Raw genomic sequence first — 57,671 nt, forward strand, 5'->3', positions numbered from 1 at the left:
AAAGCAACAAACGGACAAGAGCCCATGCATTTTGCCCCTCTTATATTGGCAATGTCTGTGCATCAATGGCAACCACTTACACAGTCCTTGAGCAAAACGCACTCTAGAAGCGCAAAGTATCTTGACGCAGCAAAACACATCCACCCTTTGCGCATCATCTCATCAAGAAAAAGCCGCTAATGGAAAATTTGTTTTTATTTAAACACAAGACTGCTCGTGCTCTTTTGTCCATTTTCCCAAAGCAGCCAAATGGTTCATGCGAGCACGATGACAAAAAGCCTTTTGCGCAGCAGCAATATTTTCATGTTTACCAGCCCATGCTTTTAAGGCCGCTGCTTGCAATGCTCGCCCGTAAGAAAAGGTCAATTTCCAAGGCAATGCCCCTAAAGCATTCATAGCTGATAAATGGGCAGTCGCTTCTTCATCAGATTGTCCTCCAGAGAGGAAAGCAATTCCTGGTACAGCAGCAGGCACAGTTTGTTTAAGCACTTGAACCGTCTTTTCCGCCACCTCTTCAACAGAAGCTTTTCGCGCATCTTTACCATCAATCACCATATTGGGCTTTAAAATCATCCCCTCGAAAACAACACGGGCTTCAAACAACTCTTTAAACACAGCTGTTAAGACAGCCTGTGTCACCTCAAAGCAACAAACGGACAAGAGCCCATGCATTTTGCCCCTCTTATATTGGCAATGTCTGTGCATCAATGGCAACCACTTACACAGTCCTTGAGCAAAACGCACTCTAGAAGCGCAAAGTATCTTGACGCAGCAAAACACATCCACCCTTTGCGCATCATCTCATCAAGAAAAAGCCGCTAATGGAAAATTTGTTTTTATTTAAACACAAGACTGCTCGTGCTCTTTTGTCCATTTTCCCAAAGCAGCCAAATGGTTCATGCGAGCACGATGACAAAAAGCCTTTTGCGCAGCAGCAATATTTTCATGTTTACCAGCCCATGCTTTTAAGGCCGCTGCTTGCAATGCTCGCCCGTAAGAAAAGGTCAATTTCCAAGGCAATGCCCCTAAAGCATTCATAGCTGATAAATGGGCAGTCGCTTCTTCATCAGATTGTCCTCCAGAGAGGAAAGCAATTCCTGGTACAGCAGCAGGCACAGTTTGTTTAAGCACTTGAACCGTCTTTTCCGCCACCTCTTCAACAGAAGCTTTTCGCGCATCTTTACCATCAATCACCATATTGGGCTTTAAAATCATCCCCTCGAAAACAACACGGGCTTCAAACAACTCTTTAAACACAGCTGTTAAGACAGCCTGTGTCACCTCAAAGCAGCGCACAATGGAATGACCGCGTGATGGTCCATCCATCAACACTTCTGGTTCAACAATCGGCACAATTTTTAATTCTTGACACAAAGCAGCATAACGCGCGAGAGCCCATGCATTTTGCTTGATAGCTCCCCTTGTTGGCAGCGTCTGTGCATCAATGGCAATCACCGCACGCCATTTGGCAAAACGCGCTCCCAAAGCATAATATTCTTTTAAACGTTCACGAAGTCCATCCAACCCTTCGGTAATTGTCTCATGAGGGAAAGCCGCCAACGGTTTAGCACCGGTATCAACTTTAATCCCTGGCAAAGCACCAGCATCACGAATAACATCTGTCAACATTTTCCCCGTAGACGCTTTTTGACGAATGGTTTCATCAAATAAGATGACACCCGAAATAGCACTCTCCATAGCTTCTTTTGCGCTAAAAAGCATTTCACGATAAGCACGCCGGTTATCCTCATTGGATTCAACACCAATGCTTGCAAAACGCTTGCCAATTGTTGCAGTACTTTCATCTGCAGCCAAAATACCCTTACCAGCACTCACCAGAGCAAGAGCTATATCTTCAAGACGTTCACTCATTAAAAATTCCTCTTATTTTATCGCATTTCCAAAATCAGCAATACAGCCAGCACACTGAACACAGCCCGTGACCATACAGCTTTTTCAATTTTCTCTTCAATAAAGCCTTTAAGCTTGCATAAGAGCGAGAATACCAGGAAGCACCTTGCCTTCCATCCATTCTAAAAAAGCACCCCCTGCGGTGGAAAGATAAGTAAAATCATCAGCAGCACCAGCATGGTTAAGTGCAAAAACCGTATCTCCTCCTCCCGCAATTGAAATCAATTTTTTTGTCAGGCTCTGTTCTGCTGCATGACGTGCTACTGCTATGGTACCTTGATCAAAGGGCGATATCTCAAAAACCCCAAGGGGACCATTCCAGACAAGAGTAGCAGCCTCGTCAATCGCAGCATTGATATGAGCAATGGAACGCGTCCCAATATCCAGAATCATACCTTCCTCTGGAATATCTCCAATATCATAGAGACGATGGGGAGCATCTTTTTCAAAGCGAAATGCAACAATCGCATCCACAGGAAGCAGAATCCTACATTGGCACTCCCGCGCTTTTTCCATAACCTTTTTGACTGTTTCCATCAGTGCATGTTCACACAGTGATTTTCCAACACAGATACCTTGTGCAGCTAAAAAACTGTTGGCCATACCACCACCAATGACCAAATGATCAACCTTTTCAACCAAATGATTGAGCACAAAAAGCTTACTGGAAACCTTTGCGCCTCCAACCAATGCAATCACGGGACGCGTTGGATTGCCAAGCCCTTTTTCTAATGCTTGTAATTCACATTGTAGAGAGCGCCCCGCATAGGAAGGCAACAAATGTGTTATTCCCTCCACCGAAGCATGGGCACGATGAGAAACAGAAAAAGCATCATTCACATAGAGATCACCATTATGGGCGAGAGCCTCAGCAAAAGAAAAATCGTTCTGTTCTTCACCTGGATGAAAACGAACATTTTCAAGCAATAAAACGCCTCCGTTTTGCAATGCCTCAACCGCTACCTGCGCTGCTGAACCAATACAATCGAATGCAAAAGTCACCGGTTGATTGATGATTTTTTCCAACACTTCCACAACGGGATTGAGTGAAAATTCTGGCTCAACTTTTCCCTTTGGGCGCCCACAATGAGATAGAAGAATAAGCTTAGCACCACGCCTTTGCAGTTCAACGAGCGTCTCTTTATGCCGTTGAAGACGCGTTTCATCGCAAACTTTGCCAAGCGCCATGGGCACATTAAAATCCACCCGCACAAGCACACGCTTTCCAGCCACATCAACATCATCAAGTGTACGAAAACCCATCCGCTATTCCCTCTTCACTGTCCGTTATTTTAAACAAAAACACATTGACAACCTTCGCCTTACGCAATCCTCTCAATCTGCAATCAAAGAAAACAGCCCGCACACTCACCCATAATACAAAGACATACTCTCTCAGCCTTCATCAACATCACCAAGTGTATGAAAACCCATCCGCTATTTCCTCTTTACTTTCCGTTGTTTTAAACAAAAATCCATCGATCACCTTTGCTTTACAAAACTTTCTCTTTGCTTTTATAAAAAAGAGATCAGCAGCTCTATTTTCTCATACTTTTCTTGTTTATATGGTTTTTAAAACCAACTATGCCTGTACAAACACAAAACACACTATGCCATCACTTGGACAATACCTTGTTTTCAGCCACCAAGAACGCTTTTAGGCGTTTTTTCAAAAAGATTGCGTCCTTATTTTTATCATAAAATTTGACCTTTTAATATAAAAGAGGACCTTCGGGTCCTCTTTTATATGGTTTTGGCAAAAGCGACTGCCGTATCACCCATGCGGTTTGAAAAACCCCATTCATTATCGTACCAAACCAAAACACGACAAAGCTGACCGTCGATCACCTTTGTTTGATCGTTATGAAAAATAGCTGAATGCGGATTATGATTAAAATCACAACTGACCAGCTTTTCTTCCGTATAATCTAAAATTCCCTTGAGTGAACCGCGTGCAGCAGTGCAAATCGCCGTATTAATTTCTTCAACTGTTGTGGAACGCTTAGCGGTAAATGTCAAATCCACCACGGATACATTTGGCGTTGGCACGCGAATTGACACACCATCAAGCAAACCTTTTAATTCTGGCAAAACCAATCCCACAGCCTTTGCCGCCCCTGTTGAGGTAGGGATCATAGAAAGAGCGGCGGCGCGTGCCCGATAAAGATCACGATGCATTGTATCCAACACAGGTTGATCGCCCGTATAAGAATGGATTGTTGTCATAAAGCCCTTTTCAATGCCCACCGTATTATGCAAAACTTGTGCAACAGGTGCTAAGCAGTTTGTTGTACAAGAAGCATTTGAAACAACGTGGTGCTCTTTGCTTAAAGATTGGTGATTCACGCCATAAACCACCGTAAGATCTGCACCCTCAGAGGGTGCAGAAACAAGAACACGTTTTGCCCCCGCATCCAAGTGAGCACTTGCTTTTTCACGCGTCGTAAAAATGCCGGTACATTCCAAAGCAATATCGATATCCAAAGCTTTCCACGGCAACCGTGCTGGATCACGCTCTGCCAACACCTTGATCAAACCACCTCCCACATCAATGGCATCACCAACCACCTTCACATGCCCTGGAAAACGCCCATGGACTGAATCATAGCGCAACAAATGGGCATTGGTTTCCACCGATCCCAAATCATTAACAGCCACAACTTCGATATCTTTCCGCCCACTTTCTACCAGTGCCCGTAAAATATTACGCCCAATACGACCAAACCCATTAATTGCAACGCGAACCGTCATCTCACATTTCCTCATTTCTCTTTATAGCACAACAAATGGGTATTCGCTCCAACACTCCCAAATGGTGAAAAGCTACAAATTCCATATCTTCATCAATTACTCAATCACCCGTAAAATATTACACTCAATACACTCAAACCCATTCATTGCCACGCGAACCGTCATCTCACATTTTCCTCATTTCTCTTTATAGCACAACAAATGGGTATTCGCTCCAACACTCCCAAATGATGAACAGCTACAAATTCCATATCTTCATTCATCACTTAATCCACAACTGTGCAAAAAATAAATATTGCCTTCGATATGATCACAACTACTCATTGCACCATGAATACTTATTTGGCATTTTCCTTATTGATTTCTTCCCGTTTTTTTTCAACGTGAGCCACCACATTCTCACAAGTCATGCCAAAATGTGGATAAAGCGCCTCAATTGTTCCGCTCGCACCAAATCCATCCATGCCAATAAACACACCATCACAGCCAATAAAGCGTTCCCATCCCTGCCCCACAGCAGCTTCAATGGCAATTTTAATGGGTGCATCACCAATAAGAGCACGTTGATAAGAAAGAGATTGCTGGGCAAAAAGTTCAAAACAAGGCACAGAAACTACACGTGTTGGAATGCCCTTTTCTTCCAACAGCGCATGTGCTTGCACGGCAATTTGCAATTCTGAACCAGAAGCAAACAGGGTCACCTGCGCATCATCGCTAGCAGTGAGCAATTCATAAGCACCGAGCATACAAAGATTTTCTTCTTCATGCTCTTGACGCAACAGTGGTAAATTTTGTCGGCTTAAAGCCAAAGTAGAAGGCGTTCCACGCGTTTTCAAAGCCAATTGCCAACACTCCACTGTCTCTATAGCATCAGCGGGGCGGAAAACAAAATGGTTGGGCATTGCACGCAAAGAAGCCAAATGCTCTACGGGTTGATGTGTGGGACCATCCTCACCAAGACCGATGGAATCATGAGTCATGACATAAATCACTCGTAATCCCATCAAAGAAGAGAGCCGCATGGCAGGACGCATATAGTCAGAAAAGCATAAAAAAGTTCCCCCATAAGGAATAAATCCGCCATGAAGGGCAAGACCATTCATCACAGCACCCATGGCATGTTCGCGAATTCCATAATGCAGATAGCGTCCTGAAAAATCTTCAGCAGAGATGCTTTTCATCTGGCTGCTTTTAGTATTATTAGAGCCTGTTAAGTCAGCAGAACCACCAATGGTTTCCATAACGACTTCATTGATGACTTCAAGAGCCATTTCCGAAGCTTTACGAGTAGCAACCACAGGGCGTTCTTCCACGATTTTTTGTTTATAAGCATCAATAGCGCCATCAAATCCACCCAACAAATCGCCCCGCATCAATCTTTCAAATTCCACACGTTCTGACACAGGCAGAGCAGCTAATTTTTCTTCCCACTTTTGCCGCCCTTTAGCAGCACTAAGACCCGCCAAGCGCCAATTATCAAGAATATCCGCTGGAATAACGAAAGGCTCACTCCTCCAGCCTAAAGCGATACGAGTTTCAGCAATTTCCCGTGCTCCTAAAGGAGCACCATGAACTTTATTGGTTCCAGCTTTATTGGGTGCTCCAAAACCAATGGTTGTTTTACAAGCAATCAAAGTTGGTTTATCAGAATTTTGTGCTTCTTTAATGGCATTGGCTATAGCCGTTTGGCTATGCCCATCGACTTTGTGCGTATTCCACCCAGACGCCTTAAAACGCGCTATCTGATCTGTATTATCAGCAAGGGAGATTTCACCGTCAATAGAAATATTATTATCGTCCCACAATACAATAAGCTTGTTGAGTTTCAAATGACCCGCCAGGGAAAGTGCTTCTTGAGAAATCCCTTCCATAAGACATCCATCGCCAACCAAGGCATAAGTATAATGGTTGATGAGATCACCAAAACGCGCATTTTGTAAGCGCTCAGCAAGCGCCATCCCCACGGCATTCGCCAACCCTTGTCCAAGAGGCCCGGTGGTTGTTTCAATACCCGCAGCATGCCCATATTCTGGATGCCCAGCAAGCTTCGAGCCTAGTTGGCGGAAATTTTTGAGATCCTCAAGAGAGATATCTTCATAACCGGAAAGATAGAGTAAAGCATAAAGCAACATAGATCCATGCCCAGCCGATAACACAAAGCGATCACGGTTAGGCCAGGAAGGATTTTTAGGATCATGGGCAAGGAACTTTGTATAAAGAACGGTAGCAATATCAGCTGCACCCATTGGCAAGCCAGGATGACCAGAATTTGCTTTTTCAATCGCATCAATCGCAAGAAAGCGGATAGCATTGGCCATCTGATTTTGTTGTTCAGTATTTGTCATAAATGATAAACCATTTCGTTAAACAGGTTATTCTGTTGCTTCTTCTGTATTCTCTTAGATTTTTTGAGCAATACTTTTTTCATTTCTAGGGTCGGATTTTTTACCATTCTGTAAGTAATACCAATACCATTCCCCTCACATATCCTTTGCACACATATCATTTATGCCAATACTTTTAAAAAATCCAGCCTTTAATTCATATGTGTTCTCTGCCTTGCTTGCTAAAATGTCTTACATACTTAAAAATAAAATTTACACAAGGAAAGAAAATGAGTGATTCGTTTTTGCATAAAAAACTGATAAAGGATACAATCACTTGGAGGATAAAAATATCATGAATCAAGAAACTACGGTTCTTCCACACGCTTTAGAGCAATTAGAAAAAGCACTAAGAACCTTAGAGATCACCATTATAAATCGCAATGTTGTTATTGATAAAAATAACGAATGGGAAGAAGAAATTCAACGAATGAACACTGATCGTAGCCATCTTGCCCAAGCGCTAGATAAAGCTGAAGCACAAGTTGAGCGGCTAGAAGCAGTAAACAAAGAAGTTTCCAAACGTTTGGTTAAAGCGATGGAAACCATTCGTGTTGTCATTGATAGATAAAGGTTTGAATGTATGGAAACTGTTTCCGTCACCATTGATGGTAAAGTTTATCGCATGGCTTGCAATAAAGGACAAGAAAGCCATCTTATTGAACTTGCAGCTCGATTAGACCAATATATCGCCCATTTGAAGAAAAATTTTGGTGAAATTGGCGATCATCGTTTATCGGTTATGGCCGGCATTATGATTATCGATGAAATGGAAGAAATCCAACGAGAAAATAAAAAACTACAAGAAGATTACGAGGCTCTTTTGCGGCTGCACAATGAAAGAGACCGCACCATGGGAAGAATTGTACGCAATACAACAGAACGCATTGAAAAGCTCACCAATCAATTGCTCCAAGATAACCAAACCAGCATTGATGTTCAAGAACGAGAGAGCTCATAAACACACACTCGTTCTCAAACTGACCAGAAATATAATTTTTCCAACAACAATCAAAAATCGGTCTCATTGTAAAAGTCGTACATATACAGCAACAAGCAAAAGAAATGTTTTTTTAAAAAGCAATGCTACTGTTTTGCATCAATTCCAGTTGTCTCACAAACAAACACCTCTCATGAAAAATATCATGTAAAATCTCTGAACGGCTCCGTCTTTACACCTATCAAGGAATAGACCAACAGTACTGTTCTACCTCCTTGCCCTTTTTGCAATTTTGTCGCTGCTTCTGCATTTAAAAGGTTTATGAAAAGGATATTGGCTGTTTTATTGCCCCACCAACTCTTCATGAAATGAACAAAGAAGCAAATATTGTTCACCTCTAAACCAAGAGGCTTTAAACTGAAAAAATATTTTTATTAAGAGCTTTTAAAATGAGAAAATGCTGAATTATCATCAATCAATATCTTGGACTGTCAAAACAAGTCTCCTAAAGCGTGTCCTGAAAACAATGTATATCAATTTAAAGAACAATGTCTCACAAATAGCGCAATAAAATTCACTAACCATCATCAGAATCGCTTCTTCAAAATAAAGATCGGATACCGATTGAGGAGATAATATTACAAGATTAACTCTCGCAATCTAAAAGCCTATCGCCGCGCTGTTTTGACAATGGGTGATAAAGCAATAATGGATCTATTTGCGCACTCTCGTGAAGCACGCACACCCGTTGTGCCCGAAGCGGTAAGCAACAATAGCTATGCATACGAGTGTTTCAGCGATCTCGCGCGCTGCCCCAAAGAAATGGCATCGGTTCCTGTTGACTATGGTGCAGGATGCTGCGCTCCAACCATCACCTCATAAGTATGATCTTGCTCAATTTGCCGAGCAATGCGATCCATCATAAGCACAGCTTCTTCAGGATAAAGACCAGAAGCGGATTCAGCAGACAACATCACCGCCCCACTCTGTAAACATCAGAGATTTCTGCTCATATCAAACAGATGACAAATAACATCTGCGCTCCAAAGTAAATCACTCTACCCAAACATTTCTAATATCCCCAAACCCTTCAAACACCCTTTGTACCATCTTGAGAAACAGCCGCAATACGCAAGAGATTTGTCGCACCAGGCGTACCAAGGGGAACGCCTGCGGTAACAAGAAAGCGGTCTCCACTTCTGCAAAAGCCTTCTTGAAAAGCAATCGCTGCTGCACGGTCAACCATATCCTCTAGATCCCGTGCATCTTCACTCACCACACAATGTAGTCCCCAAACCAAAGCCAATCGCCGCGCTGTTCCCACAATGGGTGACAAAGCAATAATGGGTCTACTTGGGCGCTCTCGTGAAGCACGCACACCCGTTGTGCCCGAAGCGGTATAAGCAACAATAGCTGCTAATGCGAGTGTTTCAGCGATTTGTCGCGCGGCCAAAGAAATGGCATCGGTTCCTGTTGACTGTGGTGCAGGATGCTGCGCTCCAACCATCACCTCATAAGTATGATCTTGCTCAATTTGCCGAGCAATGCGATCCATCATAAGCACAGCTTCTTCAGGATAAAGACCAGAAGCGGATTCAGCAGACAACATCACCGCATCGCTCCCCGCATAAACCGCTGTAGCAACATCAGAAACTTCTGCACGTGTTGGAACAGGAGAGGAAATCATAGACTCAAGCATTTGTGTTGCCACCACCACGGGTTTTCCTGCTAAACGACAGGCTTTTATGAGTTGTATCTGCAATGCAGGAATCTTTTCCAAGGGCATTTCTACACCAAGATCTCCCCGTGCAATCATAATGCCATCACAAACATCAATAATTTTCTCTATGTGCTCCAAAGCTTGAGGTTTTTCGATTTTAGCCATCAAAGCCACTTTGCCTTTCGTCAACCGGCGCACCTCTATAATATCTTCTGGACGCTGGATAAAAGAAAGAGCGATCCAATCCACAGGCTGTTGCAAAACAGCTTGAAGATCAGCCTTATCCTTTGACGTCACCGAACCAAAAGGCAAAATGGTATCCGGAAAACTGACACCTTTGCGATCAGAAATACGGGTTCCAGCAACCACACGGCATTCAACAAAATGGTCATTACATAACTGTGCACGTAGTTCCAACTTTCCATCATCAATCAACAGCCGATCCCCTGGTTTCACAGCAGCCAACACATCCTTATGGGGAAAATAAACACGCTGTCCATTCCCCAGCTCATCATGACTGTCTAATGTAAAACTTTGCCCAACACGCAACTCCTCTTGCCCTTTAGCAAAAGATCCAACACGCAATTTTGGTCCTTGAAGATCCACTAAAATACCAATGGGCCGGCGAACAATTTTTTCAACCTCGCGTATGCGCTGAACCAAATCAGCCATTGTTTCACAGTCCGTATGGCTCATATTCAAACGAAAAACATCGGCTCCCGCCCTAAAAAGTTTTTCAATCATTGCAAGAGAAAAAGAAGAAGGACCAAGAGTAGCAATAATTTTTACCTTACGTGCACGTTTCACTGTGAAGAACCTCCTAAAAGCGAGGGGGGCTGTACTACTGAATCACCCAACAAGGACTCTTCCGTCAACTGTACCATCCAACTGGTTTGATTACCCGTATCAATTTCCTTAAACTCCGCCTTTTGATAGCCTCGCGGAAAACAATCATGAACCCCCTGAATGGTAAATTGGCTATCTTGCACACACATCGTTATAGACCCTGCCCAGTTGCCTTTTTTCTGTGCACCCTCGGCATAAAAATAATAAAACCGTGAAGAAAGTGGTCCCTCAATTAAGGTTTTACACTCTGTCACGGGAACCACCCACCACCCTTCACTCACCCAGCCTGAAAATGTACGATAGCCAAGGGCAACACCAACGGACTGTTGGGTGGTATTACAAACTCTAAAATCAGCTCTTGCCAAACCAACAAACCAGCACGACAGCAGAATACTCAAGAAAAAAACGCTCAGTTTTTTCCACAACCCCCATTCCTGTTTTTTGGCAACCACAAAACTTCCTTTATCATGTAAGCGATTAAAACAAAGCATACAGCCCTTATTCTTTTTCAAAAGCCTCATCACATCTCTTACAAATCGATAGAGATATGTTTTTATCCTTTTTGGCTTCTTAATGCCTTTTTATCAATGCATATCTTAAAAATTTTACAAAATATTTAAAGTCAATTTGTAAAAAAACGATGTAGCTTGATTGACCTCTTGTTTTTCAGGCTTTCTCAACAAAAAATTATCGCTAACAAAACAGCTTAAAACATAAAGTCCGGAGAAAAATGCAATGAACACAGTGACCAATGAAACACACGCAATATCCGTAAACCAATTGCGCGCTTTTATTGAGCGTATTGAACGATTAGAAGAAGAGAAAAAAACGATTTCTGATGATATTAAAGAGGTTTACGCCGAACTTAAAGGCTCTGGTTTTGATAGTAAAGCTGTGCGCAGCATTATACGGCTGCGTAAAAAAGAAGAGCATGAACGCATAGAAGAAGAAACCATCATCCAACTCTATAAAGATGCACTTGGGATGAGTTAACGCCATTCATCACAAGAATGGCATCAGATATTTTCTCAATATGACAGAGAAAAGGAATCACACACCTCAATTTCTTGTCAGAAATGAGCGGTGCATAGAGCTTATAACGATAATATCAACGACATGTTGGATTTTTCGCCTCTGATACAAAACAGCGCGCTACAAAAAATGCTAGAAAATGGCCACCACAAAATACTCTTGTGTTCCTAATTTGCGCACTTGTTTTAAAGAGGAGTTTCTCAATGCACCGCCTCTATTTCACAACAGGACCCATAAAGGACATCACGATCAGAATATAACAAACCAATCACTACGCACACCATCAGACTCTTCCCTCCCCAATGTTGCGGATACCCTTGGCACCTGAAAACATTCATCAACCAAGCCCCCTTATCTTCAATCACTTTCACCCCACATGCCAATCCCGGTTGTAAGCAGCAAGAAAATGATTTGGCATGATTTATCATAAACAAATTTGCAATCAGAAAATCCTACCATATTCGAGATTCTTCTTGAAGATCAGAAATAATAAATGACCGTTATAAATCAATGCATCACTTATTGATGAATGGTTGTTTGAGAAAGTATAACATCTCTTGTACGAAAAAATCTTCTACTCTCTCACTCCGTTACTAAGGAGAGAGAATCAAAGAAACCGATGAGTGAAAACACCAAAAACTATGCACTAATTGTAAACCATACCCTCTTTTGCACAAAGCAAATGGCAAAAAAGTTATTCAATCTCTCATCGTCAAAAATGGGCTGAGAAATGGATTGACAAACTTCCCATAATTGCACACACGCAAAAAGGATATAATCAAAAAGCAGAAGGTCATTGAACGAAAAGAGCACAATCATAGAAAGGAAAAAAGACGCAACCCTCACACCACCAACGCAGAAAGGTGCATCAAATCAGCAAGGGCTTAAGTATTGCAAATTTGCACACAGCCGCACCCATTGCCTCCTATAATTTGCCAAGTATTTTTGGAAAGGACAAAAATCTATACATCTTTTATAAGCACAAAAAACTTATGGATTAAAAACACACATAAATGATAAAGAATAAGTTTTGTGCTTTAGAGTGAGCGCAGAGGCTTTTATGCAAGGAGTAATTGAAAAGAGATAAATCAATGTAACAAAGCATTAACAATCAATTGCAAAATAAGCTCTGAATCGGTAACTTTTCCCCCATCATTCCACACCTTGCTGTAAAATTGATCACTTTTGATAAAATCCACAATCAGCTTCCCACCCTTTGCAGTGAATTTCGGCAAAAAGGACAAACCACGTGAAAAGAAGTATGAGAAAGAGACAAACTCATCCATTTCTTGTAAGAAAAAGCTATGGCAATCACAACAAAACGCACAATTTCCACCTTAATTGGTCCAGAAGATGCAGCCGAACTGTCCTGCTATTACCTGCGCAATGAGAATCATCTCCGCCCCTTTGAACCGGTGAGATCTGCTGATTATAATACTCTAACAGCTTGGGAAACACGCGCAAAGGCTTTTGCTCATGAGAGTGCACAAGGATGCGCCTATCGATATGCCACACGATTGAAAAATGACCCTACGATCATTGCCACCGTGAATTTTACCAATGTGGTTCGTGGTGTTTTTCAAGCCTGTCATCTTGGTTTTTCTGTTGACGAAAAACAGCAAGGAAAAGGTCTCATGTTCGAGATTTTATCTACTCTGATACCCCATGTCTTTGCTGTTTATCATCTCCATCGCATGATGGCAAACTATATGCCTGAAAATACCAAAAGCGGAAATTTATTGAAGCGCCTTGATTTTGAGCAAGAAGGCTATGCGAGAGATTATCTGATGATTTCTGGCAAATGGAGAGATCATATTCTCACCTCTCGAATTCATGATCCTCAGAGCCCAAGAAATCAGTATAAAGCTTTATAAGGTATTTTCACCAGAATATTAAAAGAAAGTCATATCAAGCCTTACAAAATGATGAAAATGTTCCTTTTTCACTGTCTTCACATAACAGGACACATATTGATTTATAATGATAATTTAGCGTTACTCATATTGAATGAGACCCTCGAATATCGTAAGATTCTCTCATTTCAAACCTGTCTATCTTGAATCAATCAAAACCACTCGCTTGCACGTCAAAAGCGGGACTGGTGTGTGGGTAAAAATTGTATAAGAAAGAACTAAAAATGGCTCTTCTGAACCGTCTTAGGTGCCAAGGGCTGTCGCAACATTGGGAGCTGGCAAAGTGAATGATGATGCCGGCTTGCTTCTTCACAAGCGTAAAAATAGCAGTGCTCAATGGCTTTACCGTTATACCCTCACGAACGCTGTCGTGAAATGGGCTTGGGGGCATTGTGAAATGTCTCTTTAAAAAAAGCCCGTGAATGTGCAAATCAATAGCGTTCTGTTTTGCATGAGGGCCGTGACCCCATTAAAGTGCAATCTCCCATTACTCCTCTTTCATGCGTAACTCTTTTTTCTCTCCAATATGCACACGCATTCCATACAGAATGAAGCAAAACAAAGAGGAAATGAAAAAAAGCGATCATGCAAATCCATAAAAAGCTTCTTGAAAGAATTAACGCTAAAGCGTTTATAACTTTCCACATTCACTGTCTTCGCGCAATAATTCAAGTTCTAACCATTCCTCTTCTTTGCCAGCACAACTCTTTTTTTTCTCTTCCAGAGCTATGGATAAACGCTCGAAACGCTCTTTATCCTTGCCATAGAGCGCTGGATCAGAGAGTTCTTGTTCAATTTTTTTGATTTCATCCTGCAAAGCAGCGATTTGTTCAGGCAATTTTTCCAGAGCATAAACCTGCTTATAAGACAGCTTGCGTGGCTTTATTTTCTCCCGCCCCCTAAAGTCATGATCTTTTGAAATGAGATTTTCATTCGCCCATCCACGCGGATTTGCAGATGCTTTACGTTTTGATAACTCTTTATTTTTGCGCTCTAACGATACAGCGTTCTTATTTTGCGCTATCATATCGCTATAACCGCCAGCATACAAAATCCAATGCCCATCTCCTTGGGGCGCCAACATATGAGTCACCGTGCGATCTAAAAAGTCCCGATCATGGCTCACCAACAAAACTGTTCCAGCAAAATCGGCAATAAATTCCTGCAACAAATCCAAGGTCTCCATATCCAAATCATTGGTGGGTTCATCAAGAATCAAAAAATTTGCCGGACGCGATAGCAACCGAGCCAGCATAAGGCGCGCTCTTTCTCCCCCTGAAAATTCTTTGAGTGGTGTACGTGCTTGTTCAGGTAAAAACAAAAAATCCTTCATATAAGAAACCACATGGCGCTCTTGACCATTGATCACAAGAGTCTCTCCCCTCCCCCCCGTGAGATAATGGGCTAATGTTTCTTCTTCATTGAGAATACGCTGTTGATCAAGAAATGCCATGGAAAGATTATATCCATGCCTCACCGTTCCACTATCAACGGCTTCTTGCCCAATGAGGGTAGAAAGTAATGTTGTCTTGCCAATACCATTGGGACCAACCAAGCCGATACGATCACCACGCTGAATGCGTAAAGAAAAATCTTTGACAATAACGCGCTTCCCATAAGATTTTGAAATTTTCTTTGCTTCAAGGACCAATTGACCAGAATGAGAACTTTTAGCAGCAATCAAAAGCGCAGTTCCTGGTTGCCCTTTATAGGTTTTGTGAAGTTTTCGCAGCTCTTTTAATTCCCCCAACCGACGTACATTGCGTTTACGCCGTGCGCTCACCCCATAGCGCAACCATTGTTCTTCGCGTGCAATCTGTCGTCCTAATTTATGTTGCTCTAGAGCCTCCTCTTGCAACGCCTTATCACGCCAATTCTCAAATTCTAAGAAGCGTTTTTCCAGTCTTTTTGTACTACCTCGATCAAGCCAGAGGGTTGAACGCGTGACATTTTCCAAAAAACGCCGATCATGGGAAATCACCACAATGGCTGAAGACAAAGAACATAAAGTCCTTTCTAACCATTCAATGGTTGGCAAATCGAGGTGATTGGTTGGTTCATCTAACAGAAGAATATCTGGTTTTGCGGCAAGAGCACGCAACAAAGAGACACGCCGCTTTTCCCCCCCAGAAAGGGTCTCCAATTTTTCACTTCCTGAAAAACCTAGATTATCGCGAAGTGTATTTATCCATGGTACATCAGGGGTCTGATCTAACCCCGCTTCTACAAAGCCATGAATATCCTCAAATCCCGCACAATCGGGATTTTGTGAAACATACCGTATCGTGACTCGAGGGTGGCGAAAAATTTCCCCACCACTCGGCTCAATTATTCCTGCGGCAATTTTTAACAGCGTTGATTTTCCACAACCATTACGCCCCACCAGCGCGATACGAGCCCCCTGCTCAACCGATAAGCAAGCTTGGTTGAGCAGGGGGGTTGTTCCAAAGGTTAGAAAAATGCGGTCAAGCCGCAAGAGCGGCAACACCATTAACGAACGCGGCGTGGACAAGGTGCCTTATACATCACACCTCTTCCATCCCGATAAGTGCACAATTGTGGTATTTTTTGTGTATGCATTTTTTGTGCACAAGGTGCTTTGTAATAGTGTCCTTTATGCCCACGATAAGTGCACATTGCTGTTGACGGATGAATAACAATCTGTCCTTCCCGTCTTTGTTCTCTTTTCTGATTGACAGCAGCACCTGTTACTGTTCCAGCAATAGCACCAAATGCGGCACCAGTCAGTGCTGCACCAGGAGTACTTCCAGCAATTGCAGTTCCCGCCAAAGCACCTATTGCTGCTCCTCCCACACCGTAACGTGCAACACGCTGATCATTTGTAGTACAAGCTACAGTACTTAAGCCAATGGCTGAAATAACTGCCACTTTCAAAAATGATTTTAACATATTAAAACCTCTCCTTAAATTAATACATAAATATATCATTCATGCCAGCACTTCATCGCTTGCCCCCCTCTGCCTTAATCAAATATACCGGAAGAGCTTTATGGAATAGGTACAGACGCCAACAATATAGCTTTTCCAGAACCTAAATGGCAAGAAAAGGTTCCACAAATACGGTTAGAAAGTGTCAAAGACGACCCAAATGACACATTTTTGTCACAAAGTGGCCATTTCACCCCTGAAAGCGTCAAGCCTTGTAAATCAGAAAAACCGATAATACTAAACAAACATCCATCGGGGAGATCATATGAAAAAGTCTTTGGTAAGACTGGCCATCCTTCTTCACAACCGCTTGTCAACAACACTGTAATACCTTTTTCTGCCATCATCAGTGCTTGTACCATATGAGAAAGACTATGATCACTCCGCTCCCCTCCCAAGGCACCACACAAAATAAGGTGTTTGGCACCTTTTTGCAGAGCTCTCTCACATGCCAGAGCACTATCGGTCATATCTTTATCAGAGGGAAAAATCTCACGGGACACATGAATATAGCTGTTGATTAAAGTTTGATCTGATGAATCGAAATCTCCCACCCACAACTCAGGCATCACACCAAGTGCAGCGGCATGACGCATTCCCCCATCTGCAGCAATCACGCGACTTTTGTGAATTTGCGTGAGCAACCGATCGGTGATACAAACATCTCCATTTAACAATATTGTAAATGTTGTCATACTATACTCTGCCTTCCGTAATTTTTTCTCGTATCTTTTATCAAAAAGACCCGTTTCTTATGGACAATAACCGTGCTATAGCCAAAAGAATCCTTATCAAAAAGCTCCTTCCCCAAAAGCTTCTTCTTACTTAAAAAAACATATACAAAGAGACCAATGAAATTTGCCACAATTCACCCTAAAAACACAGTGTATAAGAATCAACAACACCAAATTTTTCAACGAAATATTCCCTTTCGCACCAGAATGTACAGAGCACCTTTCATAAGCCTCACGCTTCTCCTTTCTGCTTGTCATATGCATCTCTCTCCCAATGATATGCTTTCTTCAGATTCTTCTGGAACAGTCAAACATGCCAGCAAGCACAATATTTATGTCACATTAAGCGCTCTACAACACCCCCGTATTTTGCAAAAATATGGCGGTACCTATTATAACGCAAAACTTGAACGTCTATTAGCGAAGATTGTGCACAAACTAGCTAGCGTGTCACACAATCCTCAGCAACACTATTCTGTAACAATCTTAAATTCAGAAAGCATCAATGCATTTGCCCAACCCAATGGCTCTATTTACATCACCCGTGGCATGCTTGCCTTAGCCAATGATTCTTCAGAAGTTGCAGCAATTTTAGCCCATGAAATAGCCCATATTACCGCTAATCATGGCATTTTACGGCTAAAAAAAGAAGCGGAATTGAAGGCAACAAATCATCTCTCCTCACACCTTTTCCCTCATGAAACAAGCAAGCTTCATAATCCTATACAAAACAAGCAACAACTGGCACAATTTTCACGCAATCAAGAACTAGAAGCTGATTCCATTGCCTTAGAAATGCTCAAAAAAGCAGGATATGATCCGTTTGCCTCCCTACGCTTTCTCCAATCAATGGAAGCCTATAGAGTTTTCCGTAATATCTTGAGTACAGCAAAAACTTCCTCGGACTTTCTAGCAAACCACCCAACCACTCCACAACGGATTCGCCTTGTCAAAGAAAAGGCGCGTAAAATCACGACAGCAAACATAGGAAAGAGGGACCGTGCTTCTTTTCTCAAAAGCATTGATGGCATGATTTTTGCTGGAAGCTTTCCTACAGGTTTTGTAAGAGACAACCAATTTATTCACCAGCAACTGCGTGTCACTTTTGGTGTGCCTAGCAATTTTACCATAGAGAATTCAGCCCATACTGTTTGGGCCAGTGGACCAGATAATATTGCCATTCGTTTTGATGCTATACCGCGCCCCTTTGCACTCTCTGCAAGTGAATATTTAAAAAGCGGATGGATTATAGGATTGGACGAATCATCCGTGCACCCCATTACAATTCAAGGACACCTTGGAGCACAAGCTCGAGCAGTCAATGCACATTGGCAATTTGATGTGGTCGTCATTTTTTTCAAAAATCACGCTTTTCGTTTTTTAACCGCCGCCCCACATCATTCTCAACATTTTGAAGAGATTGCCACAAAAACGATACAAAGTTTTCACTCACTTTCATCATCACAGTTTAAGGAGCTGAAACCCTTGAGAATCCGTGTTGTACGCGTTCAGCAGGGAGAGAGTGTTGCAAGTCTTGCCAATAAAATGCAAACAGCAACGCATAAAGAAACATTCTTTCGCATTCTCAATGCACTCTCGCCCACGCAAACTTTACGAGCAGGCACAGATGTTAAAATCATCACGGAATAAGGAGAGCTTTTTTATTTTTTGCACTTCTTCTTTCCTCCTACCCTCTTTCCCCTGGACTCTAAAGCATTCACAATCCCAAACCGATTGGCTTTTGTAACCAATAATAGTTGCTCACATGCCTCATAGCCACTAGCGAATTAACCTCTCAAGACTCCTCTAATGCCTATATCTCATAGGCATCTGCTGAATGAACGTTCAAAAGAGCAGAACGCAATTTTTGCAAAGCCCGTGCTTCAATTTGGCGCACCCGTTCTTTGGAGATTCCCAACTTTTCACCCAAAACTTCCAAAGTTGCTCCATCTTCATTCAAGCGACGAAAACGAATAATTTCCAACTCTCGTTCATTGAGAATTTGCAGTGCATCATAAAGCCATTGTGTCCGCCGTTGACCATCAATTGTTTGTTCAATTAAAGCATCAGGCAGAGGGTTCTCATCCACCAAAACATCCATTTTAGCAATGGGATTATCGCTATTTTCAGAAACAGAAACACTTAAAGAATTATCCGCACTGGAAAAACGAAAATCCATCGTTTCCACATCACGCACGGAAACACCAAGCTTTTCAGCGATTGTGCGAAAGATATCTTGTTTTGAAAGAGCACTATCATCTTGCACCAATTTTGCTCGCAAACGGCGAAGATTAAAGAAAAGTGCTTTTTGCGAAGAACTGGTTCCTCCTCGAACGATAGACCAATTTCGTAAAATATAATCTTGAATAGAAGCGCGTATCCACCATGTTGCATAAGTCGAAAAACGCACTTCCCGATCAGGTTCAAAACGCGCAGCAGCTTCCAACAGTCCCACATAACCTTCTTGTACCAGATCCCCCAACGGCATTTTGAAACGTTTAAAACGGTTAGCAATCGCAATCACCAAGCGCATATGCGCAGCTGCAATTTGATGCATAGCTTCATCATCGCGTTTATCTTTCCACCTTAGAGCCAAATCATGCTCTTTTTGTCGTTCAAGATAAGGCGCTTGCATAGCAGAACGCATCATATCACGTCCTAAGCTTTTATCTGCATCGCTATAATTTTTGCTGCCTTTATAAACAGCATTTGAAAGATTACCCATAATAACCCCTTGCGATTAAAATTATTAAAATCGATTTGCTAACGACACCACTGTCCTTTTCAAGAAAGAACTAAAAAGTTGTTTGTTTGTATGTTGCTACTTTAGCGTGTATTTTTATAATCGCAATTGTTTTTTTTATGAGAATTGTAAAACTTATGATCCCAAGACACAGTTTTGCCTATAAAACGGCAATATAATATACACTTATTGCTAGCAAGAAATGTGCAAAAAATTTTATTTTTATATTTTGGTGACAGAACAAAAAAATAAAAAGATCAAATAAACAAATACTGTTTCGTTTAATTATCGACTTACCTTATCCTTTAAATGACAAGCTTATTTTATGCTCACTGCTTTACAACGCAACCAATACGTGCAATGACCTTTGTAAAAAATCTAAGATAAATAAAAAAGAAAATATCCAAGTTAAAGGAGCAAAAAGAAGTATCAAAAAGCAACAAGAATGATTGAAGAAAACGCAACAAACGTGCTAAAGGAGCAGCATAATGATACAATTATTAAGAATAAGCTTTTTACCAGTCTAGCACTGAGAAAGAAAATAATCATGGATAGCAAGATTGTTCCACCGAATAATGTTTTTCAGGATGATATTCTTATTGAAAAACATGGCAATGGCAAATTTGAAGGTTTTCGTTTTTATGCCAACAAGAACAATACCGATCAATCAGTAGGTGTGCAAAACGCAATAGAGAATGACAATTTGATTCTTGCTTTTTCTAAACGTGCGATGCGTTTTTCTGCTTGTGCCAATAAAGATTTTACTCTTGGTTCTGATGGAATTGTGCGTTGGATTGGTCAACCGGTAGGTCAACTTGTTAAAGGAGAAGATTTTTTTAAACCCAAGCTGATTATTTTAGCAGATGCACAATTAACGGGGGAAGCACGTGAGAGTGTAGTAAAACGTTTGGAGCGTTTTATAACTTTTTATTTTGAAACCGCTTTACAACCTCTGTTTGACCTGCGCAATGCCGATAGTTTGACGGATTCAACAGGTAGTCTTGCTTTAAAACTGGTTCATTCATTAGGGATTTTACGGCGTCGAGAAGTTGCTGAAATGGTCAAAAATCTTAATCAAGAATCACGTTCTGTTCTGCGACGTCTAGGTGTGCGTTTTGGTGCTTTCCATATCTATGTTGCAGGAATGCTTAAACCAGCTCCGGTTCAAGCCATTACCCTGCTATGGAAACTTCACAATGAGAGTGATGATCAAACGGGTTTTGGGGAAATTTTTGCAGCGTTATCTGCTGGACGAACCTCACTGGTTGTTGATTCTACTTATAACCGGCAATTTTATCAGTTAGCCGGTTACCGAATCTTAGGACAGCGTGCTGTACGCATTGATATTTTAGAGCGTCTTGCCAATCTGATCCGCCCAGCACTTCATTGGAAGCAAGGGAGCGCGCCTAAACCCGAAGGCGCTTATGATGGCAAAAGCTTTTTTGTGACATCGGAAATGATGTCGATTCTTGGCGCCAATGGAACCGATATGGAAGAAATTCTCAAAGGTCTTGGCTATCAATCGCATGCCATAAGCCATGCTCTTTTTGAACAACATCTCCTTACCGACAAAGCCTCTTCCCATACCTGTAGCACAGCAACAAATGTTCCTGCGGCAGAATGTGTTGGCGATCAATGGCAAGCAATTTATACTTTAGACACGGTCCAAGAAGAACAAAGCGCTGTATCCACCCATGTTGACACACAACAAACGACTATAGAGTGTTTACCAGAAGCAGAACTTGTTGGCGACTTTGCCAAGCAAAGGCGCACTATAGTAGAAGATAAAGTTATTTTATTATGGCGCTATAATCATCAATTTCATCATCACGCCCACAAAAAGCGTGATAAATCGGGACATAAGTGGCAAAATAAAGCAAAAAAAGCGTTTAAAAAAGAAGCAAGAACAGACGAAAAGACTCCTCAAGAGACCCCATCGCCTACGAAAAATCCTTATAAAATGAACAAATCCCACAGCAAACGCGCGAGTCATAAATCCCTTCAAAAAGAAAAACAACCTAATCCGGATTCACCCTTTGCAAAATTAGCGGCACTTCGTGATCAACTTAAAAATAATAAAGACACAGTTTCCTCCAAAGATCACTAAAATAAAAATGGAGTTCGATCTTGGCCCACGTAGTAACCGACAACTGCATTCACTGTAAATATACAGACTGTGTTGAAGTTTGCCCTGTTGATTGTTTTTATGAAGGTGAAAATATGCTTGTTATTCACCCCGATGAATGCATCGACTGTGGTGTTTGTGTACCAGAATGCCCAGCAGAAGCTATTGTCCCTGATACAGAACCAGGATTAGAAAAGTGGTTAGAACTTAATCTCCAGTATGCGAACAAATGGCCTAATTTAACCACACGCAAAGACCCTCTGCCCCAAGCAAAAGAAATGGATGGCGTTCCCAACAAATGTGAAAAATATTTTTCAGAAAATCCAGGAACTGGCGACGAATAACCCCACAACATACTTACAAAATAATGTCCAGAAGCCATAAACTCTGATACAGAAACCAAGGCTAGAAAAATGCTAAGAACTCAAATTTCGTTATGCGAATAAATGACCTCATTAAACCACCTGCAAAGCCCCTCTGCTTCAAACAAAAGAAATGGATAGCGTTCTCAACAAATAAGAAAAGTATTTTTCAAAAAAAACAAGAAGGGGCGATAAATAACAATACAACACACATCATGCGCCTTCAAAAATTGAGAGCATTTTCTTGTAAAAATAAAAATTCTTAAGCGAAATGATTGATTCTTTTGAATTTTGATGTTAGTGTTATTTTAACACGATCATCTTTCTAAGTATTGTTCTTTGCTTTTTTTAATAAAGCAATGTATTTTTTGTTGGATTTAAAAGTACTCAACTTTTATGCTCATTCAATTAGTGTAATATACTTGGTTAAGAACACTCAACCCTCAGGTTTATAGCCTGTTTTCCGATACATTTGTTGGTCATAAAGGGAGTAAACGAAAATATGGCATCCCAAAATGGAACATCTTCCAATTATAAAGAATTTACAACCTCTGAATATATCGTCTACCCTACCCACGGAGTGGGACAAATCATAGCCATTGAAGATCAAGAAGTTGCAGGACATAAATTAAAACTTTTTGTCATTCATTTTGCAAAAGACAAAATGGATGTTAAAGTGCCCATTGCTAAAGCTCTTTCCGTTGGAATGCGCAAATTATCTGCTGTTGATTCTGTTGAACGCGCATTACAAACCCTCCACGGAAAAGCACGCGTTAAACGCACCATGTGGTCACGTCGCGCACAAGAATATGATGCTAAAATCAACTCGGGAGATCTTATTTGTATTGCTGAAGTCGTGCGAGATCTTTTTCGCTCAAATCTACAGCCCGAACAATCTTATTCTGAGCGTCAACTTTATACCGCAGCACTTGAAAGAATGGCGCGTGAAATCGCAGTGATCAATAGTCTTTCTGAAACAGAAGCTATCAATCTCATAGAGATGCATCTCTCAAACAAACCAAAGCGTGAATTTAAAGCGAAGAGAGATGAAGCAACCTCAAGCGATGAAGCTGTTTATGCTGCGTAATAAAAATCTACTCATAAAATAAAACCAGCATCTTGCTGGTTTTATTTGTGTTTTTATTAAGCTTTTAGTGATCAAAAGGCATTTAGCAGAAAATCTGCCAAGAGCTCTTGTCCAATTGCATCTTGCTAAAATGAACAAAATATAAGTATTATTATAAGTTCATATCTCAAAAAAAGCGAGATCTCACTCTTTTTTGAATCCTTTTTATCCCCACCTCACAGATCCCTTAAAGAAAATAATTCGCTAAAAAGCTTATCTCATCAAAAGCACCAGAGAGTTTTTTAGCGTTCCCTTTCAAGGGCATAGGTCACACAAAAATGCACATCAAAGCTTTTCCGTCATCTGTCGCGATAACAAAGAAAGACTCGATATCCCAGACAAGGAGGAAGCTTTGTGTCTTCACATTCTCCATAAAGAGAACAACCAAAAACAAACACCACCTCTCAGCACTCTTGTCAGTGTAGAGAGTTGGTGTTTATTTCAATAAAAATTAAAGTTCTCAATCTTTAGGAGGGAGAACAACACGTCCGCGATACATCCCTGTTTTCAAATCAATATGATGAGGGCGACGCAATTCACCAGAATTTTTATCCTCGATATAAGTTGGCACCTTTAAGGCATCAGCGGAACGGCGCATACCCCGCTTTGATGGAGAGGTTTTTCGTTTAGGTACAGCCATAAAGAGACACTCCAAATCCACTAAAACAGAAAAAGCAATGCCAAAAATGACAATGCTTTTATCAAAAACACTATAAAATTTGATTACTTTATACACTGATTAAACAGAAGAGGCAATGTCAAAATAACAATACTCTTACCCCAATGGGCAAAATTGATGATAGAAACGACAAGAGCATTACAAAGAGTTGAAAAATTTATATATGGATTAAAAGTCTTTTCATGAATCTTTCATTCAATTTTTGTTTGGCTTTCACAAAGACTCTCGCATAGAGTGAGAGTAAGTACCAAAAGAGCAATGAATTTTTTAATAAACACTTAAAGCAAATTGACGAAAAGAAGAAAAACAACTGCTTTTCTGTTGTAAGTTCCAAGATTTCATTTTGCAAAAATAGAAGGAAACAAGAATGCACGAATTTACTACCCTTCTTGCAAAACATGGCCAAAGCGTTGAAAATCGCCTTGACGCACTTCTCAGTGAACACGTTGAAAAGGGTGAAATTGCGCGTCCTAACATCTTGATCAAAGCCATACGTCACGGTGTCTTGAACGGTGGAAAGCGGCTTCGTCCTTTTCTTGTGCTACAAAGTAGTGCCCTCTTTGATATCCCTACTGCACATGCTCTTGATGTTGCCTGTGCCCTAGAGTGTGTTCACTGTTATTCGCTTATTCACGATGATCTCCCTGCCATGGATAATGACACACTTCGGCGTGGAAAACCAACGGTCCACATAGCCTTTGATGAAGCAACCGCGATTCTTGCTGGCAATGCCCTTTTAACATTTGCCTTTGAAATCATTGCTAACAAAGCCCGTGCACTTGCTTTTGAAACCAGAATAAAGCTTATCACAGCTCTTGCACAAGCATCAGGATTTGGTGGTATGATAGGAGGTCAAATGCTTGACATTGAAGCGGAGAAAAAACCGCAAGAGAGCACCGATATTCTTACTTTACAACACATGAAAACAGCTGCCCTTATAAGCTTTGCTTGCCAAGCAGGGGGAATCATTTCCAACGCATCCAAAGAACTAACGGAAAAACTTGCTGCTTTTGGAACATATGTTGGTTTAGCTTTTCAATTAACAGATGATCTTCTTGACGTCACCGCCAACAGCGAAGTTCTAGGCAAAACCGCCGGTAAAGATGAAAATGCGCAAAAAGCCACCTTTGTTCGTCTTTATGGCATTAAAGAAGCACAAAAAAAGCGAGACGAACTCATTACCAAAGCAGAAAACCTCTTACACCCTTTTGGTATCAAAGCACTCCCTCTCCAACAAGCCGCCCGCTTTAGCGCAACACGCAAAAATTAATGTCATCTGCCCTATCACATTCCGCTCTATTATACAGAGCCTACACCATCCTCTTTGTTAAATGTCCAAGAGATTTTTTAAAAAATCTTACCATTGATCTTCATGATATTATTGAGCCCATCATACAATGGATATGACAAACCCTAAGAAAGATTTTATTAAAACAAACACATGAATTTATAAAACACACATATAATCATAATCTCACTCAGCTTTTTTGAGCGTTCCTTCTTAAAAAAAATACTGTCAACAAGTAAATCAATAAATAAATAGCAAAAATATAAACGAGTGAGAAAAAGCCAAACACATTGACCATAGATGCACTCATATAAAAAAACACCAAGAGACTCAGTCTTCCAACGGTTGACAAGAAAGACTCATATGTAGCCCTGAAATGATCGCTTATACAATCATGCAAAATAACTTCCACACGCAGATAGGTATACTTAATGAGATAAAAAATCATACAAACTAAAATGACAGCAATTTCTTTTCTTGGTTCAAAGAAAACCATTGTAAAAATCAGGGAGGCTGAAAGAAGCAGCAATAAAACAAAATTTATCTTCTCACTGAGTTTTGTAAAGAGAAAACTAGCCAAGAGCTGAGAGAGCAATATCAGCGAAAATGTCACCCCAAGATCAAAATAAGTGACATGAATATGATGATCTTTAAAGATCCACTGCCAATATTGCGAAAAGATATTGAAAAAAATTAATGAAAAATAAAAGTATAAAGAGATATAAGGAACTTGAACAAAAATAGAGATCATCTCTTTAGCTTCACAAGCGAGAAAATTTGCCTGAAGAGAATTTCTGTGGCTAGGTCTTTTTTCTCCTTTAAGATCATCAAGAAAAAATAGACCAAAGAATGCTGTCATCAACATTAAAAATGCCGCGATATACCATATATATTGGCTCGAATAATCAGCAAAATAAGCACCAATCAAACTAAAGATAAACATGCCAATGTAATTATATTGAGAACTTAATCCCAGCACTTTTTTAGTCGATGTCACTTTTGCTTTTGCATATTGAACAAGTAAAGCATTATACGCCCCCGCAATCAATGTCAGCGAAACTGCATTAAAAGATTCTGCTAAAAGAAAACCGTAAAAGCTTTTAGAAACTCCCATAAGAAAAAGCCATGTAGCAGCAAAAGCAGCTGCTAAAACAATCGATATTTTATAACTTTTTCGATCGGCAAAATACCCCAGAGGAATATCAGTCACCATCATAATAAAAGCCTGAAATGACTTAATGATCCCGATATCAATAAGTGTTAGCCCTTTTTCAAGCATATAAAAGACAATAAAGGCGCCTGTTAAAATTCTTATACCGTTAAATAAAAAACCAAAGGCTAATATACTTTTCATTCATCCCCCAATAGCGCCAAAAAGGACGTCTTATATACATCATTTATATAAATATAAAAGCTCAAGTTTTATTACAAATAGGACAATAACCGCTATAAGAATCTTCAGTCTTATCGACTTTATAGTTGGAAAAATTAATAAATAACGTTTTTTCTATAATTTGACATTTGTCAAAATCCGTTAAATATTTTACTGCCTCAAGAGCAGCCAAAGAACCAGCAACCGCATTATATGGATCTATCAAAGTATTCATATAGTTTTGCTTAATAGTCTTAACAAACTCAAATTCATTAACATCCTTCATATGATTCTGATTCACGCATGCATAACATCTGGTTTTACCTGGAATAATAAGTGGACCAACAATAGCATTCACCGTAGCCGAAGCAGCATATAACAGCGCACCGCTCATGTTAAAAGCAGCTTCGTTCATTAAATGAAAAAAATCTGGCCTTGGATCATCTGCCGCGCATATAACAAGATCAGCTTTTTCGAATAGACGGCACGCCTTTTCTATATTATCTATTTTTTCATCATAAAACTCATATTGAGTCGAAGGACTAATATATGGGGCTTTATCTCTAGCAACTTCAACCTTTTTTTTACCTAAATCACTATAATTATAAAGTATCTGCCTAGATAAATTTGATTCTTCGACAATATCAAAATCATAGCTTTTAATATGTCCTACACCCATTGCAGATAATGTATAAAAAACATAGCTTCCGCACCCACCCAAACCAACTATAGTTATCTTAGCATCTTTCAATTTGGAGTTAGCTAAAAGGGCATTGTCAAAATTACCTGACACATGCTTGAATAAGTTAATTTGCCTATCAAATCTATTATATTCGCTCTCACTAAGCCCAACTTTTCTAATAGAATCTTCTTTCGAAAAGGGTGATTCTATTATTTTATTATCAAGCATATATTTTGCTAAATACAAAAAATCTTCGCTTTCTGCAGTATCTAGGTTACATTTCAATATTATATCACCTATGGTACTCTCTGCGTCAAAACACGCCAAAGCCTTTATAACATTCGGTGACGTACCACTCATATCAAGGGCTATAACATTTTGTAGATCCGCCCCTATCAACACCTCATTACCTTCTTGCCTCGCTGATATGGTATATGAGTAAACATACTTGTTTTTATATAGCAAATTCATTTTCAAATCTCCCCCTAGCAAGCTGAAGATCTACATGACTCAACAAATCGTGCAAATCTCTTGTGTTATCAAAATTAAAATTATCGAAACAAAATTTATGCCCATGATACTCTTCAAGATATTTTATATGGAGCCTTATAGCATTCATTTTTTCATCTATTGAGAGCTCACCCAAGCTTATATGATGAAATCTACGAAAAAACGCTGCATCCCTTTGAATATGTGTTAATTCTGCAGAAGTAGTCGCTATAATGAGCTTTAAATTCTGTTCCAGCATAAAAGGTTTGAATAAATCCATGGCACCAATACCTCCATCGCTTTTTGTATGAGCAATTGAATGCCCTTCATCAATAAACAGAGCGACATTCTCATATGGAGATACAGTTTCTATTAAAGTTCCAATTTTTCGTTCAAACTCCCCCCGTAATCCCGTACCAGATAGCACGCTTCCTAAATTAACCTCTAGTATGACATATCCATTCAACATAGGCTTAAACTGATTAAGTCTAAAAGCTAACTCACGCACAAAAGAAGTCTTCCCACATCCAGCAGGACCAGAAATAACAATACTTTTTTTATAAGCGCAAAACAAAGAAACCATCGCTGTTCTTATCATTTCTTCGCGACCAATATAGGGAGATCTCTTTCCTAAACCAAGGACATTCAAATTAATTCCACACTCGCTCATATTGCGAGCCAATAAGAGCACCTCTTCATTTTGTAAATACATATTGCCCCCAACTGTAAATAGAAGGGGTCATACAACCCCTTCCAACATTTTTTAATTATGACAATGCACAATCGCAAATCAAAGATTTTACTTTAGCAGATGTAGAAGAATAAGACTTGATCTTCGTTCCTAATACCACTTTACTATTTGATTCTACTTTCATTTTAACCTCCTCGTTTAAAATAACATGTGGAAGAATAATATCCCCCAATTTTAAGATAGTTTTTATATTAAATTATGTTAATTAATAATCTTGATAGCTTATCCAATTACAAAATTGCTCAAGATATATTTTTTACAGTATCTCAAATCCATAATATTTCTTCGATGCGGTTTTTTTATTCTTCAAAGATTAAGTATCTTAGGCAATATGCGCAGTTTATGATTTCATGATTTTTTATACTTATGGATTTGCATAAGCAACTGTTATAGCAATATAAGGTGTTTTTGAGAGAGGCATTTGAGAAAACAACTATAGAGCTCCATAATCCAAAAGCTATAAAAATTTGATCACAAAAATTAAGTAATGAGGTTTTGAAAAAAACGAATTTTTTCTTACTCATTAGAAAAATTCTAATGGCATTATCAAGCTACAATAAAATTCTTAAAAGTACTGGAGATAATGTTACATTTAGTTTGTAAATGAAGCTATTTGGACACAGTATTATCAAGCAGAAATACCTTGCAACAGTAAGCTCTAAGAGTTTTTTTAAGCTTGCCCAAAGCGAGTATGAATATAATCACTCAAAAGAACTTCAAATTCTTCAGCAATGTGATCTCCGCGCAAAGTCTTTACTTTCTGTCCTTCAATAAAAACAGGGGCTACTGGGCTTTCACCCACTCCAGGCAATGAAATACCAATATCAGCATGTTTTGATTCTCCTGGTCCATTGACAATACAGCCCATCACAGCCACCTTTAAACTTTCAACACCAGGATATTTTTCACGCCAGACCGGCATATTTTTATGTAAATCTGCTTCAATTTTCTGTGCCAATTCCTGAAACACTGTCGAAGTTGTGCGACCGCATCCAGGACAAGCCGCAACCACGGGCAAAAACTGCCGAAATCCCATAACTTGTAGAAGCTCTTGCCCCACCTTTACTTCTCGTGTCCGATCTCCTCCTGGTTCAGGAGTTAAAGAAATACGGATAGTATCGCCAATTCCTTGCTGTAACAAAATTCCCATAGCCACAGAAGAAGCAACCACACCCTTTGTTCCCATTCCTGCTTCTGTCAAACCCAAATGAAGCGCATAATCACACCGTTCTGCCAAATTGCTGTAGACAGCAATAAGATCTTGGACATCACTCACTTTAGCAGAAAGAATAATTTTATCCCTTCCCAAGCCAAGTTCTTCAGCAAAAGCAGCCGAAAGCAGAGCTGACTGAACAATAGTCTCCCGCATAACCTCAGCAACAGATAAGGGATTTTCCTTCCTTGCATTTTCATCCATAAGCCGTGTCAACAACGCATTATCAAGGGACCCCCAATTCACCCCAATGCGAATAGCCTTATCGTATCGACAAGCAATCTCAATAATTTCCGCAAACTGGCGATCTTTTTTTACACCAAACCCGACATTTCCAGGATTAATCCGATATTTTGCAAGAGCCTCTGCACAGGCAGGATGTTCTGATAAAAGTTTATGGCCAATATAATGAAAATCCCCAACCAATGGCACAAAAAAGCCCAATTTCTCTAATCGCTCGCGTATTTTTGGTACAGCAGCAGCAGCTTCATCACGATCAACGGTGATTCGCACCAATTCGGAACCAGCTTGCCAAAGAGCAGCAGTTTGTGCAACGGTCGCATCAACATCGGCAGTATCCGTATTGGTCATCGACTGAACAACAATGGGGTTATCACCACCAACCATCACATCACCCACCGCAACACCAACAGATCGACGACGTTCAAGAGGTCTAGATAAAAAATATGCCGTGCTCATTAAGTCCTCAAATTTTCAAAAACTAGCGCTTATCAAGCATCTTTTATATTATTTTTCTCCACACTTTCAAAGGCTTCCTTCAAACCATCAATATGATCACAGATCAGCTTTTCCCAAACAGTTTCCATTTTCTACCACTGACGCAACGCATTTCATAGCTATCATTCACTTTACAGAATCACTAGACAAGTCTTGTCCTCAATATCCCGCTTAATTTTACACTTGTACACTTAGATCATTCAAAAAACCAACATCAGACAAAGATGACGCTGTCTTTATCTGTCTTATATGAAGATCTTAAAGAATGATATTTTACAGCATCACAAATAAATGTTTGCCACAATACAGTGTTAAAAAAAAGGCACCCCTTCATCAACCAAAAAACTTAAACTTTGAGCTCCCTTTAAAAAAAGAATAGTCCCACACAAATGGCACCTTGGAGGAAATCATCATCCGGTTAGGGTTCAGAAAATCAACGCAACAACAATCTCTTTTTCATACCACCAAGCAAGAGCACCAATGCAACCTTTCAATTTTCAAGCCGTTATAGCAAAGCCCCAAACACAATTCCAATTTTCGTAAAACAGTATAACACATGGAGGAGTCAACAAATGTGTCTATTTTCAACCCACTCTAAAAATGCTAAAATTAAAAAGCGCATCGCACAATTAAAAAGTGAACTTGTCCCTGTAAGTCGTTGGAATTCGCAAAGTGACAGCCTTGAGAGCATCTCTGACATGCTTGACACATGGAAACAAAAAAGCCGCCATGCACTATACCATCTCAACGAGCATGCTAGAGAATTTAAGAAAAAAGCCAAAGAACACCCTAAAACAACCCTCGCATTAGCGGCAGGACTAGTTTTAGCTAGCGTCTTGTTGATACGCAAAAACTAAAACACCACTCCCCTTTAAGGCTATCTCTTTTAATGCCCGCTTTAAAGCGGGCATTTTTCTATAGCTTAAAAACGATAACTTTAAGAAATGGTAGAGATCACCATCATCATCTTCAGTCATCTGCTTACACTTCAAAAGATGAGAACGCCTCCAAGCTACCAATCTGATATTGATTTCCTCCTCATACCCCAAATGACGAAGATTCTTACCCATACCGATCCGTAAACAATAGGGTTTCTTGTCTAGTAGATTTCATTTACTGACCATTTGCTCACTTAACAATAAAGTTCTACAGACAACCCCCACTCTGAATACATACAACACACTTTAGAAATACTAAATCTGTAAACTACCCTAAACGACGCTATTTTAAGGCATAACAGGATAAATTGCTTTGCTTAAAAAGAGCATATACTAAAATGATCATCATAAATCATCCTTTTTCCATTTGAATCATAACTCCCAATGCAGTCAAATTTTCCCATTTTACATCCTCACAGATTGAATCAAAATCACTTGCTTGCACGGCGATAGATACGCTCTACTTTACCCTCGACCTCATACCCTAGAATGGTTTCAGCGACCTCATAAGCAACATCGCTTGTTTCAGCGAGTCGATCACGTAAACTAGAGTAAAAACCGATGGGAACAGGCTTTAATTCTAGCGCGTTGCATATAAAGAGCCATACAATTCACATTAAATGGAGCACTACCGGAAAAAGAAAAAAGGAAATTACTTTTAGAAAGACAACGAGATTGTTCAATCACTTTTAGTGCTTCTGATGATAAAGGCACGCGAAATTCTGTTGTAGTATCACGCCTTCCTTTCATATTTTCAGCAGGAATTATCCATATGGTTCCATCAATTTGGTTGTCATATATATGACGTAAAGGATTTGTACGAACGCCTGTCAGAATAAGCAAACGTAAAGCCAGTTGTATTATGATTGTTGTTTGGCAAAGTATTTTCTAAAAAGTTGCAACCTCTTCAATTCATTGCTGGTAAGTTTTAAACTTTATGACGTTGTTTGCCTCATAAAGCTTGTGCGTTTGTTGTTACCTGTAAGCCAACATCCAAACCTAACACCGCAGCATGCTTAAGATAAAAATTGAGACGAATAAGAACTTTGTAAGCCGTGCCAGCTTTTGTATGCCATATAGGAGCGAGCGTATTGCGTATATCTGTTAACGTAATCTCTGAAAGGAGCAGACAACCTAGTTTAGGAAGAATATAAAGGCGTAATGTTAAAAACCAAAATATCCAGCCTTAATATCCAGCCTTGTCCTCTCCTTTTAATTCAGCCTTACGACTTTCAAAAGCATCTAAAGCAATGTCTTTTAAATAATGGAAATTGCACATTGCCTGACGCCTTTGTTTATTGCGTTCTTTAATGGGATCACGCCCCTCATGTAAAACATGAGCGCCATTGGGGTGCCAATTCACAGGCTTGTTTTAAAGAGACATCTCTCAAGGCAGCCAAGCCCATTTCACGGCGCCGCCCATGGATAATATAACTTAAAAAGCCACTGAGCATCACCATCTTTAAACTTATGAAGCAGCAAGCCGGCACCATCATACTCTTTGCCAGCTCCCAATGTTGCTACAGCCCTTGGCACTTAAGACGATTCATAAGAGGCATTTTTAGTCTTTCCTTATACAATTTTACCCACACACCGGTCTCGTTTGTGACATGCAAGCAAGAGATTTGAAATGAGAAAATCTGACAGAACCCAATGTTCTAATTCAATATAAATAATGCTATATTATCATTATAAATCAATGCATTATACGTTATAAGCAGCATGAGCCATAGGGAAAAATCATCAAAAAAATACAAATACCGAAACACCCTCAAATGCAAAAGCTATGGCAATATTGGTAGCGGGTAGATAATACGATAGTGCCCATAAGCATAAAGACGGTGGTACGACTTTAATACCCTTCACACACCTCGTCGTAAAATAGCTTTAGGTAGATTGAGAAATGTTTCTTTTAAAAAGGGCGTGAATTGACAACTCAAAAACGTACTCTTATGCAGGAAACGCGATCCCATTAAAAAACAAGAGCAACTAAAAGCGTGAAGCAATGCGTAACCTCCTCACTTAAAAAACATAGCTCTAAATCCTTTTGCAAGCCACAAAGTTTAAAAGGAAAAACGACAGTAAAGAGAGATTTGAGTTGACACCATCACCCTCTCACACAACGAGGCTATCTCCCCATTTCAGAGATAACAAAAACAGAGACATGCAATATACTCGCCCCAATTTAGCATACAAACACTGATACAGCTCGTAAAGCACTGAACCATCTCCATCTTAGCCTCAAATATGCTATTATACGAGATGTAGCTATCGCTTTACCAGTAAAAGCAAGCATTTCATAAGGCATAACAACACCATAAAATGAGAAACTTTCCAGCAAAGAATTGAGAGAGGTTGCAACTTTTTATAAAACACTGTGCGAAACAACAAGCATAGAGGGTTTTTAGCTTTGCTTATTTTGATAAGAAGACACACCAATTCCTTGACTCATATTCATAAAGATCCGATGGAAGAAAAATTTAATCTACCAAGACGAGATTTTTCATATTCATGCCTTATATAATCTCTTCAAAAAATCACCAAGCAAATCTTACTTTTGAATTCAACATGACATTTTCACTTGGTTAATGCAAAAGAAAACTGAAATCAGCCAGAAACGACACTGTTATTTTTCATACGTATGAATGTATCTCACTCTTTTGAAAAATATTCTCTTACAGCAGCATAGATAAAAGTTTAAAGAGATGCATGATGACAAACCAAACAAAATCCTCTAAAGTGAATGCCCACTTGCTATAAGAAAAAGGTATAAAAAGTAAACTCAAAAAACCCAAAATTTTATCCTCCAGAAGCAGCACGTTGTGAAGTATCGACATACGTGACAACAGACATACCAGGAATAAGCTTTTCAGCCCCTTCTTGTCCAGGATCTAAAGCGATACGCACTGAAATACGTTGGGCAATTTTAATGAAATTACCAATTGTCGTATCCGTTTTTAACAGAGAAAACTCTGAACCTGTCGCGGGTGCAAAACGAACCACACGCCCTGTCAATTTCTTATTATCGAGTGCATCAACAGAAAAAATAACCGGTTGTCCAACACGCATCTGAGAAAGTTGCGTCTCCTTATAATTAGCAATAATCCAAATATCATCAGAAATAACCGATACCAGTTGGGCACCAGGCAAAACATATTGCCCCACCCGCGCACCAACCAAACCAATATAGCCCGTTTTAGGAGATAGAATCTTGGTATGATTCAAATTGAGCTGAGCCAATTCAACACCAACTTTTGCACTTGCAACTTCTGACTGCAAGCTTTGGCGTTCAAGATCCAATTGTTTTTGCAATTGCCGTTTTGTTCCAAGCGCTGCCAACAATTGTGAAAGAGGACGGGGACCATCACTCGTATTACCTCCAAAGCCTAGCTTTTTGTTTTCAGAGAGAACATTGGAAAATGCTTTTGAGCGCGCCAATTCTGCTTCTGCAGCATTAACTTCCCCCTGTAAAATCTGAGCCTGCAACATAACACTTGCAAGTTTTGCATTTTTTGAATCGAGAACAGCCTGTGCCCGTGCAAGTTGTTGGCGAAACAAGGCGTCATCAAGTTCAAAGAGCAGCATTCCCTTTTCAACACGTTGATAGTCTTGCACATAAATCCGTGCAATAATCCCCGAGATTTGAGAACTCACCAGAGTCACATCACCCTTAATAGAAGCATTATCGGTAATTTGAATAGTACTCACAAAAGGAGGAAGCTTCCAAGCCCATAGAATCAACAAAATACCCATAATTCCTGAGAGGAATGCAACAAGCGTTGCTCTTGAGCGTAATGCTTTTATCATTTTTTGCATCCTTCTCTACTTGCTTGAGATTGCCTTTCGAATGCACGAACAGAACATAACTGTACAAATATTTTGACAAGAAAAATAGCAAATGCAACCATAGCAATATAAAAATAAAGCCTAAAAACATCATCATAAGCCAAAATATTTGCTGTTAACTTCAATTTTTCAATCACTCCAGATGTGCTTTGCTCATCACCCCAAATATGAGGAACAAAAGCACCATAAGAAGGAGAAAATAAGGTATTAGCCTCTCCTGAAATAACAGGATCTGTAACAACAATATTTTGTGTCAAAGACTCAAAGTTCTTATGGGCGAAAAAGAATTGCAAACTACCAAAAAAAGCCGATCCCATCAATCCACCGCTCACTTGTGTAAGCAGGAAAACAGCGATAAAACTCAAAACATAACGTGGTCCTCGCTCACCGGATATGACAAATCCCCTACAAAGCGCAGGAGGTAAAAAAAGCGCATAACTAAAACTGACCAACCCTTGACTAAACATCATATCTTGTGGACGCGTTAAGTGGTTCACATGACTATCTAAATAAGTCCCAAGCGCCAAACAACCCAAAGAGACAAGATAAAAATAATCCTCACGCCCAACCCGTAAAAAACACACACAAACCGCTCCCCCTAGAAGAGCACCCAATATAATCGCAAGATACATGGGTGCCATCTCACGATTTAATAAACCAAACAGATTAAAAAAACCCACCGCTAAAGTTGATCGTTCTAAGAGGAAAACATGAAAAACCAATAAAATAAGAACGGATTGTATCATTTCTTTACTGAAAATCCAGCGCAAATCAATCAACGGTTTTTCTCTATTCAGCTCAATAACAATTGCAATGACCAAAGAAAAAACAGCAAGCGCAAGAGCCCAACCAATCCATGGAGCTTCATACCACCAATACAATATGCCAACAGACATAATCACTGCATTGAGTCCAAGACCAAGAGCAATCAAACCATAACTGAGCCAATCTAATTTCTGAATAACCTTATTGCGTACCACAGGAGTGAGTGGCAGAGCATAAATACAACCCAAACTAATGAGAACAAGTCCCATTTCCATCGCTGAAAGGCTCGAAAAACCACCACTTTCCAGCAATCCAGGGGAAATCAAACGTGATAAGGGTGCAGCAAGAGCAGCATTCATATAATTCAAGCTAAGACCAATGGTAAATTTCTTTGCTGGTGCAAAAGCCTCCATCATATAAAGCAGCGCGAGTGAAGCCAAAGGCGCTGCAGCAATACCAGCGAAAAAGCGAATAATCAGTGCGGAGCGCAAATCCGTAACAAAGAGTTGCAAAACACAAACCAAAACGAAGCCAAGAATTGATAATTCAGCAAAAGCACGCAGGCCAAATTGGTAGCGAATTTTGATCAACATGATGGCAACGCTTACATTTGGCGCCATATAGGCAGCAACCAACCAGGTTGTTTCGGTCAAAGTTGCGTGGAAATCACCGGTAAGATGGACAATATTAGACTGAACAACATTTGCTCCCAAACCATAAGCCCACTGCAAAATAAAAGAAGCAAAAATATAAACGAAACATTTTGGCAAAGGACCTGCAAAAACGCGACCTGGATGTGGAAAAGGTTTTCCTCCTCTTTTAGCAGACATAACCGTACTTTTTTTTCCGCCCATGTCGCTTTTTCCCATATAATCCTTTACGCCTCGCTCACTCCAGCCCCAACAGCTGCCAGTTGATCAAAAAACTCTTCAAGCTTATGATTTGTTTCACCATTTGTCCCCTCATTTAATGTTGCTCGAACTTGCAAAATCTGCTGTTCTAACGCCTCAAAAGAGAGATGCTCCACAGCAACGACATGCTCCACCAAAAGAGAACAACCTGAAAAGGTAATATTGGCAACACCTCCACAAACAGCAAACAGCTTCTCTCCTGAAGAGCTCAGGACACGAACACTTCCCAACACAATACTTGCCACCAGCGGTGCATGATGCGCCATCACTGTCAAAGCACCTGATGCTGAAGGAAGAACAACGGAGCTCGCCTGCTCTGAAAAGACAATCTTTTCAGGCGATACCAATTCAAACAAAAAATGCTCTTCTCTCTTGTGTTCCACAACAATCTCCACGAGGCTTGCTACAAGGACCCTTAGTCCTCTTTACACCAAGCATTCACTACAGACTTCTTCTTATGAAGAAGCCTCTGCAATGAGACGCTTTCCTTTTTCAATGGCTTCATCAATCGAACCAACCATATAAAAAGCTGCTTCTGGCAAATCATCATAATCGCCAGCACAAAGACCCTTAAAGCCTTTTATTGTTTCTTCTAAAGGCACAAGTTTTCCGGGAGAACCGGTAAAAGCTTCCGCCACATGGAAAGGTTGCGAAAGGAAACGTTCAATTTTACGCGCCCGCCCCACCAACAACTTATCATCTTCAGAAAGCTCATCCATTCCAAGAATGGCAATAATATCCTGTAGCGCTCTATAACGTTGCAAAATGGTTTGCACGTGACAAGCAACCGTATAATGCTCTTCTCCCACGATCAATGGATCGAGCATACGCGAGAAAGAATCAAGGGGATCAACAGCTGGATAAATTCCTTTTTCCGCAATGGAACGAGAAAGAACCGTTGTTGCATCCAAATGGGCAAAAGATGTTGCGGGTGCTGGATCTGTCAAGTCATCGGCTGGAACATAAATAGCCTGAACAGAGGTAATAGAGCCTGTTTTTGTACTGGTAATACGCTCTTGCAAAGCCCCCATATCCGTTGCCAAAGTTGGCTGATAACCCACAGCAGAAGGGATACGCCCTAAAAGAGCAGACACTTCAGCTCCTGCTTGGGTAAAACGGAAAATATTATCCACGAAGAAAAGAACATCTTGTCCCTCATCACGGAAGCTTTCTGCAATGGTCAAGCCTGAAAGCGCCACCCGTGCACGTGCTCCTGGTGGTTCATTCATTTGCCCATAAACGAGCGCACATTTTGACCCTTCTGTTGAACCATTATTTTCCTTTGGATTCACATTCACGCGGCTTTCGATCATTTCATAATAAAGATCATTTCCCTCACGTGTACGCTCTCCCACCCCAGCAAACACCGAATATCCACCATGCGCCTTTGCAATATTGTTGATAAGCTCCATAATAAGCACGGTTTTACCAACCCCAGCACCACCAAACAAACCAATCTTACCACCTTTAGAATAAGGTGCTAACAAATCAACGACTTTAATACCCGTGACAAGAATTTCTGAGACCGTCGACTGTTCCACATATTCAGGAGCATCTTGGTGAATAGAGCGCATTTTTGTTGTTGCAATTGGTCCCACATTATCCACCGGCTCCCCAATCACATTCATAATACGACCAAGTGTGGCCTCTCCAACAGGCACACTAATCTGTGTTCCCGTATCAAAAACCTTTTGCCCACGAACAAGACCATCGGTAGTATCCATAGCAATTGTACGTACGGTATTTTCACCCAAATGCTGTGCAACTTCCAAAACCAAGCGATTCCCTAAATTATCGGTCTCCAATGCATTAAGAATATTTGGCAACGCACCTTCAAACTGGACATCCACAACAGCACCAATAACCTGTTTGATCTCACCAACGGCACCTTTTGTACGCCCCTTTTCTTTTATAGGGGTATTTTTAGAAGAACTCCGTGCAGACGGAGAGGAATCCTTCACGTTCACTTGAGATTTCGAGGCGGCTTTTTTTACGCCCGAACGAGCAGCTGGTTTCTTTTTCTCAACTTTTGCTGCTTCCTTACTTGACGTCACTGCTTTTACCATCAATCTTTACCTTTTCACCTTAAAGCGCCTCAGCGCCCGCAATAATTTCGATCAATTCCGTTGTAATCTGTGCCTGACGTTGACGATTATAAGCCACCGTCAATTTATTAATCATTTCACCCGCATTGCGCGATGCATTATCCATAGCAGTCATCTTCGCGCCCATTTCACCAGCAACATTTTCTAGCAACGCCCGAAAGATTTGCACGGACAAATTGCGTGGTACAAGCGCCTCCAAAAGAGAAGCAGCATCGGGCTCATAATCATAAACAATCGACTGTAAATCTTTGCTTTTATCTGCCTTTTCAACCATCCCTTCCGCCTCAAAAGCTCCTTTTATAGAACCCATTGGGATTAAAGCGAAAGCTGTTGGACGCTGATTAATCACTGAAACAAATTCAGAATAAAACAGCGTACAGACATCGAAAGCGCCCTCATTAAATAACGCGACAATCCGTTGGCTAATCATTGCCGCTTCAGTAAAACCAATCCGCTTTACAGCATGCAAATCAATATGATCAATCATCAAAGCTTTATAATCACGCGATAAAATATCTGCGCCCTTTTTACCCACGGTCAAAATCTTAACAATTTTACCCGCAGCAAGCAGAGCTTTAATCTGTTCGCGTGCACGACGCACAATCTGCACATTAAAAGCCCCACACAAGCCACGTTCAGCAGTACAAACCACCAAAAGATGCACATCATCCCGACCGGTTCCTCGCATAAGAGGCGGCGCATCAATGCCATCCACATCAGCAGCAACACTGGTTAAAATAGCAGCCATCCTCTGTGCATAAGGGCGTGCAGACCGTGCCACCTCTTGTGCACGGTGCAACCTTGCTGCTGCAACCATCTGCATGGCTTTGGTAATCTTCTGTGTTGCCTTAACCGAGGCGATACGGTCTCTAAGATCCTTCAACGACGCCATTTAAGCATTCCATCACTTCATCACGAAAAATTCTTCGCATAAGACTTAAGAACAGTAAGCAACTTATCCTTCAGTTCATCGGTGAGCTGTTTTTGCTCAGCAATTGCCTTTAAGAGATCTTGATGATCACTACGCAAAAGTGTCAAAAGCCCTTGTTCAAATCGCGCAACATCAGACACAGCCAGAGGATCAAGATAACCATTGACTCCAGCAAAAATGACAGCGACTTGTTCTTCTGTTTTCAAAGGAGAAAATTGTGGTTGCTTCAAAAGCTCTGTCAAACGTGCACCACGATTTAAAAGACGCTGCGTTGAAGCATCCAAATCAGAACCAAATTGCGCAAAAGCCGCCATTTCACGATATTGTGCCAATTCCCCTTTGATCGAACCAGCCACCTGCTTCATCGCCTTAATTTGCGCAGCAGAGCCAACCCGCGACACAGAAAGCCCAACATTCACAGCAGGACGAATACCCTGATAAAACAAATTGGTTTCCAAGAAAATCTGCCCATCAGTAATGGAAATCACATTGGTAGGAATATAAGCAGAAACGTCATTTGCCTGTGTTTCAATGACTGGTAAAGCCGTCAAAGATCCCGAACCATTTTCCGCATTCAGTTTTGCCGCCCGCTCTAAGAGGCGCGAATGAAGATAGAAGACATCACCGGGATAAGCTTCACGACCTGGTGGGCGACGAAGCAAAAGAGACATTTGGCGATAAGCCACTGCTTGTTTGGAAAGATCATCATAACCAATCAAAGCATGTTGCCCATTATCGCGGAAATATTCGCCCATCGCACATCCGGCAAGAGGCGCAATAAATTGCAATGGAGCAGGATCAGAAGCGGTTGCCGCAACGATAATGGAATATTCAAGAGCACCACGCTCTTCTAAAATTTTCACGAACTGTGCTACCGTTGAGCGTTTTTGACCAATAGCAACATAAATACAATAAACCTTATCCTGCTCGCGCCCAGAATCATTCTCGTGGAAAGGTTTCTGATTTAAAAATGTATCGAGCAAAATCGCTGTTTTCCCTGTCTGACGATCGCCAATCACCAACTCACGCTGTCCCCGTCCAATGGGAATGAGTGCATCAATAGCTTTCAATCCGGTCGACATAGGCTCATGCACAGACTGACGCGGAATAATTCCCGGTGCTTTCACATCCACACGACGACGTTCTGTTGCTTTAAGAGGTCCTTTACCATCGATAGGGTTCCCCAATGCATCAACAACACGCCCCAACAGAGCTGGTCCTACAGGAACATCCACGATAGTGCCTAACCGCTTAACACTATCACCTTCACGAATATCACGATCAGAGCCAAAGATCACCACCCCGACATTATCGATTTCCAAATTCAACGCCATACCGCGTACGCCATTTGAAAAGGAAACCATCTCACCTGCTTGGACATTGTCCAAACCATAGACACGGGCGATACCATCGCCCACAGAGAGAACCCAACCAATTTCTGAAACTTCAGCCTTTTGGTCAAAGTTTCTGATTTGCTCTTTTAGAATTTTTGAAATTTCAGATGGTCTAATATCCATCAGCTGACCTCTTTTTTCAATGCAAGCTTAAGCGAAGACAATTTTGTTACAAGAGACGTATCAATTTGAGACGACCCGACCCGAATAATTAATCCACCAAGAATTGTTGGATCAACACAGATGTTTAGCAAAACTTTTCCCCCCACAGTCCTTTCCAAAGCCTTGCGCAATTCTTGTTCTTGGCGAGAACTTATCGGGCGAGCAGAAATAATCTGTGCTAGAGTTTCTCTACGAGAGAGAGCGACACGACGTTGAAAAGCATGTAAAATACCAGACAAGGCACCAAGCCGACGATTTATTGTGATCATATGCAAAAAATTCCCAATGATCTGACCTGTACTCTTATCAGCAAATTTGATGCTCTCACAAACAGAACGTATCACCTTAACCTGCTCTTTTACAGAAAAGAATGGGCTTTGTACAAAGCGTTTTAAGTCTTCATTTTGATCTAAGACAAGCAAAAAAGATGCGACTGCCTTTTCGACCTTTTCCACGGCTCCTGCTTCTTGCACGAAATCAAAAAGCGCTTGCGCATAGCGTTGATCTACCAATGGCAGCGGTATAAGAGAAAATGAATCCGACACGAAATACCGCCTCTTTCCCTTGAGCGACTCTCTGATAATTATCAGATGAAATGAAACAGACACTCTAAATTCTAAGAATGCCCTTCTTAAAACCCAGAATAAAAAACTTTTTGGTTTCTAGCATAGACACAACCGACTCGCAACACTCCCAATTGATGCTTTCTGAAAATTTCAACGAAAATATTCAAAATATTTTTAAAAAGGATTTTTTCAGAATAGGCAGGTTACACTAGAGCTTACCTGTATTTCTTTTTGACATTCTCTGATAAATTTTTCAAGTCTCTTTTTTGCATCATAAACGGTGTAAAGCAAAAGCAGTCCGATTTTTACCGCTACCGCTACCGCTACCGCTACCGCTACCGCTACCGCTACCGCTACCGCTACCGCTACCGCTACCGCTACCGCTACCGCTACCGCTACCGCTACCGCTACCGCTACCGCTACCGCTACCGCTACCGCTACCGAAAAAATGTGTTATTTCAATCTTATAGGCAAGTCATAATAATAGATAATCACCTTAAAATAAGGAAAAACCACATCTTTTTGTTAATCTCCCCCTTTCTTTTAAGAATATCCCACCAAATATTTTATTTTAAAAGGCACTTTTAAAGCAAATTCCTCCCGCTATGGCGCATTGTATTGAGAAAAATACCAGTTATACAGATCACAATCCGAATTGAAGAAGGCATTTTGGGCGCATTTGCAAGCATTACACCAATAAAGCCTTGTATATCAAAACAACGCTGTCCTCCTAGAAAAACAAAAAAGCAGTAAAAGTTGAAAACGATAACGCCCTTAAATGGAGCCAGTGGAGCCTCTGCTGGTCCCATGACCGAGATATTTTTATCCCGTGGCACAACTTGGCGTGACGCCTGTGCATTATATTCTACAGCTTGATACTTTTCTAGACAACACAATCAAAGAGACAACCCAAATATCTTTACAGCCAATACCCTCTGTATTTTTCTAAAGAAAACTTTGTGGATCAATATCAATCTGAACCCGAACTGAAGAAGGCATTTTGGGCGCATTTGCAAGCATTACACGAATAAAACCTTGTACATCAAAACAACGCTGTCCTTGGAGCAAAAGTCGAAAACGATAACGCCCCCGAATGAGAGCCAATGGAGCCTCTGCTGGTCCCATGACCGAGATATTTTTATCCCGTGGTGCAACTTGGCGCAATGCCCGTGCATAATGTTCTGCAGTTTGACGTTTTTCTGAAGATATAATCAAAGAAGCCAACCGCCCATAAGGTGGAAGATGATAATGCTCACGCATAGCAATCTCATGTGTATAAAAATCCTCACCCTTTTGCGAAAGCAACGCTTTTATCACCGGATGATCAGGCTGATAAGTTTGCAAAAGCCCTAAGCTTTCTAGCCCCATACGCCCAGCCCTTCCAGTCACCTGAGACAAAAGTTGAAAAGTACGTTCTCCCGCACGTAAATCACCATTAGCAAGACCAAGATCGGCATCAATAACCCCCACCAGCGATAATCCAGGAAAATGGTGCCCCTTGGCAACCAATTGTGTTCCAATAATAATGTCCACTTCACCATTAGCAATAGCCTGTAATTCGCGCCGTAAATGACCAATCCCACCTTGAAGATCGGTTGAAAGAATCAACAACCGTGTTTGGGGGAAAAGCTCCCGTGTTTCCTCAGCAATTCTTTCCACACCAGGTCCACAAGCCACGAGATGGTCTAGGGTCCCACATTCAGGACAAGCTTCTGGAAGTGGTTGATGAAACCCACAATGATGGCATTTAAGCTGTCCTTGGGCGCGGTGCTCAACCAGCCAACTTGAACAATCGCTACAATGAAACCGATGCCCACAAACACGACATAAGGTTAAAGGTGCATAACCGCGACGATTGAGAAAAAGCAGCGCCTGTTCACCTTTTTCAAGCGTTTGTTTTAAAGCCGTCTCAAGAGCAAAAGAAATAAAACGCCCCCTTTGCACACCTTCTTGACGCATATCAACCACCCGCAATTTTGGAAGAGCCGCCGCTTGAAAGCGCGATGGCAAATGCACCTTCTGATAACGTCCCCACAAAACATTGACCTGACTTTCAATCGACGGTGTTGCGGAGGATAAAATCACAGGAAAATGCTCGAAAGAGCCCCGCGCCACCGCCATATCACGCGCATGATAAAAAATGCGCTCTTCTTGTTTATAAGCACTATCATGCTCTTCATCCACAATAATCAAGCCAAGCCCATGAAAGGGAAGAAAAAGTGCCGAGCGAGCTCCCGCCACAACCCTTATTCGCCCTTCTGCCACCTGTCGCCATACACGTTCACGACGGCGCGGTGCCAAATCGGAATGCCATTCGGCAGCTCCCGCACCAAAGCGGGCATGAAAGCGATCTAAGAATTGTTGTGTTAAAGCAATTTCCGGCAATAAAATGAGAACCTGCTTGCCCTGTGTGAGTGCTTGGGCAACCGCTTCAAAATAAACTTCTGTTTTTCCTGATCCGGTCACACCATCAAGAAGAAAAACTTGAAACTGAGAAGACAAAACACCATCCCGCAAAAGACACGCAGCTTCACTTTGTGCTCCCTCTAACTGAGGGGGGCAAAAATCTGGATTAGGCGGCGCCATAAGATTCGGCGGTGGCACCATAACCTCTTCAAAAACCCCAAGCGATTTTAATCCTTCAACAACAGAAACAGAAGTTCCTGCCGCATGAGCAAGACCAGAACGCGTCCAAACCTCACCATCACGCGCCAACTCCAAAACCCGCAGGCGTGCTGGTGTTAAACGCTCCACATCTCCCCCACAATACCGCAAACCGGGCTGTGGTGCTTCTGGTTCTAAAGCAGCCGGTATCCCCAAAACCAATCGTGCAACAAGTCCAAGAGGAGTCATCGTATACCGGCTCACAAAACGCAAGAATGCGATCATTTCCCCCCTCAACGGCGGACAATCAAAAACATGAAGCAGAGAGCGTAATTTTTTATCCGCCACAGATGGAGAACTTTGCCCATCTTTTGTCGTCTGTTTTCCGACATCCGCCACAATACCACAAACTTGGCGTCCCATCACCGGAACACGAACAAAAGAACCAACCTCACACGCCATAGAAGGCGGAACCTCATAACTATAAGCTTGCGTAACAGGAAGAGGCACCAAGACTGAAACAATCTTTCTCATATCCTCTGTTCCATTTGACTTTATCTTTTGTCTCAAGATACAAACCTTTTATAAAAACAATGCCTCGCTGACCGCCTCACATCCATTAGCAAATAATCCTTTGCCTAACTTATCATGCGCCCCCTCAACAAATCACCTAACCACTACAGCATCCATGACAAAACCATAAAAAAGCACATCCTCTTAAAATGTCATATCTCTTCCCTAGAAAATACAATGCAATAACAATAAGCATGCAGAGTAAACACCAAAGAAAAACAATTTTTCTCTCTGCAACCTGTTTCGTTATTTTCTTATAGCAAGGTTATACGAATTCTTTTACACAACCAGTATGACCACCTTTCCTATTCTTGTTGTTTGTCTTTACAGTTTGGAAAATGATGTGCCTTTTGCCTGATTTGTTCTTCACTCTTATCAAAAACATCTGTTTCATAAGCAACATTTCTAGGCATTCTCACCGCTGAAAAAACAAAACAACCAATCTCCTCCACAAAAAATGGCATTTTATCACTTAAACATTCAAGTTAAGGATACGCTGAGAGCTAACACCAATCGGCTCCCACATATCACCCTTCTTTTCAACAATCCATTTTTCCCCCTTCCTCCTTTATGTCGTAGCTTATCCTATAAGAATGCAATCCTCCCTCTTGCTTTTGTCATAAACAATAGCGCATAACAAAAACAGCACAAAATATCAGAAGCTTTGCGTACAAGAGTAAACAACCAAGGAGATGGAATATGAAATTTTTTGTGGATAGCGCCAATATTGAAGAAATCCGAGAATTGCAAAACTTAAACCTCGTTGATGGTGTCACCACCAATCCCTCACTCATCTTAAAATCAGGACGCAACATTTTTGACGTAACAAAAGAAATCTGTAGCCTCGTCAATGGACCTGTTTCTGCTGAAGTTGCAGCAACAGAATTTGAAGACATCATGAAAGAAGCAGCTACTTTAGCAAAAATTGCTGACAATATTTGTATCAAGCTTCCCTTAACATTTGATGGATTAAAAGCCTGTAGCGCTCTAACAAAACAAGGATTAAAAACCAACCTCACCCTTTGCTTTTCTGCCAATCAAGCTTTACTTGCTGCCAAAGCAGGTGCAACATTCATTTCACCATTTATTGGCAGAATCGACGATTGCGGAAGTGATGGCAGTGAATTGCTTCATGAAATTCGCACAATTTATGACAATTACAACTTTGAAACACAAATTTTGGCAGCTTCAATCCGTACCGTTAATCATGTTAAAGAAGCAGCATTAAGCGGTGCAGATGTTGCAACTGTCCCACCAGCCATTTTAAAAGCGCTTGTGAAACATCCCCTAACCGATAAAGGGTTACAAATCTTTCTTGAAGACTGGAAGAAAACTGGACAAAATATCGCTTAATCTTCTGCAAAATCTCAAACCAACACAAAAATTTGTGCCACGAGGTTCCACAACAACACCCTCCCGCACGTCTTTGTTTCTCACGTTCTTTAATGGGGGCACGCCCTTCACGAAGAACAGAACGCCATTGGTTTGCACATTCACAAGCTTGTTTTAAAGAGACATCTCGCAACGCTCCCAATCCCATTTCACGGCGGCGCCCGTGAATGGTATAGCGATAAAGCCATTGAGCACCGCCATCTTTACGCTTGTGAAGAAGCAAGCCAGCACCATCATTCACTTTGCCAGCTCCCAATGTTGCTACAGCCCTTGGCACTTAAGACGATTCATAAGAGCCATTTTTACTCCTTTCTTATACAGTTTTTACCCACACACCAGCCCTGCTTTTGACGTGCAAGCAAGTGATTTTAATTGATTCAAGATAAGCAGGTTTGAAATGAGAGAATCTTAGGTTATTCGAAGGTCTCATTCAATATGAATAACGCTAGATTATCATTACAAATCAATGCATTGCCCGTCTTTTGCATAATATATTCTTGGCGTTGACATTCTAAAGAAGCAAACAAAGTTCTCACGCTCTGAGAGCTTTGTTAAACCATCCTCCCAAATACCCCATCAATAATCTGAGAAGTGCTAGTAGAATCCCCCCTTAACCGATAAAGAATGACCAATCTTCCCTAAAGACTGGAAAAAACGGGACAAAATATCGCTTAATCTTTTGCAAGATCTCAAACCCACACAAAAATCTCTTTCGCAAATTTCACACAACACATTGATTTATACATAATAATTATTTTTTTCATGTTAAATGAAAGATCTGAATATCATAGGATTTTCCCATTTCAAATCTATTTAGATGAAAACAATAAGATATTATTTGCCCGTTATAAGCCGAATTGGTGTGTAGAGAAAAACACTTCAAAAAAGGAGTAAAAATACCTCTTATGAACCGTCTCAAATGCCAAGGACTTTAGCAACATTGGACGCTGGCAAAGAGCAGGATGGTATCGACTTACTCCTCAACCACACGCCTCCCACGTATTTTCTTCTGCTTGTAGTATTGCATATTCTTAGCATGGCTCCTCAAAAGATGCACAGAGTGTCCCCATGCACTTAGAACGCTGTTGTAATCATCAATATTCCAGCAGCCATTTTAAAGGCATTGGTAAAAAATCCCCTACCGGTAAAGGATTACAGATCTTCCCTAAAAACTGGAAAAACGGATAAAATACCACTTAATGAATTGAAAGATCTTTTGAAAGCAGCAGCAAAATTTCTTCAGCTAACTCTTCAGCCACACGCTTCCTTGCATTTTCTTCTGCTTGTATTGTTGCATATTCTTGGCGCAACCGTTCAAAAGAAGCACTCATGCTTACCGTACTTTCAGCAAGGAGAACATTTTTCATATCTTGCAAAACATAGGAAACTTTACCCGTCACAGTTCCAACGGAAGGTCGCCCCTCTCTTTTTCTATCGCGATCAACTTCTATCTGTACAGATTTTCTGGTAAACATCGATGTTTTCAAGACCAATTGATAAGCGGGAGTAGAAGGTTTGCGCCCATTTCCATAAAGAAGAAACAACAAATGATTGCGCACCATCTGTCCAAAGCGATCTGACGGTTCTGCAACAACAACAGAGGCAAGTTTTTCGGAAAGACTCAAAGATTTTTGTTTTGGAGATGAATCATCATCAAAAACAGAATCCACAGAACCTATTTTTGTTGAAATCTGCGCTACTTGGCGATAAAGCGGCTCAACTTTGCACCCATACAAAAGAGTTAACAAACCCGCTAAGCTTACAAAAATAAAACTTTTAGAGAACGACATTGACAATCCTTTGTGGAACAATAATCATTTTTTTCACTGACTTTTCACCCAAATGCACCTTTACAAAATCAAGAGCCAAAACAGCTTCTTCAATCATTTCTGACGTAGCGGTTGCTGCCACCCTCACCTCACCACGTTTTTTACCATTAATCTGTACTGGCAGACTATAGCAGTCCTCAATGATTAACGCGCGATCATAAGCCGGCCAAGCAAGCTCAGACATTAAAGTTTTCTCCCCTAAAGCAGCATGGCATTCTTCTGCTAAATGAGGCATGATAGGTGCAATCATGGCAAGGAAAAAATCCACCCCTTGGCGCAAAGCAGCCTTCATTTCATCCTCAACACTTTCCACTTTATTTAATAAAGGTGCCATAATATTCAAGAGTTCATAAAGACGCGCAATAGCTCGGTTAAAGGCAAATTTTTCCAAATCATCTTCCACAGCGTGGAGCGTTCGATGCGCAGCCTTTGAGAGTTGCAAAGCCGCCCCATGCTGCCCAGCACAGGGCGCTACATTCCTTAATACTGGAGCACTTAAAGCCACATGGCGCCAAACGCGCTGCACAAAACGATGCGCACCTTCAACACCCGATTCTGTCCAGATAACATCCCGCTCAGGAGGAGAATCGGACAACACAAACCAGCGCACGGTATCGGCTCCATAGGATGCGATAATATCATCAGGATCAACAACATTCTTTTTTGATTTAGACATTTTTTCAATCAAACCAATCATCACTTCACTCTGATCGGTTAATTTATAAGCGTGCCGCTTTCCATCCTTTTCAACGATCGAAATCTCTTCTGGTGAAACCCAGCCCTTCTCATCCCGATAGGTTTCATGCACCACCATGCCTTGCGTAAAAAGCCCTTTAAAAGGCTCATCCACGCTCACATAGCCCATTAATTTCATGGCACGCATAAAAAAGCGTGCATAGAGAAGATGGAGAATCGCATGTTCAATTCCACCGATATATTGTTGCACAGGCAACCATTCTCTTATCGCTTGGCTATCGATGGGCTCCTGTGCAAAAGGAGCAGTAAAACGTGCATAATACCAAGAAGAATCGACAAATGTGTCCATGGTATCGGTTTCGCGTTTGGCAGGTTGACCGCAAACAGGACAAGCAACAGCTTGCCACCTTTCATGGCGCACAAGAGGATTACCCGGCTGCTCAAACGTTACATCATCAGGCAACACAACGGGCAAATCGGCACGCGGTACCGGAACCACCCCGCAAGATGTACAATGGATCATAGGAATTGGACATCCCCAATAGCGTTGACGTGAAATGCCCCAATCACGCAAACGAAATTGCACTGTTTTTTCCCCCTGAGGCTTCCCATAAAGCATTTGCCCCTCAAGCCTTTTGGCTGCTTCTTCAAAAGCTTCTTGGGGTGTTAAACCATCTAAAAAGCTGGAATTGATCATCACCCCATCACCAATATAAGCCGTATCAGTAATGACAAAATCTTCTCTCTCAACCCCTGAAGGCAAAACCACAGGACGCACAGGAAGCTCATATTTACGCGCAAAATCCAAATCTCTCTGATCATGGGCAGGACAACCAAAAACAGCTCCCGTTCCATAGTCCATAAGCACAAAATTGGCAATATAAACAGGAATATGCACCGTTTCATCAAAGGGATGAACAGCCAAGAGAGATGTGCGAAATCCTTGTTTTTCAGCAGTTTCAAGCGCCGCAGTTGTTGTTCCACCACTCCGACAATTTTCTATAAACCCTTCCAGCGCTTTATTCTTTTGCGCCAGAGCTTGAGCAATAGGATGATCGAAAGACAATGCCAAAAAAGAAGCACCAAACAGCGTATCGGGTCGTGTTGAATAACAGACCACTTCATTAAAGGACAGACAACCCTCATTGACTTCCTCTGTTGGCTTCAAAGTCCAACGAATCAGCAAACCTTGTGACTTACCAATCCAGTTTTTTTGCATAGTGCGAACTTTTTCGGGCCACTGTTCCAGCTCTTCAAGCCCTGCCAGTAACTCTTCACTAAAATCACTAATTTTGAAAAACCACTGCGTTAACTCTCGCTGTTCAACTAATGCCCCCGAACGCCAGCCCCGTCCATCAACAACCTGTTCATTTGCCAAGACCGTCTGGTCAACGGGGTCCCAATTGACCTTAGCCACTTTGCGCGCCACCAATCCCTTTTGATAAAAATCAAGAAACAACATTTGTTGACGGTGGTAATAATCCACATCACAAGTCGCAAATTCGCGCGCCCAATCTAGTGAGAGCCCTAACTGCTTTAATTGCCCACGCATCACGGCAATATTCTGATAGGTCCAAGTTTTGGGATGCACTTTATTTTGCATGGCAGCATTTTCAGCCGGCATACCAAAAGCATCCCACCCCATAGGATGAAGCACATGAAATCCCTTTGCGCGTTTATAACGCGCCACAACATCTCCCATAGCATAATTGCGCACATGCCCCATGTGAATGCGCCCAGAAGGGTAAGGAAACATTTCTAAAACATAATATTTTTCACGTGGATCTTCCCCGGCGGTCTGAAAAATCTTCTTTTCATTCCAAATTTCTTGCCATTTTTGTTCGCAGGCACGTGGATTATAGCGTTCACCTAAATTATAACGTTCAATCGTCATTTCTATGATACTCTTTATAAAATTGAACTAAAAAACTTGTTTTATGCTTGACCATGGATTAACCCCTTCGTCAACATTTTCAGTCAATATTTCACGAAGTATTTTTAAAAGCTCTTACAAATAATAAGGCAATCACTCAACAAAAATAGAAAGTATAAAAAGATGAGCACACACATCACCCCCCCTGATCCTTCTCTTGAAGCATGGAAAAATTTACAAAAGGATATTACTGAAACATGTAAAGAATATCATCGCCCCACAGAAGAGGTTCAACTTCTTGCTGTTTCAAAAACTGTTCCTATAGAGAATATACGCCCTCTTTTACAAGCAGGTCAAACGCTCTTTGCAGAAAACCGTGTGCAAGAAGCTGCTGAAAAATGGTCCATCTTGCGTCAACAGTTTAGAAATATTGAACTTCACCTTATCGGTCCTTTACAATCGAACAAAACAGCACAAGCTGTCAAAATTTTTGATGTTATTCAAACTGTTGATCGCGAAAAAATAGCCAAAAGTTTAGCAGAAGAAATGCAAAAACAACAAAGACATCTCCCCTGCTATGTTCAAGTCAATATTGGCTTAGAGCCGCAAAAAAGTGGTATCGCCCCCCAAGAAGTAGTCCCTTTTGTTGCCCAGTGTAAAAATCACTATGGACTTGATATCATTGGTCTGATGACCATCCCCCCAGTAGAGGAGAATCCCGGTCCCTATTTCGCCCTCTTAGCAAAACTAGCAAAACAAGCAGGAATCCCAAAGCTTTCCATGGGCATGTCTAATGACTTTAAAACAGCCCTGCAATTTGGCTCGAATATCCTTCGCATTGGCTCTGCTTTATTTGGCAAGCGCCCTGTATAAAGCAATTTCCTCTCCATAAATTCATTTCCATTGAAAATCATATGCTCAAGCCAATATTGGCTTAGAGCCGCAAAAAAAATGGCATTACCCCGCAAAAAGTAATCCCTTTTATTGCCCAGTGTAAAAATCACTATGGACTTGAGGTCATTGCTCTGATGTCCACCACTCCTGTCGAGAAAAAACCTAGTCCCTCTTTCTCCCTATTAGAAAAATGAGCAAAAAAGCCGGTTCTCCAAAACTTCTCCCATGATCTGTTTTCCAACAGATCGGCAATACATAGAATGGCGTCACAAAAACTCTACAATTTGGCTCTGATATCCCGCATTGGCTCTATTTTGCCAAACACCCTCTCTCATCACCACTCCACCAAAACGACCACAACCCAACTAAGGCAAAATAAGAAAGGCGAAATGCACACGAAGAAAAAAGAGAGCCATAAGAGAAATAATGCGCAACGTTTCTAAGCACTTGTTTGCATGAGTAATATTCATCAAACCTGTATGAAACAAAACATTCAGCACGAACATCATGATAATTCTCGTTAAAACCACGAATTCTCTCAACTTCTGCAAGAGATGTGAACCATTGCCTCACGTACCAATGGCATAAAATACACGAAGAGAGGATTAAAACATCAATCAGCGCCCATATTTCAATGCAAGCTGTTTGATTGAATAAATACCTCAAATACCCAAGAGAACACTAAGAGCCATGGCTAGCCAGCATAGGAGCAATCATAAATACCATAGAAGCTTTTTGCGTACCAAAAGGGAAAGATGCATACAGCAATCATCTAAAAACAAAAATTCACCAAGCAAACGCATACATAACACTAACAACGCAACTGAGTTCAAAAACGATATAAATATATTTCCTTGTTATTCTCATAAATCAAGAGAAAAACACCAATTTTTCATATGAAAAATTCTTGTAATTTTAAACTAAAATTAAGTAAAAATAGGATATTGTTTCTTATAAGTTAAATTATTATAAATAATATTCTTATCTTATTAAGCAGAATAATTTCATGTACAAATAACATAAGCATTCTTTTTATTGATAATGTTAAAAATTATGTTTTACACTTCTCTAAAACGCATGATAGCAATTTGAAATGTATCATTGTGATATTATTTAATAGAGATAATTAAGGTTGAGTAACATAAGAAATTTTAGTTCAGGTTTAACTTATACTATAAATGATTTAACACCTGTTTATGGAAGTGCTTGTCGCCCTAACGACTTTATATCTCATATGAATGCACAAGGCTTCAATGCAGGGGTGCAAGCAGGATTAGGCGGAGCAGTTCTGGGTGGTATAACTGGAGGACCAGCAGGTGCATTTTCAGGTGGAGTTGCAGGTTTTACAACGGGATTCATAGGAGGTTTTGGTTGGGGGTTCATCGAGAAAGCTCATGAGTGTTGGTTCTAATTTATAGAGAATAGCAACAAAGATATCTCTGAAATTGATAATTTTGTAAATACACTAAAGTTAATTATCTATATCTATGGATAAAATAATTTTTAGAGATATCTACTATGGGGCACATCTTATAATCAGGATTTTGTTATAATGAATATTCATTATGAAATAATAAGAATGTTTTGCATGTTTGTTGTATTTGTCTCTCTCTATACTACTATTATCAAAGTATGCTGTGGTCGGAGTTGGAAGTTAGCTATCATAACATCATTATCGGGAGGAGTTGTGCTCCTTATTTTGGATAATTTGTGTAGGTACTTTGGTTTATATTAATCTTTATTAGATGAGTTGCGATAACACTAAAAAAATAATTTTCAGAGATATCTACTAATCTCATATAGTATAACTAGGATTTTGTTATAATGGATATTTATTCTGAAATTGTAAGACTATTTTTCATGCTCATTATAATAACTCCTATAATTGCCATTCCTTTTAAAGTACTCAGTGGTATGGGGTGGAAATTGTCTATTCTAATGGCATTAACGTCAGTTATTATGTTCTTTATCTCTGATTTTTTGCGTAGATATTTCGGTTTATATTAATATCGTAACAATATTTCTTTTCAAAACAAGAGAATACAAGACATAAAAACATTCAAAGCAATAAAGCGCCTTCATCTGTCTTTTTAAAAGATATTTTAAAAACTCTCATTTTTTATGCGCCTATAAAAAGTTCTATAATATAATACACTTTTCCACATTGAAGCACCCAAAAACAGCATAAAATATTCTCTGCAATATCATCATATCAGATTTTAAAAATTGACTATTCCAATTTTTGTCATTTAATCTACTCTCCAAATGAAAAGCTTACGGAGAAGTTTTGCCTAAAGGATACAGTGGCTGATTTTTCCCAACAATATGAAAAGAGGGAACTAATGTCTGAAAAAATCTATCCAATACCAGAGAATATAAAAAAAACTGCTCTCATCAACGAGGAAACCTATCAACAGTGGTATCAAGAAAGCATCAATAATCCAGAAAGCTTCTGGGCAAAACATGGACAATGTATTGAATGGTTTAAACCTTTTACAAAAGTAAAAAACACGTCTTTTAATGATGATGTATCGATTCAGTGGTACGAAGATGGAATAACAAATGTTGCCTATAATTGCATTGATCGCCACCTGAAAAACCATGGTGATAAAATTGCCCTCATTTGGGAAGGTGATAATCCTTATCATGATAAAAAAATAACCTATCATGAACTTCATCAACATGTTGGCCGTTTTGCCAATATCTTAAAGAACCACGGCGTTAAAAAAGGTGACAGAGTCACCATTTATTTAACCATGATTCCCGAAGCAGCCTATGCTATGCTCGCCTGTGCCCGCATTGGCGCTGTCCATTCAGTGATTTTCGCAGGCTTTTCTCCTGAAGCCATAGCAGGACGCATTGTTGACTGTAAGTCGACCTTCATCATCACCGCTGATCACGGCTTGCGTGGTGGCAAACGAATTAACTTAAAAGACAATGTTGACCATGCCATTGAGATTGCAGCCCGCCAAAACGTGCATGTGGACCAAGTCATGGTCATACGACGTACCTGCGGACCAATTGATTGGGTAGAGGGACGGGATTTTTGGTATCATGAGGAAATACCCCATACAAAAACAGACTGCCCCGTAGAACAAATGAATGCTGAAGATCCCCTTTTTATTCTTTACACCTCCGGCTCTACAGGCAAACCGAAAGGTGTTTTGCATACAACAGCGGGTTATCTTGTTTATGCCGCAATGACCCATAAATACGTTTTTGATTATCATGCTGGTGAAATTTACTGGTGCACTGCTGATATTGGTTGGATTACGGGGCATTCTTACTTAGTTTATGGCCCCTTATGCAATGGCGCTACCACTTTAATGTTTGAAGGCACACCAACCTTTCCTGACAACGGTAGATTCTGGGAAATTGTTGATAAACACCAAGTCAATATATTCTACACCGCACCAACGGCTATTCGCGCCTTAATGGGAACAGGAAATTCATTTGTTGAACGCTCGAAAAGAACATCCCTACGTCTGTTAGGTACCGTGGGCGAACCAATTAATCCAGAGGCATGGGAATGGTTTTACCATACAGTTGGAAACAATCACTGTCCTATTCTTGATACATGGTGGCAAACAGAAACAGGAGGACATATGATCACCCCCCTTCCTGGCGCAACACCGCTTAAAGCAGGCTCTGCCACACGTCCTTTTTTTGGAGTACAACTCCAAATCATCGACGAGCAAGGAAATATTTTGGAAGGTGAAGCAGAAGGGTATCTTTGTATTATTGACTCATGGCCAGGACAAATGCGCACCCTCTATAGTGACCATAAACGTTTTATTGAAACCTATTTTTCCACCTATAAAGGAAAATATTTTACAGGCGATGGTTGTAGGCGCGATAGCGATGGCTATTACTGGATTACAGGACGGGTTGATGACATTCTCAATGTTTCTGGACACAGACTAGGAACAGCAGAAATTGAATCAGCGCTTGTTTCTCATCCTGCTGTTTCAGAAGCCGCTGTTGTTGGTTACCCTCATGCCATTAAAGGACAAGGAATTTATAGTTTTGTCACCCTCATGGAAGGGACAACTCCAAGTGAAGCGTTGCACAACGAGCTTATTAAGCATGTGAGAAAAGAAATAGGCTCCATTGCCATATTGGATAAAGTACAATTTGCGCCCCAACTTCCCAAAACGCGATCAGGAAAAATTATGAGACGTATTTTGCGCAAAATTGCCGAAAATAATTTTGACAATCTAGGAGATACTTCAACCCTTGCCGAACCACAAGTTGTTGATGATCTTATTGCCAATCGCCAAAATAAAGAAACCACAGCTTAGCACAATACTACCCGTGTGGGCTTTAGCCTTTCTGCTAAAGCCCCCATGAAAGATCTCAGCTTGTACAACTATTCTCTTTGCCAACGCAAAATATTACGGATACCCTTTTTATTTAAGAGAATTGATGAAAAGTCTCTTATACTTTTCTTAAACGTTCCCCACATGCATTCTCCATGAAGCACAAATAGAAGAGTTTATACTCATGATAAAAAAGCATACAATGAATGTACTATCTGCAAAACTTTCTTTCAAATTCCAAAATAATAAATTATCCTTATAAATCAATGTTATTTTTGGTAAAAAAGAAAAACAAGCAAAGATAAAAAATGCCCATAGCGAGTTTTAACACAATCTAAAGCAAGCGATACAAAACATCTTACCAACCGCCAACCAAGCAAGATCAATTCTAAACCTCAAAAAAACAGAAATAGCGGTTGTTATGTTTCTGCTAGAAACACCTTGGAATTCTTGCTAAAATCATAAATAAAGATAAAATTAAGGAGATATATAATGAATGATATTCAGCAATATTTCTCAAGAACAGAGGGATAATATTGCAAGGTGTGGAGTATAATCTTAAACCAACAGCCAAAAACAATGGGAGTAAAAGTGCTGAGAGTGATACAATATAACAGCAGAAGTGGTAGCGAAAAGTGATTCATTTTGAAAATGTTGGTCTACGCTATGGAATGGGCCCAGAGGTTCTTCGTGATATTAGTTTTCATATTCCTCCTGGCTCATTTCAATTTCTCACTGGTGCTTCTGGAGCAGGAAAAACATCGTTGATGCGTCTAATGTTTTTGGCGCTTAAACCAACGCGTGGTCACATTGATTTATTTGGCAATGATACAGCATTACTCAACCGGCAAGAGCTTCCTGCATTACGCAGACGTATTGGTGTTGTCTTTCAAGATTTTCGTCTCCTTGATCACATGACCACTTATGAAAACGTGTCTTTACCCTTACGCATTAAAGGACAAGAAGAAGCAACTTATCGCAGTGAAGTAGAAGATCTTCTCTGTTGGGTAGGTCTTGGAGATCATATTCATGTTTTACCACCGGTTCTTTCTGGCGGAGAAAAACAAAGGGTAGCCATTGCACGCGCACTCATTGATCAACCTGAAATTTTGCTTGCTGATGAAC

Annotated in this window: 47 protein-coding genes and 4 pseudogenes (1 of these 51 running past the window's edge); 18 read left to right on the plus strand and 33 right to left on the minus strand. The window is 40.7% G+C overall.

Annotation, left to right across the window (positions count from 1 at the left end; translation table 11 throughout):
- The coding region (locus tag PVV69_RS04075) for a hypothetical protein (protein ID WP_273756561.1) at positions 1 to 180 on the plus strand (180 nt) is incomplete at its 5' end.
- 18 nt (positions 181 to 198) lie between these two features.
- Here the strand turns inward: PVV69_RS04075 and PVV69_RS04080 are convergent.
- The 5 genes and pseudogenes from PVV69_RS04080 to tkt all read right to left on the minus strand — a co-directional run.
- A pseudogene (locus tag PVV69_RS04080) lies at positions 199 to 648 on the minus strand (class I fructose-bisphosphate aldolase); the annotation flags it as partial.
- Between the two features lie 192 nt (positions 649 to 840).
- Complete coding sequence (locus PVV69_RS04085) at positions 841 to 1,872, minus strand: class I fructose-bisphosphate aldolase (protein WP_273756562.1); 1,032 nt, start codon at positions 1,870 to 1,872, stop codon at positions 841 to 843.
- 108 nt (positions 1,873 to 1,980) lie between these two features.
- On the minus strand, positions 1,981 to 3,174 hold the full coding sequence (locus tag PVV69_RS04090; RefSeq protein ID WP_273756563.1) for a phosphoglycerate kinase: 1,194 nt from the start codon (positions 3,172 to 3,174) through the stop codon (positions 1,981 to 1,983).
- 480 nt (positions 3,175 to 3,654) lie between these two features.
- A complete protein-coding gene (gap, locus tag PVV69_RS04095; protein WP_273720649.1) occupies positions 3,655 to 4,662 on the minus strand; it encodes a type I glyceraldehyde-3-phosphate dehydrogenase in 1,008 nt (335 codons plus the stop codon).
- Positions 4,663 to 5,000: 338 nt separating this feature from the next.
- Positions 5,001 to 7,007: a transketolase gene (tkt, locus tag PVV69_RS04100; protein ID WP_273756564.1), complete on the minus strand. Its 2,007-nt coding sequence runs from the start codon at positions 7,005 to 7,007 to the stop codon at positions 5,001 to 5,003.
- Positions 7,008 to 7,341: 334 nt separating this feature from the next.
- Between tkt and PVV69_RS04105 the strand changes: the two genes are divergently transcribed.
- A complete protein-coding gene (locus tag PVV69_RS04105) occupies positions 7,342 to 7,617 on the plus strand; it encodes a DUF4164 domain-containing protein (protein WP_273720647.1) in 276 nt (91 codons plus the stop codon).
- A 12-nt stretch (positions 7,618 to 7,629) separates the two neighbouring features.
- Positions 7,630 to 8,007 (plus strand): cell division protein ZapA, encoded by a 378-nt coding sequence (locus PVV69_RS04110; RefSeq protein ID WP_273720646.1) that lies wholly within the window; start codon positions 7,630 to 7,632, stop codon positions 8,005 to 8,007.
- A gap of 650 nt (positions 8,008 to 8,657) precedes the next feature.
- Here the strand turns inward: PVV69_RS04110 and PVV69_RS04115 are convergent.
- From PVV69_RS04115 to PVV69_RS04125, 3 genes and pseudogenes are all read right to left on the minus strand, one after another.
- Positions 8,658 to 8,966: pseudogene (locus PVV69_RS04115) on the minus strand (pyruvate kinase); the annotation flags it as partial.
- Positions 8,967 to 9,076: 110 nt separating this feature from the next.
- Positions 9,077 to 10,513 (minus strand): pyruvate kinase, encoded by a 1,437-nt coding sequence (gene pyk, locus PVV69_RS04120; protein ID WP_273756565.1) that lies wholly within the window; start codon positions 10,511 to 10,513, stop codon positions 9,077 to 9,079.
- The gene (locus tag PVV69_RS04125) at positions 10,510 to 11,043 is read right to left on the minus strand and encodes a DUF1036 domain-containing protein (RefSeq protein WP_273756611.1); all 534 of its coding nucleotides are present in this window, start codon (positions 11,041 to 11,043) and stop codon (positions 10,510 to 10,512) included. Before PVV69_RS04125 ends, pyk begins: the two co-directional genes overlap by 4 nt.
- A gap of 244 nt (positions 11,044 to 11,287) precedes the next feature.
- On the opposite strand from PVV69_RS04125, the gene PVV69_RS04130 reads away from it, so the two are divergent.
- The 3 genes from PVV69_RS04130 to PVV69_RS04140 all read left to right on the plus strand — a co-directional run bounded on the left by PVV69_RS04130 (position 11,288) and on the right by PVV69_RS04140 (position 13,906).
- On the plus strand, positions 11,288 to 11,545 hold the full coding sequence (locus PVV69_RS04130; RefSeq protein WP_273720643.1) for a DUF2312 domain-containing protein: 258 nt from the start codon (positions 11,288 to 11,290) through the stop codon (positions 11,543 to 11,545).
- Between the two features lie 1,343 nt (positions 11,546 to 12,888).
- The gene (locus PVV69_RS04135) at positions 12,889 to 13,458 is read left to right on the plus strand and encodes a GNAT family N-acetyltransferase (RefSeq protein WP_273756566.1); all 570 of its coding nucleotides are present in this window, start codon (positions 12,889 to 12,891) and stop codon (positions 13,456 to 13,458) included.
- 286 nt (positions 13,459 to 13,744) lie between these two features.
- Positions 13,745 to 13,906 carry a DUF4102 domain-containing protein gene (locus PVV69_RS04140; RefSeq protein ID WP_273756567.1) on the plus strand — a complete coding sequence of 54 codons (162 nt, stop codon included), beginning with the start codon at positions 13,745 to 13,747 and terminating at the stop codon, positions 13,904 to 13,906.
- Between the two features lie 222 nt (positions 13,907 to 14,128).
- Here the strand turns inward: PVV69_RS04140 and PVV69_RS04145 are convergent, their stop codons facing one another.
- The 3 genes from PVV69_RS04145 to PVV69_RS04155 form a co-directional block, all read right to left on the minus strand.
- Positions 14,129 to 15,988: an ABC-F family ATP-binding cassette domain-containing protein gene (locus PVV69_RS04145; protein WP_273756612.1), complete on the minus strand. Its 1,860-nt coding sequence runs from the start codon at positions 15,986 to 15,988 to the stop codon at positions 14,129 to 14,131.
- Complete coding sequence (locus tag PVV69_RS04150) at positions 15,988 to 16,407, minus strand: glycine zipper domain-containing protein (RefSeq protein WP_273756568.1); 420 nt, start codon at positions 16,405 to 16,407, stop codon at positions 15,988 to 15,990. Before PVV69_RS04150 ends, PVV69_RS04145 begins: the two co-directional genes overlap by 1 nt.
- Before the next feature lie 98 nt (positions 16,408 to 16,505).
- On the minus strand, positions 16,506 to 17,141 hold the full coding sequence (locus PVV69_RS04155) for a thiamine diphosphokinase (RefSeq protein ID WP_273756569.1): 636 nt from the start codon (positions 17,139 to 17,141) through the stop codon (positions 16,506 to 16,508).
- Positions 17,142 to 17,297: 156 nt separating this feature from the next.
- Here PVV69_RS04155 and PVV69_RS04160 point away from each other — a divergent pair, with 156 nt between their 5' ends.
- Entirely contained in the window at positions 17,298 to 18,830 is a 1,533-nt protein-coding gene (locus PVV69_RS04160; protein WP_273756571.1) for a M48 family metalloprotease, read from the plus strand.
- A 163-nt stretch (positions 18,831 to 18,993) separates the two neighbouring features.
- On the opposite strand, the gene PVV69_RS04165 is transcribed toward PVV69_RS04160, so the two are convergent.
- Complete coding sequence (locus PVV69_RS04165; RefSeq protein ID WP_273720637.1) at positions 18,994 to 19,905, minus strand: RNA polymerase factor sigma-32; 912 nt, start codon at positions 19,903 to 19,905, stop codon at positions 18,994 to 18,996.
- A gap of 565 nt (positions 19,906 to 20,470) precedes the next feature.
- Here PVV69_RS04165 and PVV69_RS04170 point away from each other — a divergent pair.
- From PVV69_RS04170 to PVV69_RS04180, 3 genes are all read left to right on the plus strand, one after another.
- The gene (locus PVV69_RS04170; RefSeq protein ID WP_273756573.1) at positions 20,471 to 22,030 is read left to right on the plus strand and encodes a hypothetical protein; all 1,560 of its coding nucleotides are present in this window, start codon (positions 20,471 to 20,473) and stop codon (positions 22,028 to 22,030) included.
- Between the two features lie 20 nt (positions 22,031 to 22,050).
- A complete protein-coding gene (gene fdxA, locus PVV69_RS04175; RefSeq protein WP_273720635.1) occupies positions 22,051 to 22,392 on the plus strand; it encodes a ferredoxin FdxA in 342 nt (113 codons plus the stop codon).
- Between the two features lie 520 nt (positions 22,393 to 22,912).
- On the plus strand, positions 22,913 to 23,497 hold the full coding sequence (locus tag PVV69_RS04180) for a CarD family transcriptional regulator (RefSeq protein WP_273720634.1): 585 nt from the start codon (positions 22,913 to 22,915) through the stop codon (positions 23,495 to 23,497).
- A 499-nt stretch (positions 23,498 to 23,996) separates the two neighbouring features.
- Here the strand turns inward: PVV69_RS04180 and rpmF are convergent, their stop codons facing one another.
- On the minus strand, positions 23,997 to 24,176 hold the full coding sequence (gene rpmF, locus PVV69_RS04185) for a 50S ribosomal protein L32 (RefSeq protein WP_273720633.1): 180 nt from the start codon (positions 24,174 to 24,176) through the stop codon (positions 23,997 to 23,999).
- A 406-nt stretch (positions 24,177 to 24,582) separates the two neighbouring features.
- Here rpmF and PVV69_RS04190 point away from each other — a divergent pair, with 406 nt between their 5' ends.
- Positions 24,583 to 25,485 carry a polyprenyl synthetase family protein gene (locus PVV69_RS04190; protein ID WP_273756575.1) on the plus strand — a complete coding sequence of 301 codons (903 nt, stop codon included), beginning with the start codon at positions 24,583 to 24,585 and terminating at the stop codon, positions 25,483 to 25,485.
- 208 nt (positions 25,486 to 25,693) lie between these two features.
- Here PVV69_RS04190 and PVV69_RS04195 read toward each other — a convergent pair whose 3' ends face one another.
- The 4 genes from PVV69_RS04195 to ispG all read right to left on the minus strand — a co-directional run bounded on the left by PVV69_RS04195 (position 25,694) and on the right by ispG (position 30,709).
- A complete protein-coding gene (locus PVV69_RS04195) occupies positions 25,694 to 26,857 on the minus strand; it encodes an MFS transporter (RefSeq protein WP_273756577.1) in 1,164 nt (387 codons plus the stop codon).
- A 61-nt stretch (positions 26,858 to 26,918) separates the two neighbouring features.
- Positions 26,919 to 27,959 carry a ThiF family adenylyltransferase gene (locus PVV69_RS04200; RefSeq protein WP_273756613.1) on the minus strand — a complete coding sequence of 347 codons (1,041 nt, stop codon included), beginning with the start codon at positions 27,957 to 27,959 and terminating at the stop codon, positions 26,919 to 26,921.
- 52 nt (positions 27,960 to 28,011) lie between these two features.
- Complete coding sequence (locus PVV69_RS04205; RefSeq protein ID WP_273756579.1) at positions 28,012 to 28,758, minus strand: AAA family ATPase; 747 nt, start codon at positions 28,756 to 28,758, stop codon at positions 28,012 to 28,014.
- A 709-nt stretch (positions 28,759 to 29,467) separates the two neighbouring features.
- Positions 29,468 to 30,709: a flavodoxin-dependent (E)-4-hydroxy-3-methylbut-2-enyl-diphosphate synthase gene (gene ispG / locus PVV69_RS04210; RefSeq protein ID WP_273756581.1), complete on the minus strand. Its 1,242-nt coding sequence runs from the start codon at positions 30,707 to 30,709 to the stop codon at positions 29,468 to 29,470.
- A gap of 611 nt (positions 30,710 to 31,320) precedes the next feature.
- Here ispG and PVV69_RS04215 point away from each other — a divergent pair.
- Positions 31,321 to 31,605: a hypothetical protein gene (locus PVV69_RS04215; RefSeq protein WP_273756582.1), complete on the plus strand. Its 285-nt coding sequence runs from the start codon at positions 31,321 to 31,323 to the stop codon at positions 31,603 to 31,605.
- On the opposite strand, the gene PVV69_RS04220 is transcribed toward PVV69_RS04215, so the two are convergent.
- The 9 genes and pseudogenes from PVV69_RS04220 to atpH form a co-directional block, all read right to left on the minus strand.
- Complete coding sequence (locus PVV69_RS04220; protein ID WP_273756583.1) at positions 31,573 to 31,818, minus strand: hypothetical protein; 246 nt, start codon at positions 31,816 to 31,818, stop codon at positions 31,573 to 31,575. The genes PVV69_RS04215 and PVV69_RS04220 overlap by 33 nt on opposite strands.
- A gap of 299 nt (positions 31,819 to 32,117) precedes the next feature.
- A pseudogene (locus PVV69_RS04225) lies at positions 32,118 to 33,245 on the minus strand (tyrosine-type recombinase/integrase).
- 1,240 nt (positions 33,246 to 34,485) lie between these two features.
- Entirely contained in the window at positions 34,486 to 35,493 is a 1,008-nt protein-coding gene (locus tag PVV69_RS04230) for an HlyD family secretion protein (protein WP_273756584.1), read from the minus strand.
- Entirely contained in the window at positions 35,490 to 37,151 is a 1,662-nt protein-coding gene (locus PVV69_RS04235) for an MFS transporter (RefSeq protein ID WP_273720627.1), read from the minus strand. The genes PVV69_RS04230 and PVV69_RS04235 overlap by 4 nt, the downstream gene beginning before the upstream one ends.
- A 23-nt stretch (positions 37,152 to 37,174) precedes the next feature.
- Positions 37,175 to 37,591 (minus strand): F0F1 ATP synthase subunit epsilon, encoded by a 417-nt coding sequence (locus tag PVV69_RS04240; RefSeq protein WP_273756585.1) that lies wholly within the window; start codon positions 37,589 to 37,591, stop codon positions 37,175 to 37,177.
- A gap of 72 nt (positions 37,592 to 37,663) precedes the next feature.
- Positions 37,664 to 39,274, minus strand: coding sequence for a F0F1 ATP synthase subunit beta (atpD, locus tag PVV69_RS04245; protein WP_273720625.1), 1,611 nt, complete (start codon positions 39,272 to 39,274; stop codon positions 37,664 to 37,666).
- A gap of 19 nt (positions 39,275 to 39,293) precedes the next feature.
- Positions 39,294 to 40,205, minus strand: coding sequence for a F0F1 ATP synthase subunit gamma (locus PVV69_RS04250; RefSeq protein ID WP_273720624.1), 912 nt, complete (start codon positions 40,203 to 40,205; stop codon positions 39,294 to 39,296).
- 20 nt (positions 40,206 to 40,225) lie between these two features.
- Positions 40,226 to 41,761, minus strand: a complete 1,536-nt coding sequence (gene atpA / locus PVV69_RS04255) for a F0F1 ATP synthase subunit alpha (protein WP_273756586.1) — start codon at positions 41,759 to 41,761, stop codon at positions 40,226 to 40,228.
- Complete coding sequence (gene atpH / locus PVV69_RS04260) at positions 41,761 to 42,345, minus strand: ATP synthase F1 subunit delta (protein ID WP_273756587.1); 585 nt, start codon at positions 42,343 to 42,345, stop codon at positions 41,761 to 41,763. The genes atpA and atpH overlap by 1 nt, the downstream gene beginning before the upstream one ends.
- A 252-nt stretch (positions 42,346 to 42,597) precedes the next feature.
- On the opposite strand from atpH, the gene PVV69_RS04265 reads away from it, so the two are divergent.
- Complete coding sequence (locus PVV69_RS04265; protein WP_273756588.1) at positions 42,598 to 42,954, plus strand: hypothetical protein; 357 nt, start codon at positions 42,598 to 42,600, stop codon at positions 42,952 to 42,954.
- Here PVV69_RS04265 and PVV69_RS04270 read toward each other — a convergent pair.
- The 3 genes from PVV69_RS04270 to PVV69_RS04280 all read right to left on the minus strand — a co-directional run bounded on the left by PVV69_RS04270 (position 42,951) and on the right by PVV69_RS04280 (position 46,007).
- Complete coding sequence (locus PVV69_RS04270; RefSeq protein WP_404978368.1) at positions 42,951 to 43,262, minus strand: hypothetical protein; 312 nt, start codon at positions 43,260 to 43,262, stop codon at positions 42,951 to 42,953. The genes PVV69_RS04265 and PVV69_RS04270 overlap by 4 nt on opposite strands.
- Before the next feature lie 49 nt (positions 43,263 to 43,311).
- Positions 43,312 to 45,504: a primosomal protein N' gene (locus PVV69_RS04275; RefSeq protein ID WP_273756589.1), complete on the minus strand. Its 2,193-nt coding sequence runs from the start codon at positions 45,502 to 45,504 to the stop codon at positions 43,312 to 43,314.
- 344 nt (positions 45,505 to 45,848) lie between these two features.
- Positions 45,849 to 46,007, minus strand: coding sequence for a hypothetical protein (locus PVV69_RS04280; protein WP_273720620.1), 159 nt, complete (start codon positions 46,005 to 46,007; stop codon positions 45,849 to 45,851).
- Between the two features lie 235 nt (positions 46,008 to 46,242).
- Here PVV69_RS04280 and fsa point away from each other — a divergent pair, with 235 nt between their 5' ends.
- Positions 46,243 to 46,896 carry a fructose-6-phosphate aldolase gene (gene fsa / locus PVV69_RS04285; protein ID WP_273720619.1) on the plus strand — a complete coding sequence of 218 codons (654 nt, stop codon included), beginning with the start codon at positions 46,243 to 46,245 and terminating at the stop codon, positions 46,894 to 46,896.
- A 67-nt stretch (positions 46,897 to 46,963) separates the two neighbouring features.
- On the opposite strand, the pseudogene PVV69_RS09995 reads toward fsa, so the two are convergent.
- The 3 genes and pseudogenes from PVV69_RS09995 to leuS all read right to left on the minus strand — a co-directional run.
- Positions 46,964 to 47,235, minus strand: a pseudogene (locus PVV69_RS09995) (Arm DNA-binding domain-containing protein); the annotation flags it as partial.
- Between the two features lie 896 nt (positions 47,236 to 48,131).
- Positions 48,132 to 48,725, minus strand: coding sequence for an LPS assembly lipoprotein LptE (gene lptE, locus PVV69_RS04295; protein ID WP_273756590.1), 594 nt, complete (start codon positions 48,723 to 48,725; stop codon positions 48,132 to 48,134).
- Entirely contained in the window at positions 48,712 to 51,354 is a 2,643-nt protein-coding gene (gene leuS, locus PVV69_RS04300) for a leucine--tRNA ligase (RefSeq protein WP_273756591.1), read from the minus strand. Before leuS ends, lptE begins: the two co-directional genes overlap by 14 nt.
- Positions 51,355 to 51,516: 162 nt before the next feature.
- Here leuS and PVV69_RS04305 point away from each other — a divergent pair, with 162 nt between their 5' ends.
- Positions 51,517 to 52,206: a YggS family pyridoxal phosphate-dependent enzyme gene (locus PVV69_RS04305; protein ID WP_273756592.1), complete on the plus strand. Its 690-nt coding sequence runs from the start codon at positions 51,517 to 51,519 to the stop codon at positions 52,204 to 52,206.
- Between the two features lie 330 nt (positions 52,207 to 52,536).
- On the opposite strand, the gene PVV69_RS04315 is transcribed toward PVV69_RS04305, so the two are convergent.
- The gene (locus PVV69_RS04315; RefSeq protein WP_273756593.1) at positions 52,537 to 52,800 is read right to left on the minus strand and encodes a hypothetical protein; all 264 of its coding nucleotides are present in this window, start codon (positions 52,798 to 52,800) and stop codon (positions 52,537 to 52,539) included.
- 559 nt (positions 52,801 to 53,359) lie between these two features.
- Here PVV69_RS04315 and PVV69_RS04320 point away from each other — a divergent pair.
- From PVV69_RS04320 to ftsE, 3 genes are all read left to right on the plus strand, one after another.
- Positions 53,360 to 53,638 carry a hypothetical protein gene (locus tag PVV69_RS04320; RefSeq protein WP_273756594.1) on the plus strand — a complete coding sequence of 93 codons (279 nt, stop codon included), beginning with the start codon at positions 53,360 to 53,362 and terminating at the stop codon, positions 53,636 to 53,638.
- A gap of 931 nt (positions 53,639 to 54,569) precedes the next feature.
- Positions 54,570 to 56,528: an acetate--CoA ligase gene (gene acs / locus PVV69_RS04325; protein ID WP_273756595.1), complete on the plus strand. Its 1,959-nt coding sequence runs from the start codon at positions 54,570 to 54,572 to the stop codon at positions 56,526 to 56,528.
- Between the two features lie 653 nt (positions 56,529 to 57,181).
- Positions 57,182 to 57,671, plus strand: partial view of a cell division ATP-binding protein FtsE gene (gene ftsE / locus PVV69_RS04330; RefSeq protein WP_273720611.1) — the 5' portion only. The gene runs 170 nt beyond the window's last position; the window shows 490 of its 660 coding nt (coding positions 1-490); its start codon is at positions 57,182 to 57,184; the stop codon falls past the right edge of the window.

It is taken from the genome of Bartonella sp. MM73XJBT (assembly GCF_028618465.1).
In the GTDB taxonomy this organism is placed as follows: Bacteria; Pseudomonadota; Alphaproteobacteria; order Rhizobiales; family Rhizobiaceae; genus Bartonella.

What these genes read in the sequence shown, in the direction of transcription:
- gap (WP_273720649.1), bottom strand. Translation starts at nt 4,662, where the DNA reads ATGACGGTTCGCGTTGCAATTAATGGGTTTGGTCGTATTGGGCGTAAT.
- rpmF (WP_273720633.1), bottom strand. Translation starts at nt 24,176, where the DNA reads ATGGCTGTACCTAAACGAAAAACCTCTCCATCAAAGCGGGGTATGCGC.
- PVV69_RS04280 (WP_273720620.1), bottom strand. Translation starts at nt 46,007, where the DNA reads ATGCCATTTTTTGTGGAGGAGATTGGTTGTTTTGTTTTTTCAGCGGTG.
- PVV69_RS04205 (WP_273756579.1), bottom strand. Translation starts at nt 28,758, where the DNA reads ATGTATTTACAAAATGAAGAGGTGCTCTTATTGGCTCGCAATATGAGC.
- fsa (WP_273720619.1), top strand. Translation starts at nt 46,243, where the DNA reads ATGAAATTTTTTGTGGATAGCGCCAATATTGAAGAAATCCGAGAATTG.
- PVV69_RS04305 (WP_273756592.1), top strand. Translation starts at nt 51,517, where the DNA reads ATGAGCACACACATCACCCCCCCTGATCCTTCTCTTGAAGCATGGAAA.
- PVV69_RS04160 (WP_273756571.1), top strand. Translation starts at nt 17,298, where the DNA reads ATGAAATTTGCCACAATTCACCCTAAAAACACAGTGTATAAGAATCAA.
- PVV69_RS04170 (WP_273756573.1), top strand. Translation starts at nt 20,471, where the DNA reads ATGGATAGCAAGATTGTTCCACCGAATAATGTTTTTCAGGATGATATT.
- lptE (WP_273756590.1), bottom strand. Translation starts at nt 48,725, where the DNA reads ATGTCGTTCTCTAAAAGTTTTATTTTTGTAAGCTTAGCGGGTTTGTTA.
- PVV69_RS04085 (WP_273756562.1), bottom strand. Translation starts at nt 1,872, where the DNA reads ATGAGTGAACGTCTTGAAGATATAGCTCTTGCTCTGGTGAGTGCTGGT.
- PVV69_RS04110 (WP_273720646.1), top strand. Translation starts at nt 7,630, where the DNA reads ATGGAAACTGTTTCCGTCACCATTGATGGTAAAGTTTATCGCATGGCT.
- PVV69_RS04180 (WP_273720634.1), top strand. Translation starts at nt 22,913, where the DNA reads ATGGCATCCCAAAATGGAACATCTTCCAATTATAAAGAATTTACAACC.
- atpA (WP_273756586.1), bottom strand. Translation starts at nt 41,761, where the DNA reads ATGGATATTAGACCATCTGAAATTTCAAAAATTCTAAAAGAGCAAATC.
- PVV69_RS04130 (WP_273720643.1), top strand. Translation starts at nt 11,288, where the DNA reads ATGAACACAGTGACCAATGAAACACACGCAATATCCGTAAACCAATTG.
- leuS (WP_273756591.1), bottom strand. Translation starts at nt 51,354, where the DNA reads ATGACGATTGAACGTTATAATTTAGGTGAACGCTATAATCCACGTGCC.
- PVV69_RS04275 (WP_273756589.1), bottom strand. Translation starts at nt 45,504, where the DNA reads ATGAGAAAGATTGTTTCAGTCTTGGTGCCTCTTCCTGTTACGCAAGCT.
- atpD (WP_273720625.1), bottom strand. Translation starts at nt 39,274, where the DNA reads ATGGTAAAAGCAGTGACGTCAAGTAAGGAAGCAGCAAAAGTTGAGAAA.
- PVV69_RS04235 (WP_273720627.1), bottom strand. Translation starts at nt 37,151, where the DNA reads ATGGGCGGAAAAAAAAGTACGGTTATGTCTGCTAAAAGAGGAGGAAAA.
- ispG (WP_273756581.1), bottom strand. Translation starts at nt 30,709, where the DNA reads ATGAGCACGGCATATTTTTTATCTAGACCTCTTGAACGTCGTCGATCT.
- PVV69_RS04090 (WP_273756563.1), bottom strand. Translation starts at nt 3,174, where the DNA reads ATGGGTTTTCGTACACTTGATGATGTTGATGTGGCTGGAAAGCGTGTG.
- tkt (WP_273756564.1), bottom strand. Translation starts at nt 7,007, where the DNA reads ATGACAAATACTGAACAACAAAATCAGATGGCCAATGCTATCCGCTTT.
- PVV69_RS04230 (WP_273756584.1), bottom strand. Translation starts at nt 35,493, where the DNA reads ATGATAAAAGCATTACGCTCAAGAGCAACGCTTGTTGCATTCCTCTCA.
- PVV69_RS04215 (WP_273756582.1), top strand. Translation starts at nt 31,321, where the DNA reads ATGTGTCTATTTTCAACCCACTCTAAAAATGCTAAAATTAAAAAGCGC.
- PVV69_RS04125 (WP_273756611.1), bottom strand. Translation starts at nt 11,043, where the DNA reads ATGCTTTGTTTTAATCGCTTACATGATAAAGGAAGTTTTGTGGTTGCC.
- PVV69_RS04220 (WP_273756583.1), bottom strand. Translation starts at nt 31,818, where the DNA reads ATGGGTAAGAATCTTCGTCATTTGGGGTATGAGGAGGAAATCAATATC.
- PVV69_RS04195 (WP_273756577.1), bottom strand. Translation starts at nt 26,857, where the DNA reads ATGAAAAGTATATTAGCCTTTGGTTTTTTATTTAACGGTATAAGAATT.
- PVV69_RS04165 (WP_273720637.1), bottom strand. Translation starts at nt 19,905, where the DNA reads ATGGGTAATCTTTCAAATGCTGTTTATAAAGGCAGCAAAAATTATAGC.
- PVV69_RS04250 (WP_273720624.1), bottom strand. Translation starts at nt 40,205, where the DNA reads ATGGCGTCGTTGAAGGATCTTAGAGACCGTATCGCCTCGGTTAAGGCA.
- PVV69_RS04190 (WP_273756575.1), top strand. Translation starts at nt 24,583, where the DNA reads ATGCACGAATTTACTACCCTTCTTGCAAAACATGGCCAAAGCGTTGAA.
- PVV69_RS04105 (WP_273720647.1), top strand. Translation starts at nt 7,342, where the DNA reads ATGAATCAAGAAACTACGGTTCTTCCACACGCTTTAGAGCAATTAGAA.
- PVV69_RS04145 (WP_273756612.1), bottom strand. Translation starts at nt 15,988, where the DNA reads ATGGTGTTGCCGCTCTTGCGGCTTGACCGCATTTTTCTAACCTTTGGA.
- PVV69_RS04155 (WP_273756569.1), bottom strand. Translation starts at nt 17,141, where the DNA reads ATGACAACATTTACAATATTGTTAAATGGAGATGTTTGTATCACCGAT.
- PVV69_RS04135 (WP_273756566.1), top strand. Translation starts at nt 12,889, where the DNA reads ATGGCAATCACAACAAAACGCACAATTTCCACCTTAATTGGTCCAGAA.
- acs (WP_273756595.1), top strand. Translation starts at nt 54,570, where the DNA reads ATGTCTGAAAAAATCTATCCAATACCAGAGAATATAAAAAAAACTGCT.
- PVV69_RS04150 (WP_273756568.1), bottom strand. Translation starts at nt 16,407, where the DNA reads ATGTTAAAATCATTTTTGAAAGTGGCAGTTATTTCAGCCATTGGCTTA.